Origin of the sequence: Pseudomonas sp. RIT-PI-q (assembly GCF_001297125.1) — a bacterium.
In the GTDB taxonomy this organism is placed as follows: domain Bacteria; phylum Pseudomonadota; class Gammaproteobacteria; order Pseudomonadales; family Pseudomonadaceae; genus Aquipseudomonas.
Map to the genome: position 1 here is coordinate 55,715 of NZ_LHPC01000044.1, position 55,509 is coordinate 111,223.

Sequence of the window (55,509 nt, forward strand, 5' to 3'; positions counted from 1 at the left end):
GCATCGAAATCAGCATCGCTGTCTGGTAATGAATCAGCTCAGTCCCGTCGCCGGCCTTGCCCATCGCCATGTTGGCGGCGATCGGTGCCATGGCCAGGCCGATGGAGATGATCACCGGACCGATCACCACCGGTGGCAGCAAACGATCGATGAAACCGGTGCCTTTGATCTTCACGGCCAGGCCGAGGAAGGTGTAGACGAAACCCGCCGCCATCACACCTCCCATGGTCGCCGCGAGGCCGAACTGACCCTTGGCGAGAATGATCGGGGTGATGAAGGCAAAGCTCGACGCCAGGAATACCGGCACCTGACGCCCGGTGACGATCTGGAACAGAATCGTCCCCAGGCCGGCAGTGAACAGCGCCACGTTCGGGTCGAGGCCGGTAATCAGCGGCATCAACACCAGGGCGCCGAAGGCCACGAACAGCATCTGTGCGCCGGACAGCACCGTGCGCCAGAGCGGATCGTTGAACTCTTGCTGCATGGTCACGCGTCCTTCTGCTTGGTGCCGAAGATCTTGTCACCGGCGTCGCCCAGGCCTGGGATGATGTAACCGTGTTCGTTGAGTCGTTCGTCGATGGACGCGGTGTAGATGGTCACGTCCGGGTGAGCCTTCTCCACGGCGGCGATGCCTTCGGGCGCGGCCACCAGCACCATCGCGCGGATGTCGCGGCAACCGGCTTTTTTCAGCAGGTCGATGGTCGCGACCATGGAACTGCCGGTGGCGAGCATCGGGTCGATGATCATCGCCAGGCGTTCGTTGATTTCCGGGACCAGTTTTTCCAGGTAGGTGTGGGCCTGCAGGGTTTGTTCGTTGCGGGCTACGCCCACGGCGCTGACTTTGGCGCCCGGGATCAGGCTGAGCACGCCTTCGAGCATGCCGATGCCGGCACGCAGGATCGGTACTACAGTAATTTTCTTGCCGGCGATTTTCTCGACCGACACAGTACCGGCCCAACCCTGGATATCGTAGGTTTCCAGCGGCAGGTCTTTGGTGGCTTCATAGGTCAGCAGGGCACCGACTTCCTGAGCAAGCTCACGGAAATTCTTCGTACTGATGTCGGCACGGCGCATTAGGCCAAGTTTATGACGGATCAGCGGATGGCGGATCTCGAGGATGGGCATGGGAAAGGCTCCGGCGGCGGGCAAAAAAACCGGCCTAGATTAATCTATCCGAGGGTGTTGTCCTATAGACATAGAGTACGTTAGTCCACAAACGCTTGATCTGGCCTCGCTTGATGCGTACCTTTGCCCGCTTTTCCGAACCCGTCCCTCCCCCTCAACCCCCCTGGAGAGCGCCATGTCCGCTGATCTCGAGCATATCCGTCAAATCATGCGAGAGGCTGACTGCCTGTACACCGAAGCTGAAGTCGAGGCGGCCATCGCCCGCGTCGGTGCACAGATCAACGACCAGTTGGCTGATAGCAATCCGGTGGTGTTCTGTGTGATGAACGGCGGGCTGATTTTTGCCGGCAAGTTGCTCACCCATTTGCAGTTCCCGCTGGAAGCGTCCTACTTGCACGCCACCCGCTATCGCAACGAAACCAGCGGCGGCGACCTGTTCTGGAAAGCCAAGCCGGAAGTCTCGTTCATCGACCGTGACGTGCTGATCATCGACGACATCCTCGACGAAGGTCACACCCTGGGCGCGATCATCGACTTCTGCAAACACGCCGGCGCGCGCAAAGTGCACACCGCCGTGCTGATCGACAAGGACCACGACCGCAAGGCTCGCCCGGACCTGAAAGCCGATTTCGTCGGCCTGCCGTGCATCGACCGTTACATCTTCGGTTACGGCATGGACTACAAAGGCTACTGGCGTAACGCCAACGGGATTTTTGCCGTTAAAGGAATGTAAGCACATGACCACGCCGAGCTTTCTTGATCAAACGCTGTTCGCTGAATTGGCCGAGAAAGCAGCGGCTAATCCGCGCGGGCGCCAGCATCACAACTTCCATCAGATGGAAGATGCCTGTCACCGAATGGCGGTGGGCTTGCAGCCGAATACCTACATCCCGCCGCATCGCCATTTGGGCGACAACAAAGCGGAAACCTTGCTGGTTTTGAAAGGGCGGCTGGGCCTGTTGATTTTCGATGAATCCGGTGTGGTAGTGAGCAAGCGCATCCTGCAGGCCGGTGGCGACAGTATCGGCGTGGATCTGCCCGGCGGAGTGTTCCATGGCCTGGTGGTACTGGAAGCCGATAGCCTGATGTTCGAATGCAAGGCCGGTCCGTACCGCCCGGTCGGTGAGGGTGAGCTTGCTCACTGGGCACCGCGCGAAGGCGAGCCGGGTGTTGCCGAGTATCAGGCGTGGATGCGTGCGCAGTTCGACTGATGCACGCCACCTGTAGGAGCGAGCTTGCTCGCGATGGATGTGAACGAAAACGCTTGTTGTCTGGAAACCAGCGTCGCCTTAGAGTTCATCGCGAGCAAGCTCGCTCCTACACCCGTCTCCGGAATCCTTCATGCGTCCTTTGATCCGCTGCTGCGCCGCCCTGTTGCTGACCTTCAGCCTGCCCCTGATGGCCGCGCCGGCGCCGATGCACGCGCAGTTCCTGCCACCGGATGACCTGACCCTGCGTGACGCCGAACCCGAGCAGCAACAGCTGTTGCAGGTCACCGAGTATTCGGTGGTGGTGGGTAGTCAACGCCAGTCCAATCAACAGCCGATTCCGGTCACCTCCCCGTTGCTGGTCCGCCTCAAGGGCAAATCCTTGAACAAAGGTGCGACCATCACTCAGGTGCTGGTCAACTTCGATGGCGAAAGCAAAAGCCTGAAAAAGCCTATCTACGACGAAAAGAGTAAAACCCTGACGCTGTTTTACCCGATGGCGCAGTACCGGGTAATCATCGATTTGCTGCGCAATGACACGGTGTATTGCCAGTTCCTCAGTTACGCCAACGGCCATATCTGGGCTGATTTGCACACCGGTGCCACTCGTCCGCGTTGAGCCCGGCGGCAAGGGAGGGGTAAACTGCCCGCCCCGTGAAATGTCTGCGAGCTGGAGTCGGCAATGCGTAAAGATAAGAAGCAAGTGATTGGTGACGAGATCGGCGATGCGCAGATCAAACTGTTCCTCGATTTCGAGCCGGTCGACGCCACTTCGCCGTCGCTGCACAAACTGATCAAGGCCTACCGCGGCCTGCGTATCGATGACTTCGAGCGTTTCCTGACGTTCTTCGTCGAAGCCGGTCTTGACCTGGACGGCAAGGATGAACACGGCAATGACTTCGTCGCCCTGATCAAGGATCAGCGCAATGCGGCCGAGTACATCGAGCTGATCGCCAAGGCGCGCGGCTAAGGTCAAAAGATCGCAGCCTCGTTTTACTCTACAGCTCCTACATTGGATCGCGTCCACCTGTAGGAGCTGTCGAGTGAAACGAGGCTGCGATCTTTTAAGCGGCACAAAAAAACGCCCCGTTCTTGTAGGAGCCGGCTTGCTGCGATGGCATCACCTCGGTCTGTCAGATCCACCGAGGTGATGCCATCGCCAGCAAGCCGGCTCCTACAGGAGCGGGGCGTTTTTTATGCGACCGAATCAAGCGTAGCTTTCGGTCTCATTGCTGGCTTCAACCAGTTCCAGCGCGACGTTGTTGTGCGCGTTGATCTTGCGATACAGCGCAGCGTCGGTTTCCAGGACTTTCTCCCGGGCCGGGAAGATTTCCGCCAGTTTGGCAGCCCATTCGCCTTTGGCTTTGTTCGGGAAGCATTTTTCGATCAGCTCCAGCATGATCGAAACAGTCACCGAAGCACCTGGCGAAGCACCGAGCAGGGCGGCAAGGGTGCCGTCCTTGGCCGCGACCAGTTCTGTACCGAACTGCAGGACGCCGCCCTTTTTCGGGTCTTTCTTGATGATCTGCACCCGTTGGCCGGCCACTTCCAGGCGCCAGTCTTCGGCTTTCGCTTCAGGGTAGAAACGACGCAGGGAATCCAGGCGCTGCTCCATTGATTGCATCACTTCGCTGACCAGGTATTTGGTCAGGTCCATGTTGTTTTTCGCCACGGCCAGCATCGGGCCGATGTTGCCGGCGCGAACCGACATCGGCAGGTCCATGAAGGAGCCGTGCTTGAGGAACTTGGTGGTGAAACCGGCATAAGGTCCGAACAGCAGGGACTTGTTGCCATCGACCACGCGGGTGTCCAGGTGCGGCACCGACATCGGTGGCGAACCCACGGCGGCCTGGCTGTAAACCTTGGCCTGGTGGTGCTTGACCACTTCCGGGTTGTCGCAACGCAGCCACTGCCCGCTGATCGGGAAGCCGCCGAAGCCTTTGCTTTCTTCGATGCCCGACGCCTGCAACAGCGGCAATGCCGCGCCGCCAGCGCCGAGGAAGACGAACTTGGCGTCGACTTCACGAGAGTTGCCGCTGTTGACGTCCTTGATGCTGACGGTCCAGCCGCTGCCGTTACGCTTCAGGCCGGTGACGCGCTTGCAGTATTTGACCTGGGCATCGGGTGCGCTGGTCAGGTGCTTGAGCAGTTGATTGGTCAGGGCGCCGAAGTTGACGTCGGTGCCGTTAATCACGCGGGTGGCGGCGACGACTTCGTCGGCCGGACGGCCCGGCATCATCAGCGGCATCCACTCGGCCATGGTGGCTTTGTCTTCGGTGTATTCCATGTCCGAGAAGGCGTGGTGCTTGCTCAGCACCTTGAAGCGTTCCTTGAGGAAGGAAACGCCACTGTCGCCCTGCACGAAGCTCAGGTGCGGCACCGGGCTGATGAACGTCTTGCACGAGCCGAAGGTGCCTTTCTTGGTCAGGTACGACCAGAACTGCTTCGACACCTCGAACTGGGTGTTGATGTGCACGGCTTTCTTGATGTCGACGGTGCCGTCGGCGGCCTGCGGCGTGTAGTTGAGCTCACACAGCCCGGCGTGACCGGTCCCGGCGTTGTTCCACGGGTTCGAACTCTCCGCGGCACCGGAATCCATCAACTCGACGACTTCCAGCTTGATCGCGGGGTCGAGCTCTTTGAGCAGTACAGCGAGGGTGGCACTCATGATGCCGGCCCCAACCAGTACTACGTCGACTGCTTCGTTATGCGCCATTTAACGCGTCTCCAAAATCTGCAGCACCAAATTGTCGGCATGGCTGCCAGGCGTTCCGGGGCGTGTCTGTGTGCCCCTGCTACCCATGGCAGGATCGCCATGTCCGAATCTTCGCAATTTTTCGCAACTTCGACGGACGCTACCGGCCTTGTCTAAAAGAGTTATATGAACTCACTTCAACGCGGGGCTGGCAATTCGACTTATGGTCGATACATCCGTTTGTGCAACCAAATCCGTAGTGGACAGGCTTCAGGAACCGGTGTTCGAGGCGTACTCGGTCCTGTGTCGTTGGGCTGTTTCAGACGCTAATGGTGCATATTCAGACGCAAAACTATTCATTTGCTCGCCACACTCTTGTGAAGTTGTGAATACCCGTTTTTTTCACGCTCTTTTGAAGACGTGAACCTCAAAAAGGGCTGTCCCAGCCTGGCACTGTGCCCGGATGAATTGCTGTCATGGAATACATGACAGGCAAAACGGGCAAACAGCTCAGTGACCGAGCGTAATGACAGCTCTGCAGATTCGCGAAAAGTGGAGGTTTTGCTTGAGGAACAGCAAGCGCGCCAGCTTCACTCGATCTGTGTGGGCGGCTCTCTGTGGGCGGTGCGGGGTGCCAATACCGAGGCATTGACGATGCTGCGAGGCCCGATCAGGAGACGTCCTTATAATCGGGGGGAGATTGTAGCGAAGAAACGCGGGGAAATGGTCGTGTTTAATGACTTTTATTAGGTGTTTGGTCAGGTGGTCAACAGTTGCTGAGCACGCGCGCGTGGCTGACGCTGGCTGACACGGGCGTTGGCGGGCAGCGGATGGTGCAACCAGTTGAGACGGATTTCTTCTATTTCGACCCAGCCATCGCCCATGGGCTGGAGGCTGCACTGCTTGAATGCCTGACAGTGACCATTGCGGTCGAGCAGGGCAAAGCAGCGATGCAGTGGGCGTGGCGCGAACAGCGAGATGAGATAGCGCATGGCAAAGTACCGTGTGGGGTGACTGCTGTGAAGATTGCCAGCAAGCCATGACGTGCAAGTGTAAGGGCGGTGACATATCTGTGACAGGAACCGGCTTCCCAAGGGTTTGTCAGACATTTCAGTAATCGTTGTATGACCCTAGTTCGCCACAGTGGCGCACCGCTATACTGCGGGCCTTAGTGCCTGATTCTGGAGAGAAGCGCATGTTGCAACGCCTGTTGTTCGGTTTGATCACTGTGACCAGTTTGACCCTGGTCGGCTGCGCCCACAGCCCGCAACAACTGAACCCGGAACCGAAGCTGACGACTCAGCTGGCCCCGGTCGGCCACGGCCAGCCGGTGGTGGTGCGCGTGGTGGACGGTCGTCCGTCGCCAACGTTGGGCACCCGTGGTGGCTTGTACCCTGAGACCAGCGCAATCACCGTGCAGGGCGCGCAGATTCTGCCGAAGTTGCAGGCGCAGGCCGAAGCGGCCGTGCGGCTGTTGGGCTTCACCCCGGCGTCCAATGCGCTGAATGCTCCACAACTGACCGTGACCCTGGCCGAGCTGAAGTATCAGTCGCCTAAAGAAGGCATGTATGTGACCGAGGCGACCATCGGCGCGACGTTCCGCTCTGATGTGCAGAATGCCAACCGTCGTTACAGCGGCCGTTATGGTGCCTCCCTGGACCAGCGCTTTGGTATGGCGCCGAATCAGGAAACCAACACCAAACTGGTCAGTGATGTGCTGAGCGATGCGTTGACGCGTCTGTTCAAGGACCCGACGATTGGTCAGATTCTCAGCGAATAAGCGTTCGCTGAAGCTAAAAAGCCCGGTGCCAGCAGTGGCCCCGGGCTTTTTAATGCCTGGGAATCACCCGGCCCTTGTAGGAGCGAGGCTTGCCCGCGAAGGCGTCGTGTCAGCCAACATTAATGCAGCTGATACACCGCCTTCGCGGGCAAGCCTCGCTCCTACAGGGGTATCGGGGTGGTGCAGTCAGGCCGCTTGCGAATAGAAATCCAGCACACTCACGCCCGTCAGCAAATCCATCTCCGGCAAATCCGCATGTTGATGGCCGCCCAACGCGCAATACACCAGCCAATGGCGATCCTGAACGTTGAAGGCGAGGCTGCCCACGAGGTTTTGTTGTTTGTCGCTTTGGGCGATGAGGTAGAGGCGATCCTGGATTTCGGCGTGCAGCATGACGGGCTCCCTGTCAGTTTTGAGGGGCGCCAGACTGGCGTATTCAGATGACGAGGCCATGACTCAGGTCAGGAATCTGCCAAATGGTTTGTTATTTGTCGTAAAGCTGCGGGCAGGGGAGGAGGCTTTCGGTAGAATCCGCGGCGCGGTCGTCGGTCCGGCGTCTGCCACCGCTTTTTTGCTTGAGGTCCGAGATGTCGTTGCATTTGATGACGCTGTTTACCACCCATCCCGCCAAACTGATCAATTTGCTGGCGCTGCTGTTTGCCTTTCCGGGTGGATGGTTGCTGCACGCTACGCGTCGTCGTGAGCAGCGTGCGTTGGCCAGTCTGGAAGCGCAAAGCCAGAGCCGTCGCATAGACGAGCCGACACTGATGCTGGACGGGGCGACCCTGCGCATGAACCGGTTTTTCTATCGGTTCGGCTTCGCTTGCCTGGGGTTGGCGCTGCTGGTGTCGTGGATCAGCACGCGGGTCTGAATCGCTAAACGGCAAAAAGATCGCAGCCTCGTTTCACTCGACAGCTCCTACAGGGTAAACACCATCCTCTGTAGGAGCTGTCGAGTGAAACGAGGCTGCGATCTTTTGTTAAAACCCTACAGCGGCAATCCCGCTTTCACACGGTACTGATTGCGCACCGGCGTCGCATATTGCAGCACCAGGAACGGACGATGCTCTTCAGGGCAAGCGTCCAGGCGTTGCTGCCATTGTTCCTGGGCCCTGGCCAATTCGGCTGCGTCAAACACCTCGGCAGCTTTCGGCACCTGCAATTGCGGGTCGGCATCCTTCCACTGCGCGTAAGCCAGGTAATGCACCGGGAACAGGCGATAGCCGCCGAGTATCTGCCGGTCCATCTCGATCGCCAATTGCTTGGTGTCGTCGAACAACTCGGTGATCGGCGCGGCAAAGTTCACGTGAACGCGCCCTTTATAGCCGGTGATGCCTTTGGCAATGCTCACATCGTCCTCGCCCGGCACTTTGGTGTAGCTGCCGGTGGTGGCGCGGATGAACAGTTCGCGGGCCTTGGCTTGATCGCACGGGTCGTATTCGTAGCTGATCGATACCGGGGTGACGTTCAGCGAGCGGATCACTTCGCCGAACGGCTCGTCCTTGCGGCTCATGTGGAACATCTTGAGGATCGCCGACTCGGTACGGTCGTCGCCATCCTTGGCCCGGCCTTCGGCCTGGGCGATCCAGATCGAGGCGCAATCGTTGCGGATCGAGTGGTTGATGTAGGCCGACAACAACTGATAAGCAGCCATCTTCTCGCGGCGACCGATGATCGAACGGTGCACGATGAAGCTCTTGTTCAGGCGCATCAAGTCGCTGACGAAGGGCTTTTGCAGCAGGTTGTCGCCGATCGCGATGCGCGGTGTCGGCAGGCCGGCGTGGTACACGGCATAGTTGACGAAGGCCGGGTCCATCACGATGTCGCGGTGGTTGGCGATGAACAGGTAGGCACTGCCTGACTTGAACTGCTCGACGCCGGTGTACGTCACCCCGTCCGTGGCGCGCTCGATGGTGTGGTCGACGTACATCTCGACTTTGTCCTGCAGCGTGGCCACTGAGGTGACGCCGGCGAACTCTCGGCGCAGCCGATGAGCTATAAGGGGTTTGAGCATCCAGCCGAAGGCACCGGCAAAACGCGGGAAGCGGAAGTGGATGAGGATATCTAGAAACGCCTTGTCGCCTAGCAGTCGGTCCAGCACCGCTGGGACTTCGCTGTCGTCGTAAGGTCGGATGGCATCGAATTCGCCCATCATGCTCTCTTGTTAGAAACGGCTAGGGTAAGTAAAGGTTTTGATCGAAAACCAACGGGGCACGGTCTGAAAAGGTAGCCAGACAAAAATAGCCCTGCAAATAGACCGGCGATTATACGCACAAGTCACCTGGGAGACCGCGATGCTGGAAACAGAGCGCTACGAATGTCCGTATTGTGGTGAAGAGGCTGAGGCCGTGCTTGATTTATCCGGCGGCGATCAGACCTATATCGAAGACTGTCCGGTATGTTGTCGCCCGATCACGTTTGTCCTGCAGACTGACGGTCAGGAATGGTTGCTCGAAGTTCATAGCGAAAACGAATGAAAGGGGCACCCCATGCAGCGAATCTACGAGCCGGAAAACCTCATGGAAGGCGAGTTGCTGCAAAGCATGTTGGCCAGCGAAGGCATCGAGGCGCACCTGGTGGGTCGGGATCTGCTCGGGGGCACTGGCGAATTGCCGATCTTCGGCCTTTTGGGATTGTCGGTGGATAACGACCAGGCGCAATACGCCCGGGAGTTGATCACCGCGTACAATGCCGCGCTGCCGCTGCCCGGCGATGAACCGGAGAGCTTTCCCGGCACGCTGGTCTGTTAGGCTGGCGTTCGTTTTTATCAAGAGTCTTGCTGCCCCATGTGTGGACGTTATGCCCTGTTTCGCTGGAACCCCGCCTTCGCGGCCCTGCCTGGCTTCCCCGCCGATCAGCAGGCTCAGTGGAATATTTCTCCGAATGATTCGGTGTTGATGCTGCGTGCCGGTGCGGACGGTCAGCGCGAGTTGGCCCGAGCCCGTTGGGGGCTGACGCCACCGTGGCTGACCGACCTGTCCCGCACTCCGGCCCATGCCCGCGCCGAAACCGTGGCTGAACAGCCGATGTTCCGCCAGGCCCTGCGCGAGCGCCGTTGCCTGTTGCCGGCCAATGGCTTCTACGAATGGCGCGGCACCACGCGCAAACGCCCGTATTGGCTGACGCCGGGGGAGGGCTCGGCGCTGTTTTTCGCGGCGATCTGGGAGGCGTATCCGGTGCAGGAACAGGTGTGGCTGAGTACGGCGGTGATCACCCAACCGGCGGCGAGTCAGCGTCGGCCGTTGATTCTTGATGCGGCGGGGCAGGAGGCGTGGCTCGATCCTGATACGCCATTGCATGCGTTGCAGGCATTGCTCGCCAGTGAACCCGCGGCGTTGCGCGAGCGGGTGTTGGCGAACATGGTCAATGATCCGAAGCTCAATGGGCCGGAATGTCTTACCCCAGGTTGATGTGGTGCCTATGCTGGCCCTTTCGCTGGCAAGCCAGCTCCTACGGGGATGGTGCAAACTTTGTGGGAGCGGGCTTGCCCGCGATGAGGCCCTCGGATCAAACCTTGAACTGATTGATCAACCGCCGCTGCTGTTCCGCCAACTTGGTCAGGTCCGCACTGGCCGCACTCGATTCATCCGCGCCGCCAGCCACTTCATTGGCCACTTGCCCGATGTTGATCACATTACGGTTGATGTCATCCGCCACCGCACTCTGTTCCTCGGCCGCGCTGGCGATCTGGGTGTTCATGTCGTTGATCACCGACACCGCTTGAGTAATGGTCTCCAGCGCCTCGGCCGCCTTGGCCGCATGCTGCACGCTTTCGTCGGTGCGGTTCTGGCTGTCCTCCATGACCCGCACCACATCGCGGGTGCCTTGTTGCAGTTGCTGGATCATGGTCTGGATTTCTTCAGTGGCCTTCTGGGTTTTCTGCGCGAGGTTGCGCACTTCATCGGCCACCACCGCAAAACCACGGCCCTGTTCACCGGCCCGTGCCGCTTCGATGGCCGCGTTCAAGGCCAGCAGGTTGGTCTGTTCGGCGATGCCGCGAATGGCCGTGAGGATCGCATTGATGTTCTCGCTGTCCTTGGCCAGGGTTTGCACAACGCTGACGGCCCTGCCGATTTCCACCGCCAGCACACCGATCGAGTTCGACGTCTCCCGTACGATTTGCATGCCCTGCGCCGCTGCCTGGTCTGCATGGCTGGCGGCTTGTGCAGCCTGGGTCGCGTTGCGCGCGACATCCTGGGCGGTAGCGGTCATTTCATGCACCGCCGTGGCGACCTGATCGATCTCGGCCATTTGCTTGTGCACGCCGATGTTGGTGCGAATGGCGATGTCGGCGGTGTGTTCCGACGAATCACTGACGCTCTGCACTGAGGTCACGACTTGGGTGATCATCACCTGCAACTTGGCCAGGAAGGTGTTGAAGCCTTTGGCGATCGAGCCCAGTTCGTCGGCGCGGTCGCTGGTCAGTCGCCGGGTCAAATCGCCTTCGCCCTGAGCGATGTCGTCAAGCATGGCGACCATCTGCTTCAGTGGACGGGCGATGCCGTGGCCCACCAGCCAGATCACCAGCAAGCCGATGCCGGCAATCAACAGGCCGACCATGGCCATGCCGAAGGCGTCGGATTTGCGCTGGGTGTCCAGGTCGCCCTGGAGTTTTTGCAGGTCGGCCATTACCGCGTTCAACGGCAGTTGCAGCATCAGGGTCCAGCGGGCGTCGGTCTGGCCGATGCCGAACGGCAGGTACAACTCGATCCGCCCCTCGGTTTTGTCGACGGTGTAGGTGACTTCGCCGCGCTTGAGATTGGCCATGTTGGCGATCTGCTGGCTGCCGAGGATGTCGCTGACCTTCTCGCCGAATTTGCTCGGGTCCTTGGTGTAGGCCACGATCCGGCCGTTACCGCCGATCAGGGCCATTTCACCGGCACCGCTGTAGAGTTTCTGATTGGCGCCGAGGAGCATTTCCTGGATGAAGTTCACCGACAGATCCGCGCCGACGATGCCCTGGAATGCGCCGTTGAGCATGATCGGTTCAATAAAGGAGGCGAGCATGACGATCTTGTCACCGACCTTGTAGGGCGCCGGATCGATCACGCAGGATTTTTTGGTTTCTTTCGAGCACAGGTAGTACTCGCTGGCGCGTACGCCGGTGGACAGAGTTTTCTGGTCATCAACGTCCACCAGTTTGTCCAGGCCCAGAGTGCCGTCCTCATTGCGAAACCACCACGGCAGGAAACGCCCGTTGCTGGCGTCGATGCCCACCACCTTGGTGTCGACGTAGGCGGCATCGTTGTGATCGAGGGCGTTTTTCTCCCAGCCGATGTAAGTGCCGAGGATTTTCGGGTTCTTGGCGACGTTTTCCTTGATCAGGCTGATCAACTGCTCACGGCTGAGGCTCAACTGAGGCTGGCCGTCGGCGCCTGGTGTGCCGATCAATGCATTAACGCGCACCAGCCCACCGGCAATCAGCAACGGTGCTTCGAGTTCGCGCTGGATCTGGCTGACCTGGGTTTGCGCCAATGAGGTCAGGCGCTGTTCGATGACTTGCTCGAATTGCGCCTGGGTCCGTTCCTGGACCATTTCCTGGGTCCGTGCGCCGGAAAACAGTGCGTACAGCACCAGCGCTGCCACCACACTTAGAACGATGGCGCCGGCAAGGGCCGCCACGGAAAACTGGATCGACTTGAATTTCATGGGTGCTCCGCACGCAAGAGGACGTCGGCGGAGGTGTATCGGCCGGGGTCTCGGTGGCCATGAGCGGGGCAGGGCGAATTGACTGTTTTAAGGTGCTTGATGTCGCAATTGAATCATTGCGGGCCGTTATCGGCGGTGGCGGGTGCCGTTATGTGAATTTTTTCCTGCGGCCATGAGAGCTTTGTCTGAAATGTGCGTCTACAGCTCTGTTGTATCTGGCGTCGATACAATTCCACGCCTAGGATACGCGGCATGTTTTCAGGGAGTTTTTTGATGAACAAGACATTGGTTTTGTGTGCTCTAAGCGCCGGTTTGCTGCTCGCCGGTTGCCAGTCGGTCAACACCACCAGCGGTGGCGCGGTCGGCGTTGAGCGCAAGCAGTACATGTTCAGCATGCTGTCGACCGATGAGGTCAACCAGATGTATGCCCAGTCTTATCAAAAGACCGTCGGCGAGGCGACCAGCAAAGGCGTGCTGGACAAGACCAGTAACGATGCCAAGCGCGTGCAGGCGATTGCCGACCGGCTGATTGCCCAGGCACCGGTTTTTCGTCCGGATTCGGCCCAGTGGAAGTGGGAAGTCAACCTGATCAAGAGTGACGAGCTCAACGCCAACTGCGGGCCTGGCGGCAAGATCATTTTCTACACCGGGTTGATCGACAGCCTGCAACTGACCGACGATGAAATCGCCGCGATCATGGGCCACGAAATCGCCCACGCCCTGCGCGAGCATGGCCGTGAAGCGATGTCCAAGGCTTACGGCATCGAAATGGCCAAGCAAGGTGCAGGTGCGTTGTTCGGTCTGGGTCAGGACAGCCTGGCGCTGGCGGATACCGTGGCCAACTACGGCATGACGTTGCCCAACAGCCGCGCCAATGAAAACGAGGCGGACCTGATCGGCCTGGAACTGGCCGCTCGCGCCGGCTACAACCCGAATGCCGCTATCACGCTGTGGAACAAGATGAGCAAGGCTTCGGAAGGTTCGCCACCGGAGTTCATGAGCACTCACCCGGCTTCGTCCAGTCGTATTGCCTCCTTGCAGGCGGCGATTCCGAAAGTCATGCCGCTGTACGAGAAAGCCAAGAAGTCATGATTATGTAGTGAGGCTGCTGACGCCTTCGCGGGCAAGCCTCGCTCCTACAGGACAGCGTGATCTGTAGGAGCGAGGCTTGCCCGCGAAGAACGATGACGCGGATTTACTGACTTAAACCCAGCCGCTGCTCTGCATCGCCTTGTACACCGCCACCACCGCCAGGATGAAGAACGCCGACGCCGCCAAGCGACGGATCAACGTCAACGGCAATTTATCCGCCGCAAAGTTACCCGCCAGTACCACCGGCACGTTGGCAATCAACATGCCCAGGGTGGTGCCGATAATCACCAGCCACAACTCCGGGTATTGCGCCGCGAGCATCACGGTTGCGATCTGCGTCTTGTCGCCGATTTCCGCGAGGAAGAAGGCAATCAGCGTGGTCAGGAATGGCCCGAACTTGCGGGCGGTGCTGGCTTCGTCGTCATCCATCTTGTCCGGCACCAGGGTCCACAACGCGGTCGCGGTGAAGCTCGCGGCGAGGATCCAGTGCAGCATCGCATCCGAGAAGAAACTGCCGACCCAGGCACCTACCGCACCGGCTGCCGCGTGGTTGGCCAGGGTGGCGGCGACGATACCGGCGATGATCGGCCAGGGTTTGCGAAAGCGGGCGGCGAGAATGAGCGCGAGCAGTTGCGTCTTGTCGCCGATTTCGGCCAAGGCAACGATTGCGGGGGGAACGAGCAAAGAATCCAGCATCAGGGTTTTCCTAAGGGGCGGGTCGACACGGCTATGACACGTACAGCCTTCCCGCCCCGGGTAAGGTGTTCGTGTCATAGGTCTTGTCAAACCCTGCGATCCGTCTGATGCGGACGCTTGGGTCGCATACGCCATGGTCTGTTGACCAAGTATGTTGACGTATGCCGGACGAGCATGGCGCTCGTGGGAGACTACTCCCCTAGGACGGAGCGGATTCTGCCTAGGCAAAACCGATTGAGCAAGAACAAATTTCTAGCCGCGTTTGGCCCGGTAGATTCTGAAACCCTGTCCTTCAGCCTTGATCGCGCACACCCCGAGGTGCTCTTCGATCAGCGGTTGATACTTCAGGAAGCTGTTCGCGACCAGGCGCAGTTCGCCACCGTTTTTCAGATGTTTGGCCGCTTTTCGCAGCAAGTTCTCGGTGGCGAAATAATCGGTGTGCACGCCGACATGGAACGGCGGGTTGCTCAGGATCGCGCTCAAACCCATGGGCGCCGCGTCGATTCCGTCACCGGTGATTACGTCCGCTTCCAGACCGTTGGCCGCCAATGTCAGGCGACTGCTGGCGGCAGCGAAGGCATCCACGTCGAGCAAAGTGACCTGGTTGTGCGGATAACGACGTTTGACTGCCGCGCCCAAAACCCCGGCGCCGCAACCGAAGTCCAACAAGTGACCGCTCGGCAGTTTGTCCAGATGCTCCAGCAGCAGCGCGCTGCCGCGATCCAGGCGGCCGTGGCTGAAAACACCCGGCAGGCTGATGACTTTCAATGGCCCTTCGGCCAAGGGCAGCTCATAGGTCTGGGCCAGGCTTTCCAGCGTTTTGGCTTCTGGCGCGTTGGCCACGGTGACCTGCCACAGCTGGCAATGCCGCGCACTGTCGAGCTTGCGCGGTTTGCCGAACGGGTTCAGTTGTTTGGCAGCGCCTTCGATGCCGCTGCGTTTTTCGCCCACCAGGTACAACTCTTTGCCAGCCAGTTTCGAAGCGAGGGCGTTGAGGATGTAGTCGGTCAGGTCCTTGGACTTGGGCAGGAACACCACGGCCGTGTCGAACTCGCGCTCCGGTATGTTCACGCCAAAATGGCTGCGTGCTTCGAAGCGCGCGTCCAGTGCGGCCTGATCACCGGCATGCCAGCACCAACCATGGGCGTCGGGTAGGCGCCCCAGCAGGTCGTCGGCGGGTAAACCGGCGAGCAACACCGAACCCTGGAATAACTCGGCCTGACGAAGCAGTACTTCACTGCGCGGATCCATAATCTGCTCCCTGAAAAAAAGTGCCGCAGTCTATCAACTGACGACACGCAGTGCTTTACCACTGAAGTATCCCTGCGCGTTTTCGGTCAACTGGCCGACGATGCGCTGCCGTGCTTCGCGGCTGCCCCAGGCGTTATGCGGGGTGACGATCAACCGTGGAATGTCAGCGGCCAGCAACGGATTGCCGGCGGTCGGTGGCTCGACGCTCAGTACGTCGGTGGCCGCACCGCCGAGGTGACCGTTGCGTAAGGCATCGGCCAGGGCCTGTTCGTCGATCAAGCCACCGCGTGCGGTGTTGACCACGAATGCGCCGGGTTTCATCGACGCCAGCTCACGGGCACCAATGAAGTGGCGAGTGTGTTCATTGAGCGGGCAGTGTAGGGTCAGTGCGTCGATTTGCGGCAGCAGTTCATCCAGCGGCAAACGGTCCGGGCGGGCAGGGCGCCCCGGAATCTGCCCGAGCAGTACGCGCATGCCGAAGGCTTCGGCCAGCCGTGCAACCGCACCACCCAGTTCGCCGTGACCGAGCAGGCCGAGGGTTTTGCCTTCCAGCTCGACGATCGGGTAATCCAACAGGCAGAACTGTTTGGCTTGTTGCCAACGGCCTTCGCCGACGGCTTTCTGGTAATCGGCCAGGCGCGTCGCCAGATTGAGCAGCAGCATGATCGTGTGCTGCGCCACTGACGGTGTGCCGTAACCCTGGCAGTTGCAGACGGTAATCCCGTGAGCGCGGGCGGCGGCGAGATCGACGTTATTGGTGCCGGTGGCGGTGATCAGAATCAGCTTCAGCTCGGGGCTGGCAGCGATGGCGGCGGCGTCGATCAGGATTTTGTTGCTGATGGCGACTGTGGCGCCCTTGAGGCGTTCGATCACCTGATCCGGCATGGTCTGCGCGAACAGCTGCAAATCGTCAAAGCATTCACGCAACGGGCTGAGGTCAAGGTCGCCCAGGTCCAGGGACGGGTGGTCGAGGAAAACGGCGCGGCGAGTGTTCGTCATCAACTGTACCTTTTGTGCAATGAACTGAAGGCGTAATCTGCCGAGCCTACCAGATGAAACAAATCGTTACGCACGACCGCAAAATCGCGACGTCGATGTTCGTCGCGAACGACGCACTTGTAGCAGCTGGCGAAGCCTGCGTTCGGCTGCGAAGCAGTCGTAAACCTGAGTACGCGGTTTTTCTGTAGGACCGCATTGCCTGATTTAGCGACTGCTTCGCAGTCGAACGCAGGCTTCGCCAGCTGCTACAAGTGGGTGGAGTGTGCCCTGGCTATTTTATTGATCGGCTTGCCCAAAAGGACCCCCATGTACTGGACAGAATTCTTGACCGTTGCCCTGATTCACCTGCTAGCCGTGGCCAGCCCCGGTCCGGACTTTGCCGTGGTGGTGCGTGAGAGCGTGACCCACGGTCGTCGCGCAGGCACCTGGACTGCGTTGGGCGTCGGCACGGCGATTTTCCTGCACGTCGGCTATTCGCTGCTGGGTATCGGCCTGATCGTGTCCCAGTCGATCGTGCTGTTCAACGCCTTGAAATGGGCCGCCGCCGCGTATCTGCTGTACATCGGCTACAAGGCCCTGCGTGCACAACCGGCCAAACCGGTGGCGGACGATCTGCACAAGGAAGCGGGCGAGCGCACGGCGCGTGGCGCCTTCATGTCAGGGTTTGTGACCAACGGTCTGAACCCGAAAGCCACGCTGTTTTTCCTGTCGTTGTTCACCGTGGTGATCAACCCGCACACGCCGCTGGCGGTGCAGGCGGGCTACGGCATCTACCTCGCGGCGGCGACGGCGGTCTGGTTCTGCCTGGTGGCAAGGCTGTTCAGTCAGGCGCGCGTGCGCGCCGGTTTCGCTCGCATGGGCCACTGGTTCGACCGAACCATGGGCGTGGTGCTGATCGCCATCGGTGTAAAACTCGCGTTTACCGAGATGCACTGATCCCGTGTAGGAGCTGCCAAAGGCTGCGATCTTTTGATCTTCAGCGGTATCGAAGTCGCCAAAGATCAAAAGATCGCAGACTGCGCCAGCTCCTATATTGACCGAGGCGCAGGGATGGAATTCCCTTTAATGCTGGCGCAACGCTAGCATTTGCACGGCTCTGCAAATCATTCCTTCGGCTGATTTGGTTGTCATGGAAGCGCACTAAAGTGCTTACTTTCAGCCACGACCGTGCAGTCAGAAAAGGGATTCTTATGTTGCAGACTCGCGTTATTCCCCCAGCCGAAGGCGCTTACCAGTATCCGCTGCTGATTAAACGGCTTCTGATGTCCGGTGCTCGTTACGAGAAAACCCGCGAGATCGTTTACCGCGATCAGTTGCGCTACAGCTATCCAACCCTGATCGAGCGGGTCGCACGGCTGGCGAACGTGCTGACGGCGGCCGGGGTCAAACCCGGGGATACCGTGGCGGTGATGGATTGGGACAGCCATCGTTACCTGGAATGCATGTTTGCCATTCCGATGATCGGTGCGGTGATCCACACCATCAACGTGCGCTTGTCCCCGGAGCAGATCCTCTACACCATGAACCACGCCGAGGACCGCTTCGTGCTGGTCAACAGCGAATTCGTGGGGCTTTACAGCGCCATTGCCGGGCACCTGACCACCGTCGAGAAAACCCTGCTGCTGACCGACCTGCCGGAAAAAACCGCCGACCTGCCGAACCTCATCGGCGAGTACGAGCAATTGCTGGCGGCCGCGAGCACCCAGTACGACTTCCAGGATTTCGACGAAAACTCGGTCGCGACCACCTTCTACACCACCGGCACCACCGGTAATCCCAAAGGCGTGTACTTCACCCATCGGCAACTGGTGCTGCACACCATGGGCGTGTCGACCATCATGGGCGCCATCGACAGCGTGCGGCTGCTGGGCACCAACGACGTGTACATGCCCATCACGCCAATGTTCCATGTGCATGCCTGGGGCTTGCCGTACGTGGCGACCATGCTCGGGCTCAAGCAGGTGTATCCCGGTCGCTACGACCCGGAGTATCTGGTGGAGTTGTGGCGCAAGGAGAAGGTCACCTTTTCCCACTGCGTGCCGACCATCCTGCAAATGGTCCTCAACGCCAAGGCTGCGCAAGGCACGGATTTCGGCGGCTGGAAAATCGTTATCGGCGGCAGTGCACTGAACCGCGCGCTGTACGAAGCCGCCAAGGCCAAGGGCATTCAGTTGACCGCCGCGTATGGCATGTCGGAAACCGGGCCGCTGGTGTCATGCGCGCACCTCAACGATGAGTTGATGGCCGGCACCGAAGACGAACGCACCACCTACCGGATCAAGGCCGGTGTGCCGGGGCCATTGGTCGAGGCGGCGATCGTCGACACCGACGGCAACTTCCTGCCCGCCGACGGCGAGACCCAGGGTGAACTGGTGCTGCGTGCGCCGTGGCTCACCGAGGGCTATTTCAATGAACCGCAGAAGGGCGCAGAGCTCTGGTCCGGTGGCTGGCTGCACACCGGCGACGTGGCGACCCTGGACAGCATGGGCGTGATCGACATTCGCGACCGGATCAAGGACGTGATCAAGACCGGCGGCGAATGGATCTCCTCCCTTGACCTGGAAGACCTGATCAGTCGCCACGCAGCGGTACGCGAAGTAGCAGTGGTGGGGATTGCCGATCCACAGTGGGGGGAGCGGCCGTTTGCCTTGCTGGTGATCCGCGAGGGCCATGTGATCGGGGCCAAGGAACTCAAGGAGCACCTCAAGCCCTTTGTCGAATTGGGGCACCTGAGCAAGTGGGCCATCCCGAGCCAGATCGCCCTTGTTACTGAAATTCCCAAGACCAGCGTCGGCAAACTCGACAAGAAGCGAATTCGCGTCGACATCACCGAATGGCAAGCCAACAACAGCACCTTCCTCTCGACGCTTTAAGCGTCATCTGGCGTGCCCGAAAAGGCACGCCAGCCCCACCAAGCAAGCGCTTGGCTTGTTAAATTCGAAAATTGAGCCATCCTTGCCGTGCCGACAGGTGTCGGACTGGCGAAAGGACTGTTCCAGAGTGGCTGGCAGCTGCAAATCACACTTTAGAGGGATCAAGCGGTACTACCTGCTGGCTATAGTCCGCTCAAGGATTTTTAAGAACGGAGCAAACGCACAAACCGGGGCGATGCAACTTTGGCATGACTTTGGGACACCTTGGTTCCCTGTCATCCACAGCGTTTTTAGAAGTGCTCACTGCCATAACAATAATGCACATGGAGAAGCGTCGATGACATCAGTAAACCAGTTCTGGCGCCGGGCGAAGTTGCCCCTGGCTGTCAGTCTTGCCTCTACGCTCGCCGGGCCAGCATTCGGCGTCAGTTTCAACGTTGGTGAAATCGAAGGTCAGTTCGACTCATCCCTGTCGATCGGTGCCAGTTGGTCGACCGAGAGCGCCAACAAGAACCTCATCGGCGTCAACAACGGTGGTCACGGCCTGTCCCAGACATCCGACGATGGCCACCTGAACTTCAAGAGCGGCGAAACCTTCTCGAAGATCTTCAAGGGCATCCATGACCTTGAATTGAAATATGGCGACACCGGCGTCTTCGTCCGTGGCAAATACTGGTACGACTTCGAACTCAAGGACGAAAGCCGTCCGTTCAAGGACATCAGCGACGAGAACCGCAAGGAAGGCGCCAAGTCCGCTGGCGGGCAGATTCTCGATGCCTTCGTCTACCACAACTACGCCATTGCCGATCAGCCGGGTTCCGTGCGTCTGGGCAAGCAGGTCGTGAGCTGGGGTGAAAGTACATTCATCGGCAACGGCATCAACTCGATCAACCCGATCGATGTTTCCGCGTTCCGTCGTCCAGGTGCCGAGGTCAAGGAAGGCCTGATCCCGGTCAACATGTTCTACGTCTCGCAGAGCCTCACCGATACGCTCTCGGCTGAAGCCTTCTACCAGCTGGAATGGGACCAGACCGTCGTCGATAACTGCGGCACCTTCTTCTCCCAGCCCGACATCATTGCCGACGGGTGCGACAACAACCTGCGTGTGTTGAACAAGCGATCGACCCTCCCGCCGGCAGCCTTGGGCCCATTGGCCGCGCTTGGCGTCGACGTCGACCAGGAAGGTGTGCTGGTGCGTCGCGGCCCGGATCGCGATGCGCGGGACAGCGGCCAGTGGGGCGCGTCCCTCAAATACATGTTCGAACCGCTGGACACCGAATTCGGTGCCTACTTCATGAACTATCACAGCCGTGCGCCGATCTTCAGCGCCACCGGTGCTTCAGCAGCGACCTACGCCAGGGTCGCGGCTTTGCCAGCGTCGCTTCGGGCTCTGGCGCCACTGGTGATCGCGGGTAACTCGAACTACTTCGTCGAGTACCCGGAAGACATCCGCCTCTACGGCTTGAGCTTCTCCACCACCCTGCCTACCGGTACGGCGTGGAGCGGTGAAGTCAGCTACCGTCCGAACGCTCCGGTGCAGCTCAACTCCACCGACATTCTGTTTGCCGGTGTACGTCCTTTGGGCGGCGCCCTGGCCAACGCTTCGCTGCTCAACGGCGTACCGGGCCAGGACCTGCACGGCTATCGCCGCAAGGAAGTCACCCAGTTCCAGACCACCCTGACGCACTTCTTCGATCAAGTCATGGGCGCGAGCCGTCTGACCCTGGTGGGTGAAGTGGGCGTGACCCATGTCGGCGGCCTGGAAAGCACTTCCGACGTCCGTTATGGCCGCGATCCGGTCTACGGTCCCGGTGAACTGCCTCCCACCGGCGGTGCCGACACCTGCTCGGCGATCCTCAACACCAGCACCATCAATGGTGCGGGTCCGGGCGCTGCCACCAACAACCGCAGCCGTAACTGCACCAATGAAGGTTTCACCACAGCCACTTCGTGGGGCTACCGCGGTCGTGCCATCTGGGACTACAACGACGTATTTGCCGGTGTGAACCTCAAGCCGAACGTGGCCTGGTCCCACGACGTGAGCGGCTACTCGCCTGGCCCTGGCGGCAACTTCGAGGAAGGTCGCAAAGCGGTGAGCCTGGGCGTCGATGCCGAGTACCAGAACACCTACACCGCGAGCCTGGCTTACACCAACTTCTTCGACGGCAAGTACACCACCGTGGATGACCGCGACTTTGTTGCGCTCAGCTTCGGCGTGAACTTCTAAGCACTGTATTTTCAGGACGAACGCACATATGAAAATAACAAAGAGTCTGTTCCACGTCGGTGTTCTGGGGCTTTCGCTGCTGGCGACCGGTGTAATGGCGGCGGTCCCTGCGGCTGAAGCGGACAAACTGGGCAAGAGCCTGACCCCGATGGGCGCCGAAATGGCGGGCAATGCCGACGGTTCGATCCCGGCCTGGAAACCAATGGCGAAAAACGCCGGTAGCGTCGACAGCAAAGGCTTCTTGTCCGACCCTTACGCCAGTGAAAAACCACTGTTCACCATCACGGCGCAGAACGTCGATCAGTACAAGGACAAGCTCGCGCCGGGCCAGTACGCGATGTTCAAGCGCTACCCGGAAACCTTCAAAATGCCGGTCTACCCGTCCCATCGCGGCGCGACCGTGCCGGATGACGTGTTCGCCGCCATCAAGAAAAACGCCACCGCCACTAACCTGGTGTCCGGCGGTAACGGCCTGGAAAACTTTGAGACCGCTGTTCCGTTCCCGATTCCGAAAACCGGCGTCGAAGTCATCTGGAACCACATCACCCGCTATCGCGGTGGCAGCGTGACCCGTCTGGTCACGCAGGCCACGCCGCAGCCAAACGGCTCGTTCAGCCTGGTTTACTTCCAGGATCAGTTCGTGTTCCGCGACAAGATGAAGGATTACGATCCGGCGAACCCGGGCAACATCCTGTTCTACTTCAAGCAGAAAGTGACCGCGCCGGCACGTCTGGCCGGTGGTGTGCTGCTGGTGCACGAAACCCTCGATCAGGTCAAAGAGCCGCGTTCGGCGTGGGTCTACAACGCCGGTCAGCGTCGTGTACGTCGTGCGCCACAAGTGTCCTATGACGGGCCGGGGACCGCTGCCGATGGCCTGCGTACCTCCGACAACCTGGACATGTACAACGGTGCACCGGATCGCTACGACTGGAAGCTCGAAGGCAAGAAAGAGATGTACATCGCCTCCGACAGCTACAAACTCGACTCACCGCAGTTGAAGTACGCCGACATCATCAAGGCCGGTCACATCAACCAGGACCTGGCGCGTTACGAGCTGCGTCGGGTCTGGCATGTGGTAGCTACCTTGAAAGAAGGTCAGCGTCACATCTATGCCAAGCGTGACTTCTACATCGACGAAGACACCTGGCAAGCAGCGGTGATCGACCACTACGACGGTCGTAACCAACTCTGGCGTGTGGCGGAAGCTCACTCCCAGAACTACTACAACGTGCAAGTGCCTTGGTACACCCTGGAAACCTTGTATGACCTGCAATCGGGTCGTTACCTGGCGCTGGGTATGAAGAACGAAGAGAAATCGGCGTATGACTTCGGCTTCACCGCCACCACCAGCGACTTCACACCGGCTGCGTTGCGTCAGGATGGCGTTCGCTAACCTGCACTGAACCGAGGCCGCATCCTCGAAAAACGCCCCGACTGGTTCGGGGCTTTTTTTTGCCAAAAACAACCCGAAGTAGCAGCTGTCTAGCCTGCGAGGCTGCGCTGGCCTGTAGCAGCTGTCGAGCTTGCGAGGCTGCGTTCGGCCTGTAGCAGCTGTCGAGCCTGCGAGGCTGCGTTGGCCTGTAGCAGCTGTCGAGCTTGCGAGGCTGCGTTCGGCTGCGAAGCAGTCGTAAAACCATGCACCTCGGTGTGTCAGACAAACTGCGTGTTTCGGGTTTGCGAGGACTTCGTCCTCGAACGCAGCCTCGCAGGCTCGACAGCTGCTACAGGCCAGTGCAGCTTTATTCAATTCTGCTGAAGTTTTGCTTCGTAGACTTTTTGTAGCCATTTGTAGCAATAACCTTCATTCCCTCTTCGTTTACCGCTAGTCTGCGGACATCTGCAACGCCGCCAACAGCAATTCAAACAAGAGCCGGCCATGACTGATCTGTCTCCACTCCCAGGCCCTGCAAGCGTTGCCGTCGCCGCACTGGACGGGCGCTTTTTTCGGCCTCCGTTGCCCGACGGCCATGTGCTGCGGCCACGTCTGTGCGAGCGCCTGAGTGCGGGGCTCGGTGGCAGGCTGTTGCTGGTCAGTGCGCCCGCCGGGTTCGGCAAGAGTTCGTTGGCGGTGGAGTTCTGTCAGGGCCTGCCGGCGCACTGGCAAAGCCTTTGGCTGGGGTTGAGTCCACGAGACAGCGACCCAGGTCGTTTTCTCGAGCGCTTGCTTGAAGGCCTTCAGGATTATTTTCCGCAAATCGGCAGCCAGGCGTTGGGTCTGCTGAAAATGCGTCAGCGCCACCAGCCGTTTGCCTTTGAAGAATGGCTCGACGGCTTGCTCGACGAGTTGGCCGTGCACCTGTCGACGAGTACGCCATTGCTGTTGGTGCTTGATGACTACCATCTGGCCCAGGGCCCGGTGCTTGATCGTTGCCTGCAATTTTTCCTCAATCATCTGCCTGACGGCTTGCTGGTGATGGTCACCAGTCGGCAGCGGCCGGACTGGCATCTGGCGCGTCTGCGCCTGTCGCGGCAATTGCTCGAGTTGCACGAGCAGGACTTGCGCCTGACCCATGATGAGGCCTTGTCCTTGCTTGATCGACACAGCAGCTCCTTGCGCGGTGAAGCGCTGGAGAGTCTGATCCAGCGTAGCGAAGGCTGGGTGGCTGGCCTGCGTTTCTGGCTGTTGGCGGCCTCTGAAGCGGGCACCGATGGCGCGTTACCCCAGTCCTTGCATGGCGGCGAAGGGTTGATCCGCGATTACCTGCTTGAAGAAGTCATCGATTGCCTGCCCGCCGAGGTGCAGGCATTCCTGTATGACACGGCGCCCCAGGAGCGCTTTTGCAGCGAGCTGTGCGACGCCGTCCGCGACGCCCATGACAGTGCCGAAATCCTGCGGTTTCTGCTGGCCCATCAGGTGTTCCTGGTGCCGCTGGATGAAAACGGCCACTGGTATCGCTATCACCATTTGTTTTCCGACTTGCTGCGCACCCGGCCGACCACGCCGGCAATGGTGCCGGCGGCGAGCCTGCACTTGCGCGCCTGTCGCTGGTTCAATGCCCAGGGCTTGCTCGATGAGGCGGTGGAGCAGGCGTTGCGTGCCGGGCACCTGGATGTCGCGGCAAACCTGGTGCAGAACCTCTCCGAAGAACAGCTGCTGGCCGAACAAAACGTCGGCATGTTGCTGCGCTGGAAAATGGACTTGCCCGACAGCCTGCTGATCAGCACGCCACGGCTGATCGTGCTCTACAGCTGGGCGTTGGGCCTGGCCTGTCAGCTGGACGCCGCCGAAGAGCTGGCCAGTCACTTAAGCCGCTTTCTGCCGGCGCCGTCGGCCACCGCGCAGAAATCCATGTTGGCGCAATGGCTGGCCTTGAGCGGAATCATCGCTCGCGGGCGCGGCAATCGGGAGTTGACGCTGCTCTATTGCAGCGAAGCGCTGGAGAGCCTTCCGTGCAAGCGTTATGGCCAGCGCCTGATGTGCCTTTCGACCTTGTCCAACCTGGCCATTGCCGACGGCGACTTGTGGCGTGCACGCGGCTTGAACCGTGAATCCCTGGAGTTGGCGCAACGGGTCGGCAACCCGTTGTTCGAAGCGCTGGCCCATTACGACCGCGCTCGTGTATTGCAGGCGCGCGGGGAAATTCTTCGTTCACTGGATGAAGTCCGTCAGGGGCTTCAGCGCCTGCACGGGTTATCCCCGCAACGGCTGTATGCCGTGCGCGCCCGATTGACTTTGTACGAGGGCTTTTTGCTCGCTCTGCGTCTGCAACCACACGCCGCACGGGTGCGTTTGCAAGCAGGTTTGAGCGAGGCGCGAGCCTGTCGCGATATCAGCGTTTTGATCGGCCATTGCGTGATCGCCAGGCTTGAAGGCAGCAGCGGTGAGTTTGCCAAAGCCTTTGCCGAACTCGCCGAAGCCGAACGGCTGATGCACATCTGGGACGTGCCACCGATCTACTACCTGGCGATGATCACCCTGGTCAAATGCGAACTCTGGCTGGCCCAAGGCCGCACCGACCTGGCCGAAGCCTGGCTGGCTCGATTGGGCCAGACCTACAACGGCGAACACGCGGCAGCGCCTCCGGAGTTTCATCCGCAACTGCCGCTGCACATCGAATTGCAACAGGCCTTGCTGGAAGTCATCCAGGGGCAGCCGATGCTGGCCGAAGGACGTTTGAACGCGTTGCTGGAGAACGGACAGCAAACCGGCAGGCAGCTGCTCAGCGTGATGGCGCTGACGCAGAAAGTGACGTTGTTGCTGGCTGGCGGACGCGAAGCCGAGGCACGCAAGGCGCTGGCTCAGGCACTGGAAGCGGCGGCTGGAGGAGTATTGCAGCCATTTGACGGCTTGCTGACTGAGCATCCGGACTGGCTGCGTGGGCAACTTCAACTCGCTGCGTCGACGCCCGTTTCCCAGAGCCTTGCCGAAAAGCTTCCGGCATTGGTTGCTCGTCCAGCACTGGAATCAAGCTCTGCGGCGGAACAACTCAGTACACGGGAATTGGCTGTCCTGCGCCTGATCGCACAGGGCTGCTCAAATCAGGAAATCAGCGATCAGCTATTTATCTCCCTGCACACGGTTAAAACCCATGCCAGCCATATCAACAGCAAACTAGGCGTAGAGCGGCGTACGCAGGCGGTGGCTCGGGCCAAGGAGCTGGGGGTGTTGGGTTAGCGAATTGTTCAGATGCACTTGGCCGAGAATGGCGTACTGCTTTTTTGTGCCAAAATTGCCCATCCCAGTTTTTCCGAGCGAGCCCCGATGTCTCAGCAACCCACCCTCATCCGTGAAACCTTCCCCGTCGGCCCGTTGCAGTGCAACTGCACGATCATCGGCGATCCGATCACCAAAAAGGCGATTGTGGTCGATCCGGGTGGCAATCATGAATTGATCCTGGCGCGGCTCGACGCCCTGGGCCTGAAGGTGGTCAGCATCATTCACACCCATGCGCACCTTGATCACTTCCTGGCCTCCGGTCAGTTGAAGGAGAAAACCGGCGCGACCCTGCATTTGCATAAGGAAGATCAATTCCTCTGGGACAATCTGGAGATGCAGTGCCAGATGTTCGGCGTGCCCTACACGCCCGTGCCGTCGCCGGATCGCTGGTTGGCCGATGATGAAGAACTGGCCTGTGGCTGTGGCGTGGCGTTGCACACGCCGGGTCATACGCCGGGGTCCATGAGCTTTTGGTTTTCAGAGGCTAAGCTGCTGATTGCTGGTGACACGTTGTTCCGGCGCGGGGTAGGGCGCACGGATTTGTGGGGTGGCGATCAGGCGACTATCGTGCGGTCGATCAAGCAGCGGCTGTATACCCTCGATGAAGAGGCGACAGTGGTGACCGGGCATGGTCCGGACACGCGGCTGGGCGATGAAATGCGCGAGAATCCTTTTGTACGCGCCTGATTTGTAACATAAGGAATTTTTGTCCGCCAAAGCGATCCAACGCCCGCAAAGGCTGATGCCTTGGTCCGTTGCACCACAGAATGCAAAAAAGTAGGAGCTCTACATGTTCACCAAGCGTCGTTTGATTATTGTCGCTACTGCTGTGGCCTTGCTGTCTGGCTGCGCTTCGCCTAACCCTTACGACAACCAGGGTCAGGCTGATAGCGGCTCCACGGGCATGAGCAAAACCGCCAAGTACGGTGGCCTCGGCGCTCTCGCCGGTGCACTGGCTGGCGCCGCCATCGACCACAACAACCGTGGCAAGGGCGCGCTGATCGGAGCCGCAGTGGTCGGTGCCTCCGCCGCCGGTTACGGCTACTACGCCGACCAGCAAGAGAAGAAGCTGCGTGCCAGCATGGCCAACACCGGCGTTGAAGTGCAGCGCCAGGGCGATCAGATCAAGCTGATCATGCCAGGCAATATCACGTTCGCTACCGATTCGGCGAACATCGCCTCGAGTTTCTATCAGCCGCTGAACAGCCTGGCAGGTTCTCTCAAGGAGTTCAGCCAGAACCAGATCGAAATTGTCGGCTACACCGACAGCACCGGCAGCCGCCAGCACAACATGGACCTGTCCCAGCGTCGGGCCCAGAGCGTGGCGACTTACCTGACGTCCCAGGGTGTCAGCGGTGCCAACCTGTCGGCTCGCGGTGCCGGTCCGGATAATCCGATTGCCAGCAACGGCGACGTCAATGGCCGGGCACAGAACCGTCGGGTTGAGGTCAACCTGAAGGCGATTCCGGGTCAGCAATATGGCGGCACCCAGCAACCAGGCACCGTTCAGCAGTATCCATAATCGTCTGACTGAACCCCAGGCGTAAAAAAGCCGCTCGATCTATTGAGGATCGAGCGGTTTTTTTTGTATTGCCTGTTCGGGCCCCTTCGCGGGCAAGCCCGCTCCCACAGGGTTCCTCTTCGATCACAGAGGTTGTATACACCGGCGATTATTGTGGGAGCGGGCTTGCCCGCGATGGGGCCGCATCAGGAAAAGACAATTTCAGAAATGGAAAAGCCCCCGGACAATCGCTTGTCCGGGGGCTTTTTCATATTGCGCTACACCTGATTACTTCTTCAGGCCGTAGTGCTCATCGAGCATGCCCGGCGCGTTAGGGGCTTTGGGGGCGTAGTCGCGAGGCGGCTCCTGATTGCGCGGTGGCGTCAGGCGTTCCCGTGGAGCCTGCGCCGCATCGGCGTGCAGGGAGGCCAGCAAGCGTTGACGGGTCTGCTCGTCCAGGGCCAGGCGGTTGGCACCCTCGGCGAGATGATCCTGCACTTCCTGATAGCTCTGAGTCAGTTTCTTGACCAGGTTTGCAGTGCTGTTGAAGTGGGTGACCACCTCGTTCTGATAACTGTCAAAACGTTCCTGAACGTCATCCAGCTGACGTTGCGTGCTGCTCGGCGCAGCATTCGGCACCAGGCGAGCGATCAGGAAACCAATGGCGACACCCACAACCAGGGCAAGAGTCGGCAACAACCAAACTAAGAGCGAGTGTTCCACGAGTCCTTCCTCTATAAACGGCTTTGCTTTACGTTAACGGCTCGAACCTGCGCTGTATACCGCGATTCACTCGCAATAGATTGGCACAGACAATTTGCTAGACGAGTCGACCCGATTCGAGGTCACGGAGTTCCTTCCTTGCTTATGCGCGAAACCCCTGTAGTGATTGATGGCCCGGTCGGCCAACTGGAAGCCCTTTACCTGGATAACGAGGAACCGCGCGGCATTGCGCTGATCTGCCATCCGAACCCGGTGCAGGGCGGCACCATGCTCAATAAAGTGGTCTCGACCCTGCAGCGCACCGCGCGCGACGCCGGTTTGATTACGTTGCGTTTCAATTACCGTGGCGTCGGTGCCAGCGAAGGCAGCCACGACATGGGCACTGGCGAAGTCGACGATGCGCAGGCCGCCGCTGAATGGCTGCGGGCCAAACATCCAGGCTTGCCGCTAACGCTGTTCGGTTTCTCCTTCGGCGGTTTTGTTGCAGCAAGTCTCGGTGGACGCCTCGAAGCGCAGGGTGAGCAGCTCAAGCACCTGTTCATGGTCGCGCCAGCCGTCATGCGTCTGGGCGATCAGGATCAACTGCCGCAACACGGCGAGTTGACCCTGATCCAGCCGGAAACCGACGAAGTCATCGATCCGCAACTTGTCTACGACTGGTCCGAAAAACTCCAGCGTCCCCATGAGCTGCTGAAAGTGGCAGAATGCGGACACTTTTTTCATGGCAAGCTGACCGATCTCAAAGATCTTATCCTGCCGCGTCTTTCGAATTGATTGCAGTCTGACAAGCGATTACCCATGACGACTCGTACCCGTATCCTCACCGGCATCACCACCACCGGCACGCCGCACCTGGGCAACTACGCCGGCGCTATCCGCCCGGCGATCCTGGCCAGCCGTGACAGCAATGCCGATTCGTTCTACTTCCTGGCCGACTACCACGCCCTGATCAAATGCGATGACCCGCTGCGTATCCAGCGCTCGCGTCTGGAAATCGCCGCGACCTGGCTGGCCGGTGGCCTGGATGTCGACCGCGTGACTTTTTATCGCCAGTCCGACATTCCGGAAATCCCCGAGCTGACCTGGCTGCTGACCTGCGTCGCCGCCAAGGGCCTGCTCAACCGCGCCCATGCTTACAAGGCCTCGGTGGACAAGAACGTCGAGACCGGCGAAGACCCGGATGCCGGCATCACCATGGGCTTGTACAGCTACCCGGTGCTGATGGCCGCGGACATCCTGATGTTCAACGCGCACAAGGTGCCGGTCGGTCGTGACCAGATCCAGCACGTGGAAATGGCCCGCGACATCGGCCAGCGTTTCAACCACCTGTTCGGCCAGGGCAAAGAATTCTTCACCATGCCCGAGGCGCTGATCGAAGAAAGCGTCGCCACGCTGCCAGGCCTCGACGGTCGCAAGATGTCGAAGAGCTACGACAACACCATCCCGTTGTTCAGCAGCGCCAAAGAGATGAAGGACGCGATTTCGCGAATCGTCACCGACTCCCGCGCACCGGGCGAAGCGAAAGATCCGGACAATTCGCACCTGTTCACCCTGTTCCAGGCCTTCGCCACGCCGGCGCAGTCCGACGAGTTCCGCAGCGAACTGTTGCAGGGCCTGGGTTGGGGCGAGGCGAAAAATCGTCTGTTCCAGCTGCTCGACAACGAATTGGGCGAGTCCCGCGAGCGTTATCACCAGCTGATTGAGCGTCCGGCAGACCTGGAAGATATCCTGCAGACCGGCGCCAAAAAGGCTCGCTCGGTGGCCACGCCGTTCCTCCACGAACTGCGTGAAGCGGTCGGCCTGCGTTCTTTCGTCGCCCAGGCGCAAGTCGCTACGACGACCAAGAAGAAAGCCGCGAAAGCCGCGCGTTTTGTCAGCTTCCGTGAAGACGACGGCAGTTTCCGCTTCCGTCTGCTGGCCGCCGATGGCGAGCAATTGCTGCTGTCGCGCCACTTCGCCGACGGCAAAACTGCCGGTCAGGTGACCAAGCAGCTACAAGCGGGCCAACCATTGGACGTGCGCAGCGAAGACCTGAGCTTCAGCGTCTGGCTGGAGGGCGAATGTGTCGCTGATAGTCCGGCTTTCGCTGACAGTGCGGCTCGCGACGGCGCCATCGACGCCCTGCGGATCGCCCTGACCCCCGTCCAGGAATAAATCAACGGCTCGGTCCGACCAAGGGCTGATTGCCATTCCCACGGGCCGTCGCTACAGTGACGGCCCGTTTTTGTTGCCTTGCTAACGAATTATGACGCCCCTAGAACGATATCAAGCTGATCTGAAACGCCCGGAATTCTTCCATGACGCCGCGCAGGAAACTGCGGTGCGCCATTTGCAGCGCCTGTACGACGATCTGGTCGCGGCCTCGCAGAGCAAGCCGGGCCTGTTCGGCAAACTGTTTGGCAAGAAAGACGCGGCACCGGTCAAGGGCCTGTACTTCTGGGGCGGCGTTGGCCGTGGCAAGACCTACCTGGTCGACACCTTCTTCGAAGCGCTGCCGTTCAAGGAAAAGGTCCGGACGCACTTCCACCGCTTCATGAAGCGTGTGCACGAAGAGATGAGGACCCTTGGCGGCGAGAAAAACCCGCTGACCATCATTGCCAAGCGCTTCTCCGACGAAGCCCGGGTGATCTGTTTCGATGAATTCTTCGTGTCCGACATCACCGACGCGATGATCCTCGGCACGCTGATGGAAGAGCTGTTCAAGAACGGCGTGACCCTGGTCGCGACCTCGAACATCGTGCCGGACGGTTTGTACAAGGACGGCCTGCAGCGTGCGCGCTTCCTGCCGGCCATTGCGCTGATCAAGCAGAACACCGAGATCGTCAACGTCGACAGCGGCGTCGATTATCGTCTGCGTCACCTCGAACAAGCGGAGCTGTTCCACTTCCCGCTCGACGAGGCGTCCCACGAAAGCCTGCGCAAGAGCTTCCGCGCCCTGACGCCAGAGTGCACGGCAGCCATCGAAAACGATGTGCTGATGATCGAAAACCGCGAAATCCGCGCCTTGCGCACTTGCGATGACGTGGCCTGGTTCGACTTTCGCGAACTCTGCGACGGCCCGCGCAGCCAGAACGATTACATCGAACTGGGCAAGATCTTCCATGCCGTATTGCTCAGCGGTGTCGAGCAGATGAGCGTCACCACCGACGACATCGCCCGACGCTTTATCAACATGGTCGACGAGTTCTACGACCGTAACGTGAAGCTGATCATTTCTGCCGAGGTCGAGCTCAAAGACCTCTACACGGGTGGTCGCTTGAACTTCGAGTTCCAGCGCACCCTTAGTCGCCTGCTGGAAATGCAGTCCCACGAATTCCTGTCCCGGGCACATAAGCCGTAGGGGTTCGGAAAATGAAAAAGGCCTGCATTAGCAGGCCTTTTTTGTGCGCTGAAGGTTATGTGCGGCTCGCCGCAGATGTCTGGCCCACCAAAAACCTGTGGGAGCGGGCTTGCCCGCGATAGCGATGTGTCAGGCGCATAAATGTTGACTGACACGCCCTCATCGCGGGCAAGCCCGCTCCCACAGGGTGGTGCGTCAGTTGGCGATCAGGAGTCCGATAATCGGAATGATCAGCAAGGTGCTGATGGCCATGGACAGCACATTACCGATGTAGGCATGCATGTAGGCCGGCACCCGCTGGGCAATGGCGCAGGCCAGGGGTGGCGCAATCAGTGCGCCCAGTAATGCGCTTGCGGTGATCACCTGCCAACTGCCGCCATACGTCAGAACGGCCGCCGGGACCACGGACACCAATGGAACGTAGGTGGGATACCAGCCGCGCAACATCCATTGCCGACGCCAGATCACCACCCCCAGCGCTGAGGTCAACGCCTGGGCGCCGATCAGTTGGGGCAACAGGCCCGAGCCGTAAGCCGGGCTCATCGGGTTCCAGGTGTAAGCCAGCAACGCACCGAGCAACAGGCCGAGGCTGGCCAGCTCATTGCCGAAGAACGGCGCTTCGGAAAAGTCGGCCAGCACCCGGCGCAAGCTCCAGACGACGCCATAGTCGGGTGTCTTGGTGATGACGGCGGCGGGCGGAGCGTCGGATGGCTTCTCGCAGGGCTCGGAGCTCACCAGGCTCGGCAGGTAACGGCAAAGCACGAAGGCGAAGACGCTGGCGACCGCCATGCCCGAGACATTGCCGATCACCACGGGCAAACCCAGTGGATTGCACACGTAATTGACGAGCAACAGGCACATCGGCGTGACGAACACGGCGCCCATGATTGCGCCGTTGATCGTGACCTTCCAGCCTCTGCCGAACATCAGCACCATCGCCGCCGGCAGCGAAACAAACGCCGCAAACGTCGGTTGCCAGCTAGTGGCGGTCACCGTCCAGCCCCACAGCAGGTTACTCAGCAACAGCCCAAGCAACGAACTGGTCACCAGCCATGGCCATAATCCGGTCCCATAGGAAATGGCAAAACCTTGCCAGATCTTGCCCGTTCGATTCGCCCAATAAGCCAGGTAGGCTCCGGCCAACAGCCCGATAGAGGCGAACTCGTGTTTGTAGAACGCCACCTCGCTGATGTCGCCCAGTACCCAGCGCAACCAGGCATTCGGGTCGGGAAGGCTCGAGACCATGTCACTGTAGCTAGGCCAATGCGCTTCCCAGGCGGAACGGTAGGTGAATGAAAGCCAGACAATCAGCAGTGTCGTGACGAGCATCAGCAGGATGATCACACGATCCATCGGCGATCTGCCGGCTAGGCGGTTTCTTTCGGTTAGGGTTTCCATCAGTCATGCCCCCTTATCAGCGCGGCAGACAAGGGTGCTGGGTGTAACCGAGCATTTGATCGTAGAGATCGGAGCGACGATCGCGATGCAGATCGTTCAGGTTGTTCCAGATCGGCGCGCTGCGGGAGCTGGTCAGGTCGATATCGGCAAACAGGATTTCTTCCTTGTCCGCTGACGCCACTGCGCCAATCGGCCAGCCATTGGTGCCGGCAATCAGTGAGCAACCCAGGTAACGAGCCCCTCGCTCTTCACCAATCCGGCTGGCGGCGGCGATAAACACGTTGTTAACGTGCGCGGCCGTCATGGTCAGGTACGACGCCATGCATTTGCCGGCGTCATCGAACAGCGGCGCAGGCGTCCACACCCAGTTGTTCAGGCTGCAAATGATGTCTGCGCCTTGCTGACTGAGGATGCGCGGCACTTCCGGGAACCAGATATCCCAGCAGATCAACAACCCGATGCGGCCAATCGGCGTATCGAACACCGGAAAACCCAGATCGCCCGGCGTGAACCACAACTTCTCCAGGTTCCACAAATGGGCTTTGCGATACTTGCCGATAAAGCCGTCAGGCCCGACCAGAACGCCGGTGTTGAACAGCCGCATGCCGTCGCGCTCAGTCAGGCCGGCCACCAGGTAAACCTTGTGCTTGCGGGCAAAGTCCACCCAGATTTGCACACTCGGCCCGTCGGGAATGACCTCCGAATGGTCAAACGCATCTTGCCGATTGCTGAAGAAATAACCGGTGCTGCAAAGCTCGGGCAGCACGATGAGATTGGCACCGCCGTTAACCGCCTCCAGGGCCAACTCCAGACCATGACGCAGATTACCGGCACGTTTCTCTTTGCCGACTTGTGGGTCGAATTGCACGACGGCTACACGCACAGGACTTGTTGGCTCGCTCATTCTCGATGACCTCTTTTTATTGTTATTCACGCTGTTTAGTTGCGTGTTTATAAGAGGTGAAATGGCGTTTTTACGTAAGTCAGCGGCTTCCGTGTGAGCTGTAGTCCATGTCCGAAGATCGCGCAGGGCAGAGCGCCCGGAGTCATCAGTCGGGGCGCAAGATGGCGTAATAGAGCGGTTGCGCAAAAAACAGAACCAGCGCGCAGGGCGCATTGGTTCTGGCGATGGAGCAGCGTGTCAGTTGCGAATGCGGTAGTGCGGGTAGTCGCTCATGCAGAATCCGCCGTTGAATACCGCTGCGGTTTTATTGCAGATATGAATCACCGCATCCACGGCGCCGCGAAAGCAGGGCTCTGTCCAGCCGGCATCGACTGAAAACGATTCGCCGGAAAAATACAGGCCGGACAGATGCGAGAAATCCCGGTTGTACTTCATCAGGCTTACCGCATCGTAATAAGTACCGGGTCTGTACAACTTTGCGCAGCCCAAGGCGTTTCTGTCCGTCATCCAGCGTTGGACCAAGGCCTGTTCAGTTTGAATGTAAGGCGAAATCCTCTCCTGGATATTGGCGGAGTTCATCAGTATCCGGTCGAGTTCCTCTACGCACTTCGCCACCAGTTCCTGGTCGTTAAACAGCGCCAGTTTGGTGGCGTCATCCTCCCATGTGTAACTTAATAAGATGCAGTCGTAGGGATAACGCTCGTTGTAGCGATAGCTATAAACGTCATGAATGAAACTGTCGGTGACAATGGCTTGCGGGATTCGGGTGTTACTTGAAAGGAAGGATTTGCTTAAGGGCGCGTAGACTTTGCAACTGGTTTCCCAGTGCGCCGTTTTGTAAGCGTTGATCATTGCGAACGGCAGCATCTGCTGATTGAAGTTTTCGAGGCGGATACCTGTTTCGATCAGCCATGAAGGCAGGGTCATGATGACAGCATCAAAGTCGTCGAACAGTTCCTGCGATTGACAGGGCTGGCTGAATTTCCAAGTGTAGTAGACACGTATTTTTTGATCGTCGAGCTTCTTTAGTTTGCTGACGGATGAGTCGGTGTAAAAACCGTCGCCTCTTTCAAGGCAATGTTCGTAGAACGATGCGCGCGCGCTGTCGCTGTTCATGAACAGCAGGCATTCGTCCAGCGCCGCGAGGCCGATGTAGCGCGGGCTGTCGAAAGGCAGGCCCTTCGCGTCGAGAACAGCGTCGCTGTGCAAGTAAGGCGCGGGAAGCGGTTCGCCGCACACACCGACCCGACCGTGAATTAGTTGCAGGCGGCTGCTGAAGCCGAAAATGGCGGTGCGCAACGGGTAGAGCGAGCACACGTCATAAAAAGCGCCCCAGCTACCGTCGCCGATGCCGATCGAATAGAACAGCGTTGATTCGTGCGAGGTCATTCCGACTCCACCGAAATCCCCAGGTGTCTCTTTGTTCCAGGTTTGCAGCACCGGCATGCAGACCAGGTCGCGAAACGAAACACGCTCGTACCGTTCGACGATGGCCGCCCAGACAGTCTCCCACTCCTGCGTGGCGTATATCGGCGCAATCTGGCGAGTCATCCTCGCGGCAAAGGCTTTCCACTTGGCGTAAACCGTTTGCAGCGCCTCGTCGGGTGGAGGTGTCGAGCCGTCTTCATTCGTCCAGATCAACATGTGCGGATCCGCGCGACCGCCGAGGCTGCCTTCCTGAAGATAAATGCCTGTCGAACTCACCCACTGGCTCCCCGGATTGGGGAAGTCCGATAGCGCCAGGTCGAATGCCTTGGCGTAGTAAGCCATCAGTGATCGACCCTCTTTGGGTGGCTCGTTTTCTCTATTGAAGAATGGCAGGCGCATGGCGCCCATCTCGAAAGGTGTATGACTTTCTTTTATCGGATGGCTGCCATGGACGGTCAGGTGTCTGCCGCCAATACGTGTCGATTGTTCTATCAGTGTCACGTTGGTAAAGCCGCAGCGATACAGTTCTCGGGCGGCAGTGAGTCCGGTAACGCCTGCGCCAATGATGCATATCTTATGCGTTGGATTAGTTGCCTTTGCTATGCCGTGTTCTTGCTCAATCAGTGCCCGGTAGTCAAAGCATAAGTCCGGCGGATTGGGGAATCGGCCTGCCCATTTATTTTTAGCCTGGAGCTTTTCGGTCTTATCGTTAAATGAGAGAGGCGAGGAATCTGTTGTCATCATTGATCTTCCCTGAAGTGCAGTTCAGCTGGCGGGAAGAATAGAGTGGGGTTTTCTGCAAGTGGCTCACAAGAGTCCAAAGGACTTATTGGGTGCACTGCATTCCGTTTTTCATGTAAGGGAATTAATCACTCTATCGTTAACTTTAAACACTATTTGTATGTGCAGTTTAATTCTGAAACAGCGCCGCCTGGCAATTGCGTGGCGGCGCCTGTATCAACCGTTATGCGGCTTGTTGAAACTGTTGCCGATACTGGTTCGGCGACAACTCCGTGTGCTGGCGGAACAGGCGCGCAAAGAAGCTCGCATCGTCGTAACCGACCTCATAGCTGATGGTCTTGATGCTCTTGCGGCTGCCGGACAGCAAACCCTTGGCGGTTTCGATGCGCAGTCGTTGCAGGTAATGCAGCGGCTTGTCGCCGGTGGCGGTCTGGAAGCGGCGCATGAAGTTGCGGATGCTCATGCCGTGTTCGCGGGCCACGTCTTCGAAGCGGAATTTGTCGGCGAAGTGTTCTTCGAGCCAGTGCTGGATCTGCAGGATGATCACGTCCTGGTGCAGTTTCTGCCCACCGAAACCGATTCGGCCCGGCGAATAGCTGCGCTGCACTTCATAGAGAATGTCGCGGGCCACGGCCTGGGACACGTTGGCGCCACAGAAGCGTTCGATCAGGTAGATATAAAGGTCGCAGGCCGACGTGGTGCCGCCCGCGCAATACAGGTTGTCGGCATCGGTCAGGTGCTTGTCCTGATTGAGCTGAACCTTCGGGAAGCGCTCGGCAAACGCGTTGAAGAAGCGCCAGTAAGTGGTCGCCTCCTTGCCATCGAGCAAGCCTGCCTCGGCGAGCCAGAACACCCCCGTGGCCTCGCCGCAGAGCACCGCGCCGCGCGCATGTTGCTGACGCAACCACGGCAGGACTTGTGGATAACGTTGGCACAGGGTTTCGAAATCGTCCCAGAAAGCCGGGAGGATGATGATGTCGGCGTTTTCCAGGCCGCCGTCCACCGGCATGATCACATCGCTGAAGCTGTTCACCGGTTTGCCGTCGGGGCTGACCAGCCGGGTTTCGAACGCCGGAGTCAGGCCGTGGCCCAGCTGTTTGCCGTAGCGCAGGCTGGCCAGATGGAAAAAATCCTTGGCTTGCATGAGGGTGGAAGCGAAAACCCGGTCGATAGCCAGGATGCTGACGCGCCGCAGGGGCGTGGAGACTTGCTTAGACATAATTCAACTTTATTTTTATAAGGGATAGTGGTCACCAGACGGCTGGATCGTCTTATTTTTTGTCTGATGTGTCCAGTGTCCTGTATCAGATACGAGGCTTAGTCTCTGAAGGTCAATCCTTCTAACAATAACGACAGGTGCCGCATGATCCCCAGAACCTTGTTCAGTTCCGAGCACGAACTTTTTCGCGACAGCGTGCGAACGTTCCTCGAAAAAGAGGCGGTGCCGTTTCATGGGCAATGGGAAAAACAGGGCTACATCGACCGTAAACTCTGGAACAAAGCGGGGGAGGCGGGGATGTTGTGCTCGCACCTGCCAGAAGAATACGGTGGGCTGGGGGCGGACTTTCTTTACAGCGCGGTGGTGATCGAAGAGGTGGGGCGTCTTGGCCTGACCGGGATCGGTTTTTCCCTGCATTCGGACATTGTTGCGCCTTACATCCTGCATTACGGCAGTGAAGCGCTGAAACACAAATACCTGCCAAAACTGGTCTCTGGCGAAATGGTCACCGCGATTGCCATGACCGAGCCGGGCGCCGGGTCCGACCTGCAAGGAGTGAAAACCACCGCGGTGCTGGATGGCGACGAATATGTGATCAACGGTTCGAAGACCTTCATCACCAACGGCTTTCTGGCTGACCTGGTGATCGTCGTGGCCAAGACCGACCCGAAGGCGGGCGCCAAGGGCACCAGTCTGTTCCTGGTGGAAGCCGACACCCCGGGCTTCGCCAAGGGCAAGCGCCTGGAAAAAGTCGGCATGAAGGCCCAGGACACCTCGGAGCTGTTCTTCCAGGACGTGCGGGTGCCCAAGGAAAACTTGCTGGGCCAGGCCGGGATGGGTTTCGCTTATCTGATGCAGGAGTTGCCGCAAGAGCGCCTCACCGTGGCCATCGGCGGGCTGGCGTCAGCTGAAGCGGCGCTGCAATGGACGCTCGAATACACCCGTGAGCGCAAGGCATTCGGCCAGGCCATCGCGGACTTCCAGAACACGCGCTTCAAACTGGCGGAGATGGCGACCGAGATTCAGATTGGCCGGGTTTTCGTTGATAAATGCCTGGAGTTGCACCTGGAAGGCAAGCTCGACGTGCCAACGGCGGCGATGGCCAAGTATTGGGGCACGGACCTGCAATGCAAGGTGCTCGACGAATGCGTGCAGTTGCATGGCGGCTACGGGTTCATGTGGGAATACCCGGTGGCCCGGGCGTGGGCGGATGCGCGAGTGCAGCGGATCTATGCCGGCACCAATGAAATCATGAAGGAGATTATTGCGCGGTCGCTTTGACGCTGGTGAGTTCAGTATTGCCATCGCGGGCAAGCCCGCTCCCACAAGGATTGCAATGCACCTGTGGGAGCGGGCTTGCCCGCGATTGGATCTAAAGATCAATCAAGGCGCAGGGTTCGGATGATCCTTGTGGATCGCCTCAATCCCTTCCAGCACTTCATCCGACAGCTTCAAATCGAAGCTGGCAATGTTGCTCTCCAGTTGCTCCAGGGTGGTCGCACCGATGATGTTGCTGGTTACGAACGGCTGCTGTGTGACGAACGCCAATGCCATCTGCGCCGGATCCAGGCCGTGTTCGCGAGCCAATGCCACATAACGGCTGCACGCGGCTTCCGACTGCGGGTTGAAATAGCGACTGAAGCGGCTGTAGAGGCTCAGGCGACCTTTGGGCGGACGCGCGCCACCTTCGTACTTGCCCGACAGGAAACCGAACGCCAGCGGCGAATAGGCGAGCAGGCCGCACTGTTCGCGGATGGCGATTTCCGCCAGGCCGACTTCGAAGCTGCGGTTGAGCAGGTTGTAAGGGTTCTGGATCGACACCGCGCGCGGCCAGCCACGGGCTTCGGCCAGCGCCAGGAAGCGCATGGTGCCCCACGGCGTTTCGTTGGACAGGCCGATGTGGCGGATCTTGCCGGCCTTGACCTGTTCGTCTAATGCTTCGAGGGTGTCCTCCAGCGGGGTCAGGTTGGCTTCGGTCTTGTGCTTGTAGCCCAGCTGACCAAAGAAATTGGTGCTGCGCTCAGGCCAGTGCAATTGGTACAGGTCGATGTAGTCGGTCTGCAGGCGCTTGAGGCTCGCATCCACGGCTTCGGTGATGTGCTGGCGGTTATGCCGCAGGTTTTTGTCGCGGATGTAATCGATGGTGTTGCCGGGGCCGGCGATCTTGCTGGCGAGGATCCAGTCGGCACGATCGCCGCGACTTTTGAAGTAATTGCCGATGTAGCGTTCGGTGGTGGCGTAGGTGTCGGCCTTTGGCGGCACCGGGTACATTTCCGCTGTATCGATGAAATTGATCCCGGCGCTTTTGGCCCGTTCAATCTGGGCGAAGGCTTCAGCCTCGCTGTTTTGCTCGCCCCAGGTCATGGTTCCGAGGCAGATTGCACTCACGTTCAGATTGGTTCGGCCTAGCTGGCGATAGTCCATCGGGTGCTCCTTTGGCAAAACAATCATAAAAGCAGGTTGAATTATTTTTCGCAATCTGCATAATTGCGCACCTCTTTCTGCAGTGGAAGTGATGCGCCGCCGCCGAAGAATCTTGCCGTTGAACGGACGCGCCGACCCGAGCCCCCGAAAGCGTCTGTATCCGGCTGCCTTTGACTTGTCAAAGTACGCACTATTCAGTAAGATCCGCCGTCTAATTTACAGGGCGGCCCCTGAGGCTATAAAGAATGAAAACTTTTACTGCTAAACCGGAAACAGTACAGCGCGACTGGTTTGTCGTCGACGCTGCAGGTCAGACCCTGGGTCGTCTGGCCACCGAAATCGCGAGCCGTCTGCGTGGCAAGCATAAAGCTGAGTACACTCCTCACGTTGACACCGGCGATTACATCGTCGTTATCAATGCCGAGCAGATTCGTGTAACCGGTGCTAAAACCACCGACAAAATCTACTACTCCCACTCCGGTTTCCCGGGCGGCATCAAGTCGATCAACTTCGAAAAGCTGATCGCTAAAGCCCCTGAGCGCGTGATCGAGACCGCGGTCAAAGGCATGCTGCCTAAGAACCCGCTGGGTCGCGACATGTATCGTAAGCTGAAAGTCTATGCGGGCGCTGTACACCCTCATACTGCTCAGCAGCCCCAAGAACTGAAGTTTTAACGGAATAGTTCATTATGTCGGCGACTCAAAATTACGGCACTGGCCGTCGCAAGACCGCAACCGCACGCGTTTTCCTGCGTCCGGGTACTGGTAACATCTCCATCAACAACCGTTCGCTGGATAATTTCTTCGGCCGCGAAACTGCCCGCATGGTAGTTCGTCAGCCGCTGGAATTGACTGAGACTGTCGAGAAATTCGACATCTACGTCACCGTGATCGGCGGTGGTGTAAGTGGTCAAGCTGGCGCAATCCGCCACGGTATCACTCGCGCACTGATGCAGTACGACGAAACCCTGCGTGGCGCTCTGCGCAAAGCTGGCTTCGTTACTCGCGATGCTCGTGAAGTTGAACGTAAGAAAGTGGGTCTGCGTAAAGCGCGTAAGCGTCCGCAGTACTCGAAGCGTTAATTCGCTTTCGCGTTCAAAAAGAACGCCCAGTTTCCTCGCGAAGCTGGGCGTTTTTTTATGGGCGCGATTTATCAAAGAATTGCTCTGTGACAACTTGCCACATCCGTAGAGGCCCTATACTGCAAGGCTTGGCAGTGGAGCCCTTCGGTAATTACCTTGTCAGAATTGGGGCTTTTCATTACCATTCGGCAAAATTTTTATAAGTGCATAGATTTACTTAGTAGATGCCTGATTTAACAGGCCACAAAGCTGATGGGAGAGGACTGAATGAGCAATGACGGCGTGAATGCAGGCCGGCGTCGCTTCTTGGTAGCAGCCACATCCGTGGTGGGTGCTGCAGGAGCGGTGGGGGCTGCGGTCCCGTTCGTGGGGTCATGGTTTCCCAGTGCCAAGGCGAAAGCCGCAGGTGCACCGGTGAAAGTGAATGTCAGCAAAATCGAGCCAGGCCAGCAGATGATTGCTGAGTGGCGAGGCCAGCCGGTATTTATCGTCCGCCGTACTGCGGAAATCCTGGGGAATCTGAAAAAGATCGAGGGCCAGCTATCTGACCCAACCTCCAAGAACTCGACACAACCGACCTATGTCGACCCGGAAACGCGTTCGATCAAGCCAGAGGTCCTGCTGCTGATCGGTATCTGTACGCACCTGGGTTGCTCGCCGACCTTCCGTCCAGAAGTGGCACCTGCGGATCTGGGCAAGGACTGGGTAGGTGGGTATTTCTGCCCTTGCCACGGTTCCCACTACGATCTGGCTGGCCGCGTCTACAAGTCGCAACCTGCGCCTTTGAACCTGCCAGTTCCCCCGCATTCCTATGAGACCGATGACATCATTGTCATTGGCGTCGATACGGAGAAAGCGTGATGAGCAAGTTCATGGATTGGGTCGATGCGCGCTTTCCCGCGACCAAAATGTGGGAAGACCATCTCAGCAAGTACTACGCCCCGAAGAACTTCAACTTCTTCTATTTCTTTGGCTCCCTGGCGCTGCTCGTTCTGGTCAACCAGATCGTTACCGGTGTCTGGCTGACCATGAGCTACACCCCGTCGGCGGAAGAAGCGTTTGCTTCCGTCGAATACATCATGCGCGACGTCGAGTACGGCTCGATCCTGCGTCTGCTGCACTCCACCGGCGCCTCGGCGTTCTTCATCGTGGTCTATCTGCACATGTTCCGTGGCTTGCTCTACGGTTCGTACCAGAAGCCGCGTGAGCTGGTGTGGGTGTTCGGCATGCTGATCTACCTGGCGCTGATGGCTGAAGCCTTCATGGGTTACCTGCTGCCGTGGGGCCAGATGTCCTACTGGGGGGCCCAGGTGATCATCTCGCTGTTCGGTGCGATCCCGGTCATCGGCAACGACCTGACCCAGTGGATCCGTGGTGACTACCTGATTTCCGGTATTACCCTGAACCGCTTCTTCGCCCTGCACGTCGTGGCCTTGCCGATCGTGATTCTCGGTCTGGTGGTGCTGCACGTACTGGCGCTGCACGAAGTCGGTTCGAACAACCCGGACGGCGTCGACATCAAGAAATTCAAAGACGAAAACGGCGTACCGCTGGACGGCATTGCCTTCCATCCGTACTACACCGTGAAAGATATCGTCGGCGTAGTGGTGTTCCTGTTCATCTTCTGCTCGATCGTGTTCTTCTTCCCGGAAATGGGCGGTTACTTCCTCGAGAAGCCGAACTTTGAAGTGGCGAACGCCTTCAAGACCCCAGAGCACATCGCTCCGGTCTGGTACTTCACACCGTTCTACGCGATTCTGCGGGCGATTCCGGACAAGCTCCTGGGCGTTATCGCCATGGGCGCGGCCATCGCTGTGCTGTTCGTCCTGCCATGGCTCGACCGGAGCCCGGTCAAGTCGATGCGCTACAAAGGCTGGTTGAGCAAGATCTGGCTTTGGGTGTTCTGCATTTCGTTCGTGATCCTGGGCATTCTGGGCGTGTTGGCCCCGACGCCTGAGCGCACGCTGCTGTCGCAGGTATGTACCTTCCTGTACTTCGCCTACTTCATTCTGATGCCGTTCTACACCAGGCTCGAGAAGACCAAACCGGTTCCGGAAAGGGTGACTGGCTGATGAAAAAGCTATTTGCTGTACTGATTCTTGCTGCCATGCCTGTACTGTCCTTCGCGGCTGAACACGGTGGTCCTGAGCTGGAAAAGGTCGACATCGACGTTTCCGACAAGGCTGCCATGCAAGATGGCGCGCGTACGTTCGCCAACTATTGCATGGGCTGCCACAGCGCCAAGTTCCAGCGTTACGAGCGTGTTGCCGATGACCTGGGCATTCCACACGATCTGATGCTCTCGAAGCTGGTGTTCACTGGCGCCAAGATCGGCGACCACATGAGCATTGGCATGCAACCGGCTGACGCCAAGACCTGGTTCGGTGCGGCGCCGCCCGACCTGACCCTGGTCGCCCGTGTTCGTGGTACTGACTGGCTCTACGGCTACCTGAAGTCTTTCTACGAAGACCCGGCGCGTCCTTGGGGTGTGAACAACAAGGTGTTCCCGAACGTGGGTATGCCTAACGTGCTGGTTGGCCTGCAAGGTCGTCAGGTCGTTGGTTGCAAACAGGTTCAGATCGTCGAAGACGGCAAGAAGCAATATGACCCGCTGACCGGTACTGCGCTGACTCATGAAGCGTGCGATCAGCTGACCATTGTGCCGAAGAGTGGTGCCCTGACCGAAGAGCAGTTCGATGAGAAGGTCAAGAATCTGGTAACCTTCCTCGCTTACTCGGCTAACCCGGTTAAGCTGCAACATCAGCGCATCGGTACTTATGTATTGCTGTACCTGGCGTTCTTCTTCGTATTCGCCTATTTGCTCAAGCGCGAATACTGGAAAGATGTGCACTGATAGAGCTTCAAGCAATTGCTGTTAATCGCGCGCGCCCAAGGGCGTCTCTGAAGGTGTAACGAGCCTGGTCATCCAGGCGTTACGGGAGGCGCCCTCTGGGCGCGTGCGTTTTTCCGCTTCCGATAATTTCAACAAGCGAGGAGGACCGCCATGGGCGTGACCAATCGGTTGGCCTGTTACTCCGACCCCGCCGACCACTATTCCCACCGAGTGCGCATCGTACTTGCAGAGAAGGGTGTCAGCGCCGAGATCATTTACGTGGAAGCTGGTCGCCAGCCGCCTAAACTGATTGAAGTGAACCCTTACGGCAGCTTGCCCACCCTGGTCGATCGTGACCTGGCGTTGTGGGAGTCGACCGTGGTGATGGAATATCTGGATGAGCGTTACCCGCACCCGCCGTTACTGCCGGTTTATCCAGTGGCGCGTGCCAACAGCCGTCTACTGATTCATCGTATTCAGCGTGACTGGTGTGGCCTGGTGGATCTGATCCTGGATTCCCGGTCCAAGGAAGCAGCCCGTGTCGTGGCTCGTAAAGAGCTGCGCGAAAGCCTGACTGGCGTGTCGCCGTTGTTTGCCGACAAGCCGTTTTTCCTCAGTGAGGAACAAAGTCTGGTGGATTGCTGCCTATTGCCAATACTCTGGCGATTGCCGATTCTGGGTATAGAACTGCCGCGGCCTGCCAAGCCGCTGCTTGATTATATGGAGCGCTCGTTTGCGCGTGAGGCTTTCCAGGCGAGTCTGTCTGGTGTCGAACGCGATATGCGCTAAGGCTTAAGGAGCCGCTATGAACTCCAGTCGACCTTATCTGGTCCGCGCGCTCTACGAGTGGATTGTGGACAACGATTGCACCCCGCACATGCTGGTCAATTCCGAGTATCCGTCGGTGCAGGTGCCTCAGGGTTTCGCCAGTGACGGACAGATTGTCCTGAACGTATCGCCGGCCGCCGTGCGCCATATGCACATGGACAACGAAGCGGTCAGCTTCGAAGGGCGCTTCGGTGGCGTGCCGCACACGCTGTACGTGCCTATCGCATCGATCCTGGGCATTTACGCCCGGGAGAACGGTCAGGGCATGGTGTTTGATCTGGAATCGCCTATGGAAGACGAGGAAGAGATCGAGCCGGATGACGATATCCCGCCACCCGACAGCGAGCCGCCGCGGCCAAGCGGTCGACCGAGTTTGAAGGTGGTGAAGTAATAAAAAAGGCGATCCGAATGGATCGCCTTTTTTATTACTTCACCACCTTCAAACCGTGTAGGAGCTGTCGAGAGAAACGAGGCTGCGATCTTTTGATTTTGATTTTGATTTTTAAGATCAAAAGATCGCAGCCTCGTTTCTCTCGACAGCTCCTACACAGCTCCTACAGATCGGTATCAGTCGATGTATTCGAACAGCTTCACGATCTTCTGCACGCCAGAAACGCCTTGCACCAGATTGGTCGCCTGGGCAGCTTCCTGCTTGGTCAGCAGACCCAGCAAATAGACGATGCCGTTCTCGGTCACCACCTTGATGCGCGAACCCGGGATGTTCGGGTCGGTGAGCATCTGCGTCTTGATCTTGGAGGTCAGCCAGGTGTCGTTCTGGCGGGCAAGGAAGCCGGAAGGTGGCAGCACTTGCAGTTCGTTGTGCACCGTCTTCACCCGCTGAACCGCAGCAGCGGCCTGTTCGGCCTTGGCCTTGAGGTCGGCGCGCGGGGTTTGCCCGGCGAGCAGCACGACGCCGTTGAAGCTGGTAACGACGATGTGCGAGTCGTTGTCCAGGGCCGGATCGGCCTTGGCGATGTTCACACCAACCTTGGTGTCGATCAGGGAGTCGTCGATCTTGCTGCCGAAGGTGCGGGTGCCGCGGTCATCTTCAATCGGCGCTTCACGGCTGGCGTTCACCACCGAGGTGCAGCCGCTGATGCCGACGAGGCACAGGGTCAAGGCCAGTAGGCCTAGGCGATTAGGGGTCATTCTTCACTCCCGAACAGTTGGCTGTCGATCAAGTCGCAAAGGCAATGGATCGCCAGCAGGTGGACTTCCTGAATACGTGCAGTGACGTTGGCCGGTACGCGAATCTCAACGTCCTCGGGCAAAAGCAGTGACGCCATGCCGCCGCCGTCACGACCCGTCAATGCTACGACAATCATTTCGCGATCATGTGCGGCCTGGATCGCTTGAATTATGTTTGCCGAGTTGCCGCTGGTGGAAATGGCCAGCAATACGTCACCCGGCTGGCCAAGGGCGCGGATCTGTTTGGAGAAGATTTCGTTGTAGCTGTAGTCGTTGGCGATCGAGGTGATCGTCGAGCTGTCGGTGGTCAGCGCGATGGCTGGCAGGCTCGGGCGTTCGCGTTCGAAGCGGTTAAGCAGCTCGGACGAGAAGTGCTGGGCATCGCCGGCAGAGCCGCCGTTGCCGCAGGAGAGCATTTTGCCTTCGTTGAGCAAGGCGTTGACCATGACCTGGCTGGCTTGCTCGATGTGCGGTGCAAGTACTTCCATCGCCTGTTGCTTGGTGTCGATACTGGCCTGAAAAAGCTGGCGAATTCGGGATTGCATGTCCATCTGTGTGACCTTAATTAGCGCGGCTACTCGGCACATGAATGTGCAGCCCGCAAAGCAAAGAGCAAAAGTGTTGGGTGAAAGTGTCCGGTTCGGGACGTGCGCGATCAGCTGTCGAAGGCATTCTGCAACCAGTTCAACTGATCGAGGTTGCTGTCGATGGCAACCACGTCGAAACGGCAAGGGGAATTGGCCCAACGCGACTCGCGCTGAAGAAAATACTGCGCGGCAAAAATCAGTTTCTGCCGTTTGCGCTCATCGATGCTATCGAGCGCGCCACCCCATTGAGTGTTTTTTCTGTAGCGAACTTCAACGAATACTACTGTATCGCCATCAAGCATGACCAGATCAAGCTCGCCGCGTTTACACAACCAGTTCTGCGCCAGTAGGCGCAGACCTCGTTGTTGAAGATGCTCGAGCGCATGCCGCTCGGCATCTTTACCGCTTTGCTGGCGTGACCTGTCGGGCATCAGCGCGGGGTGTCCGGCAGGCGTTGAACCTGGCCGTTGACGAACTGCGCCCATGGCAACTGGCGCACGACTCGTTGGTTTTGAGTCATGCCCAGGCTGCCCGATTGACCCTCGATGCGGCTGTCCGGCAAGGCCTTGAGCTGGCCCAGGCGCGGCGCCAGGCGATAGGCATCAACACCCATCGCGTAGAGGCGGCCGAGGCTGCCACCGGCCTGTGGCCATTGTGCAGTGACCTGTTTACGCAGTGGATCATTGGCATCCAGCAACCATGGGGTTTCGCAGAAGCGAATGCCGTTCATGTCGTTGTACTGGTTGACGTCGCCGCTGGCGCTGAACACGTGGGACGTGGCGTAAACCGGCACGTCACCCGCGTATTGGAAGTTCAGGGTCGGCTTGATCTGCTGGGCCTGCTGAGGCGTGGCGGCCAGGAAGATGAACTCGATGTCCTGGCGACGCGAAGGCTGGGCCGCTACCTGCCCACCCACGGTGCTTTGCAGGCTCTTGGCGCGGCCTTCGCTCTGACGCAGCTGGAACATGTCGGCAATCTGCTGCGCCAGTTGCACTGGCTGGTCGACGCGTTCGGTAGCGACAATGCTGCCACCGTTGGCCTGCCAGTCCTGGCTGAACGCCTTGAGAACGCGATCGCCCCATTCGCCTTTCGGCACCATGATCGCGGCGCGATGCAGGCCGTCGGCGCGAGCACGGCGGGACACTTCGCGGGCTTCGTCTTCAGCGGCAAGGCCGAACTGGAACAGCTGGGCCGGACCTTGTTCGCCTTCGCTGTAGTTCAGCGCCAGGGTAGTGATCGGCAGTTGCGGGCGAGTGCTGAGCTGTTTGACCAGCGGCTTCTCCAGCGGGCCGACCACTAATTGCACGCCGTCGGCCTGCGCCTTGCGATAGAACTCGTCCATCGACGTCAGCTTGGAGCTGTCATAAAACTCGATGGCTGGCGGCTTCTGCCCGGCTTGTTGGGCCTGGTAATGAGCGGCCATGAAGCCTTCACGCAGTGCTTTACCGACCGAGGCCAGCGGACCGTCTTGCGGCAGCAGCAGGGCGATTTTCCCCAGCGGCTGGCTGGCCAGTTCCTTGAGCTTGGTCAGTGGCAGCGGCAATTGAATGGCGGCCGGGTGCTTCGGATTCTGTGCGCGCCAGTTGTCGATTGCGGCTTGTTGCTGTTCCAGGGTGCCGGCAGATTTCACGGCCAGCGCCAGGCCCATCCAGCCGCCGAGGTCATCGGTGGTGGTCGGTTGCAATTGATCGGTCGGCAGCGAAGCGATCAGGGTCCAGATCGCTTCGTGGTTTTTGCTCGCCGCTTCACCTTCCAGCATCGGCGCAATAAAGATGCGCTCGCGTGCGGCAGCCAGGGTCTGGCCATCGGCTTCAAGGGCGCGGGCGTGAACGGTGCCGGTGCGAACCTGTTGCTCGACGGGCAGTTCGCTCAGGCGTTGCAGGCTCGGATGACTCAAGGCCGTCAGCGCCGCTTTGGGCTGATTGCGGACCATTGCCAGCTCAGCCGCCAGGGTGCTGGCGAAGACCTGCGGGCCAGGCTTGAGTGTTTCGACCGGCACTTGTTGCAGGATTTGCGCGGACTGGCCGGCATTACCCTGACGATAGGCCAGGTCTGCCGCGCTCAGGCGCAATAGAGCCGCTTCTTCCGGCGTTTTGCTTTTGGCGGCCTGGTCGAGCAGCTGCTCGATACTGGCATCCGGGGTGCGTGGAAGTTCGCCAAGGCTGGAAGAGGGCGAGCTGGCGCAAGCCGCCAGCAAGGCAGCGAGGCAGAGGGCAGTGAACAGCCGCAGGCAAGCGATCATGTAGTGTTCCTGATACTCGATCAAATTAGCGTGGAATTGTACCCAAGCACTGGCCGGGGCGCGATGTTACTGGCGTGAATCGATCAATTTAGCTCATGCAAATGTTGCAGCGCTGCAAGAAACGCTGTGAAACCAAGGGTTGCTTGCGCGTATCGCGAACGTCGCTACGCGCTACAATGGCGACTTTTACCGATCATGAGGTGTGCGCTTTGACTGCTCCAGGTGCTTTGAATTCCGCTGCTGGCTCGCTTTATGTGGTGGCGACGCCCATTGGCAACCTGGACGACATCAGTGCGCGTGCCCTGAAAATCCTGCGTGACGTTGCGTTGATCGCCGCCGAAGACACCCGCCACTCCCAGCGGCTGATGCAGCATTTCGGCATTCCCACGCCGCTGGCGGCCTGCCATGAACACAACGAGCGGGATGAAGGTAGCCGCTTTATCACCCGTTTGCTGGCGGGCGACGATGTGGCGCTGATCTCCGATGCCGGGACGCCGCTGATTTCCGATCCGGGTTATCACCTGGTGCGACAGGCACGTGCTGCGGGAATTAACGTGGTGCCGGTTCCGGGAGCCTGCGCATTGATCGCGGCGTTGTCGGCAGCGGGTCTGCCGTCGGACCGTTTCATCTTCGAAGGTTTCCTGCCGGCCAAGGCGGTGGGGCGGCGCGCACGTCTTGAATTGGTCAAGGAAGAGCAGCGCACGCTGATTTTCTATGAGGCGCCGCACCGCATCCTTGAATGCCTGCAAGACATGGAGCTGGTCTTCGGTGGCGAACGTCCGGCGTTGCTTGCGCGTGAAATCACTAAAACCTTCGAAACCCTCAAGGGATTGCCGTTGGCCGAGCTGCGCGAATTTGTCGAGTCGGACAGCAATCAGCAGCGCGGTGAATGCGTGGTGTTGGTCGCGGGCTGGTCTGCACCCGAGACCGAGGACGCAGTCAGTAGCGAAGCAATGCGCATTTTGAACCTGTTGCTTGAAGAGATGCCCCTTAAGCGCGCAGCCGCGTTGGCGGCGCAAATTACCGGGGAGCGTAAGAATGTGCTCTATCAGGTCGCGCTGGATCGACAGAAAGGCGAGTAAAACCCGACGCGCAGGCATGGCTGAAGGCGTTTAGCGCTTGTTCTTCGGCCGCTCTGCCGTTAACCTTCGCGGCGGAGAGTCGATCGGACAGTCGCTGCCCTCTATGAAAATTAGGGGGGGGAGGAAAGTCCGGGCTCCATAGGGCGAAGTGCCAGGTAATGCCTGGGAGGCGTGAGCCTACGGAAAGTGCCACAGAAAATAACCGCCTAAGCGCTTCGGCGCCGGTAAGGGTGAAAAGGTGCGGTAAGAGCGCACCGCACGTCTGGCAACAGTTCGTGGCTAGGTAAACCCCACTTGGAGCAAGACCAAATAGGGTCCCAAGGCGTGGCCCGCGCTGGGACCGGGTAGGTTGCTAAAGATGTCCAGTGATGGCCATCGTAGACGAATGACTGTTCAAGACAGAACCCGGCTTACAGATCGACTCTCCACCTTTTTCTTTCCCTCTGCTTTAATCATGAGCAGGGCGTTGGCAGTAACAAATTCTCTCCTAGTACAATGATTGGCAGAAGGGTTGTGTGATATCGATTGGCCTGCTCTGGGAGCAATAAAACAACGGTCCCGCGGCATCGATTTCCGTCCTTGCACAATCCATCGCAGAACCCCATTTGTAATACCAAAAAAATCTTACTCTTAACAAACTACTTTAACTTCTGAACGCAGCCTTCTGTGCTGGTTCAAGTTATTGGGCAGATTCATACGCCGAATTCTCGTTACCCCTCCTTTTACGCTCCTAAATCTCAGTTCTGTAAGGGTTTTCCTTGAATCCGCGCCTTGACGGTGCGGTGGCCGCATTCCTATAGTGTGCGCAAGTGGCGGAAAGTGGCATGAAGTGGGTTTTTTGAGCTCAAAACGCTAAAATTTGGAGAAACGCTGACGTGTTTCGCGGAGCCAACGCTATCAGTCTCGACGCAAAGGGCCGTCTCGCCATGCCGAGCCGGTATCGTGACGAGCTTGTTTCGCGTAGTTCCGGTCAGTTAATCGTCACAATCGATGCCGTTGATCCGTGTTTGTGTGTTTACCCCCTCGATGAGTGGGAAATTATTGAAACCAAACTGCGCGCACTGCCTTCGCTTCGCGAAGAGAACCGCCGCCTGCAACGTTTACTGATTGGTAATGCCGTCGACCTCGAGCTCGATGGCAGTGGTCGTTTTCTGGTTCCGCCACGTCTGCGTGAATATGCCAAGTTGGATAAGCGCGCGATGTTGGTAGGCCAACTGAACAAGTTCCAATTGTGGGACGAGGATGCCTGGGATGCGGTTTCTGCCGCTGACCTGGCTGCTATTCAACAACCGGGCGCTATGCCTGATGAACTGCGTGATTTGATCCTGTGACTATTGATAGCGGCTTTAACCACATCACCGTACTGCTCGACGAAGCCGTAGAGGCTCTCGCCGTACGTCCTGATGGCTGCTATCTGGACGGTACGTTCGGGCGCGGCGGACACAGCCGGTTGATCCTCAGTCAGCTCGGTCCCGATGGTCGGGTGCTCGGATTTGACAAAGATCCTCAAGCGATTGCCACCGGGCAAACGCTAGCGGCCGAAGACGGCCGCTTTGTCGTTGTGCAGCGCAGCTTTGCCGAGCTTGGTTCGGAAGTCGCCGAGCGCGGTCTGGACGGCAAGGTCAGCGGCGTTTTGCTCGACCTGGGCGTGTCCTCGCCACAGCTCGACGACCCTGAACGCGGTTTCAGTTTTCTCAATGATGGCCCGTTGGACATGCGCATGGACCCGTCCCGCGGGATCAGTGCTGCCGAATTCGTCAACACCGCTCCGGTAGAAGAAATCGCCCGGGTGTTCAAGGAATATGGCGAAGAGCGTTTCTCCGGGCGCATGGCGCGTGCCGTGGCCGAGCGTCGCGACATCAAGCCGTTCGAACGCACTGGCGACCTGGCTGAAGTCCTGAAAGTCGCCAACCCGGCGTGGGAGAAGGGCAAGAACCCGGCGACCCGCGCGTTCCAGGGCCTGCGTATTCACGTCAACAACGAACTGGGCGATCTGGAAGCCGGCCTTGAAGCCGCGCTGGCCTGCCTGGAAATCGGTGGCCGTCTGGTGGTCATCAGCTTCCATTCGCTGGAAGACCGCATCGTCAAACTGTTCATGCGCAAACTGGTGAAGGGTGAAGCCGACAACCTGCCGCGCAACCTGCCGGTACGTCACGTCGCCTTCGAACCAATAATCAAAATCCATGGCAAAGCGCAGTCCGCCTCCGAGGCCGAACTCAAAGCCAACCCACGTTCCCGTAGCGCCGTCATGCGCGTGGCGGAGAAGCTAAGGTGAGCAAGCTTTTCGCCAAGCCACTTCCCGGCGGAAGCTTTTTCATGCTGCTGCTGTTTGTCGGCGTGCTCGTGTCGGCCATCGGCGTGTCGTACAGCGCTCACTGGAACCGTCAACTGTTGAACTCGCTGTACAACGAGTTGAGCGTGCGCGACAAGGCGCAGGCGGAATGGGGTCGGTTGATTCTCGAACAGAGCACCTGGACCGCCCACAGCCGTATCGAAGTCCTGGCAACCGAGCAACTGAAGATGCGCATCCCCGGCGCCGCTGAAGTGCAGATGGTGGCGCCATGATGAAACTCGAAGGCGCACTCTTTCCATGGCGCTTCCGCCTGGTGCTGGGTTTGCTCGGCGTCATGGTGGCGGCGATTACCTGGCGCATCATTGACCTGCAAGTCATCGACCGTGCCTTCCTCAAGGGGCAGGGCGATGCGCGCAGCGTTCGTCATATCCCGATTCCGGCTCACCGTGGTCTGATTACTGACCGTAACGGCGAGCCGTTGGCTGTGAGTACCCCGGTGACCACCCTGTGGGCCAACGCCAAGGAAATGCAGCTGGCCAAAGAGAAGTGGCCGGCACTGGCGGCGGCTCTCGGCCAAGACCCTAAAGCCCTGTCCGAGCGTCTCGAAGCCCAGGCCAACAAAGAATTCATTTACCTGGTGCGCGGCCTCACCCCCGAGCAAGGCCAGTCTGTGCTCGACCTGAAAGTACCGGGCGTCTACGGCATCGAGGAATTCCGGCGTTTCTACCCGGCCGGTGAAGTCACTGCCCACATGGTCGGATTTACCGACATCGATGACCACGGTCGTGAAGGGGTCGAACTGGCCTATGACGAATGGCTCGCCGGCGTCCCCGGCAAGCGACAGGTCATCAAGGATCGGCGCGGCCGACTTATCAAGGATGTCCAGGTCACCAAAAACGCCAAGGCCGGCAAGCCCTTGGCGCTGTCCATTGACCTGCGCCTGCAATACCTGGCCAACCGCGAATTGCGTAACGCAATCATCGAGAACGGCGCCAAGGCCGGCAGCCTGGTGATCATGGACGTCAAGACCGGCGAAATCCTCGCCATGGTCAACCAGCCGACCTACAACCCGAACAACCGTCGCAACCTGCAACCGGCGATGATGCGTAACCGCGCGATGATCGCCGTGTTCGAGCCGGGTTCGACCATGAAAGCGATTTCCATGAGCGCCGCGATTGAAACCGGACGCTGGAAACCGAGCGATACCGTCGAGGTGTACCCGGGCACCTTGCAGATTGGTAAATACACCATCAAGGACGTTTCCAAGTCTGAAGGCCCGGTGCTCGACCTGACCGGCATCCTGATCAACTCCAGTAACGTCGGCATGAGTAAGGTCGCGTTCGATATCGGCGGCGAAACGATTTTCCGCCTGGCGCAGAAAGTCGGCCTCGGCCAGGACACCGGCCTCGGCTTCCCGGGCGAGCGCGTTGGCAACCTGCCCAACTACCGCGAATGGCGCAAGGCTGAAACCGCCACGCTGTCCTACGGCTACGGTATTTCCGTGACGGCGATCCAGTTGGTCCACGCTTTCTCGGCCCTGGCCAACAACGGTCGCCTCGCGCCGTTGACGCTGATCAAAACCGACAAGCCGGCGCAAACCACCCAGGTATTGCCGGAAGCTGTCGCGAAAACCATGCAAGGCATGTTGACCCAAGTGATCGAGGCCCCACGCGGAGTATTCCGTGCGCAGGTGCCGGCGTATCACGTGGCTGGCAAGTCGGGTACGGCGCGTAAGACGTCGGTGGGCACCAAAGGCTACGCCGAGAATTCCTACCGCTCTCTGTTCGCCGGTTTCGGTCCGATGAGCGATCCGCGCTACGCGATCGTGGTGGTGATCGACGAACCAACTAAAGCCGGCTATTTCGGTGGTCTGGTCTCGGCGCCGGTGTTCAGCAAAGTGATGTCCGGGACGTTGCGCCTGATGAACATCACCCCGGACAACCTGCCGCCGACCCAACAAGCCAATGCAACACCGGTCGTTCCGCTGAAAGCCAATGGAGGGCGCGGCTGATGTCTCTGAGTCTGAACAAGATTTTCGCCCACGCCGGTCGCGATCTGTTGATCCGCGAGCTGGCGCTGGACAGCCGCAACGTGCGGGCTGGCGATCTGTTTCTCGCCGTCCCCGGCGGCAAGTTCGACGGCCGTGCGCACATCGCCGACGCCTTGCAGCGCGGCGCTGCTGCCGTGGCTTATGAAGTCGAAGGCGCCACCGTGCTGCCGATCACCGATGTGCCGTTGATACCGGTCAAAGGCCTGGCTGCGCAGCTGTCGGACATCGCCGGGCGTTTTTACGGTGACCCTAGCCGCCAACTGAACCTGGTCGGCGTGACCGGCACCAACGGTAAAACCAGCGTGACCCAGTTGGTCGCGCAAGCCCTCGACTTGCTCGGCCAGCATTGCGGCATCGTCGGCACCCTGGGCACCGGTTTCTACGGCTCGCTGGAAAGCGGCCTGCACACCACGCCGAACCCGATCGCCGTGCAAGCGACCCTCGCCGACCTGAAAAAGGCCGGCGCCAAAGTCGTGGCCATGGAAGTCTCTTCCCATGGCCTGGATCAGGGGCGCGTCACGGCGCTGGCGTTCAAAGTGGCGGTGATGACCAACCTGTCCCGCGATCACCTGGATTACCACGGCACCATGCAGGCCTACGGCGAAGCCAAGGCCAAGCTGTTTGCCTGGAACGATTTGAAATGCCGGGTGGTGAACCTCGACGACGATTTCGGCCGGCAACTGGCCGCCGAAAAACGCGAATCGCGGTTGATCACCTACAGCCTCGAAGATTCGAGCGCCTACCTGTATTGCCGGGAAGCGCAGTTCGACGACGAAGGCGTGCGCGCCACGTTGGTCACGCCGCAGGGTCAGCACCACTTGCGCAGCACCTTGCTCGGTCGCTTCAACCTGAGCAACGTCCTGGCCGCGGTCGGCGCCTTGCTCGGTCTCGACTACGCGCTGGACGAAATCCTCAAGGTGCTGCCGAAGCTCGAAGGCCCAGCCGGTCGCATGCAGCGTCTTGGCGGCGGCACTCAGCCGTTGGTGGTGGTCGATTACGCCCACACCCCGGATGCGCTGGAAAAGGTCTTGATGGCCCTGCGTCCACACGCCAAAGGTCGCTTGCTGTGCCTGTTCGGTTGCGGCGGCGATCGCGATCGCGGCAAGCGTCCGCTGATGGCAGAAGTGGTCGAGCGTCTGGCCGATGGCGTGTTGGTCACCGACGACAATCCGCGCACTGAAGACCCTGCGGTGATTTTCGATGACATCCGTGCCGGTTTCACCTCTGTGGATAACGTCACTTTCGTCGCGGGTCGTGGCCAGGCAATTGCCCAGTTGATCGCCAGCGCTTCGGCGGATGACGTGATCGTCCTGGCCGGTAAAGGTCACGAGGACTACCAGGAAATCAATGGCCAGCGTCACCCGTTCTCTGATCTGGTCGAGGCCGATCACGCCT

General features: G+C 59.1%; 54 protein-coding genes, 1 other RNA gene, 1 pseudogene and 1 riboswitch (2 of these 57 only partly in view). Of the genes and pseudogenes, 35 read left to right on the forward strand and 21 right to left on the reverse strand.

Annotation, left to right across the window (positions count from 1 at the left end; translation table 11 throughout):
- Together AEQ67_RS23290 and upp are read right to left on the reverse strand one after the other, a co-directional pair.
- Positions 1-484, reverse strand: partial view of a uracil-xanthine permease family protein gene (locus tag AEQ67_RS23290; protein ID WP_059406164.1) — the 5' end (the start) only. Its footprint begins 791 nt before the window's first position; 484 of the gene's 1,275 nt are visible here — the first part of the coding sequence; the start codon lies at positions 482-484; the stop codon falls past the left edge of the window.
- 2 nt (positions 485-486) lie between these two features.
- Positions 487-1,125, reverse strand: coding sequence for a uracil phosphoribosyltransferase (upp, locus tag AEQ67_RS23295; protein WP_059406165.1), 639 nt, complete (start codon positions 1,123-1,125; stop codon positions 487-489).
- Positions 1,126-1,300: 175 nt separating this feature from the next.
- Between upp and AEQ67_RS23300 the strand changes: the two genes are divergently transcribed.
- The 4 genes from AEQ67_RS23300 (at position 1,301) to AEQ67_RS23315 (ending at position 3,303) form a co-directional block, all read left to right on the forward strand.
- Positions 1,301-1,858, forward strand: coding sequence for a hypoxanthine-guanine phosphoribosyltransferase (locus AEQ67_RS23300; protein WP_059406166.1), 558 nt, complete (start codon positions 1,301-1,303; stop codon positions 1,856-1,858).
- A 4-nt stretch (positions 1,859-1,862) separates the two neighbouring features.
- On the forward strand, positions 1,863-2,336 hold the full coding sequence (locus AEQ67_RS23305) for a WbuC family cupin fold metalloprotein (RefSeq protein WP_059406167.1): 474 nt from the start codon (positions 1,863-1,865) through the stop codon (positions 2,334-2,336).
- 130 nt (positions 2,337-2,466) lie between these two features.
- The gene (locus AEQ67_RS23310; RefSeq protein ID WP_059406168.1) at positions 2,467-2,952 is read left to right on the forward strand and encodes a hypothetical protein; all 486 of its coding nucleotides are present in this window, start codon (positions 2,467-2,469) and stop codon (positions 2,950-2,952) included.
- Between the two features lie 63 nt (positions 2,953-3,015).
- Entirely contained in the window at positions 3,016-3,303 is a 288-nt protein-coding gene (locus AEQ67_RS23315) for a PA4642 family protein (protein ID WP_059406169.1), read from the forward strand.
- Between the two features lie 237 nt (positions 3,304-3,540).
- Here AEQ67_RS23315 and mqo read toward each other — a convergent pair whose 3' ends face one another.
- Positions 3,541-5,049: a malate dehydrogenase (quinone) gene (gene mqo / locus AEQ67_RS23320; protein ID WP_059406170.1), complete on the reverse strand. Its 1,509-nt coding sequence runs from the start codon at positions 5,047-5,049 to the stop codon at positions 3,541-3,543.
- Positions 5,050-5,786: 737 nt separating this feature from the next.
- The gene (locus tag AEQ67_RS23325; protein WP_059406171.1) at positions 5,787-6,020 is read right to left on the reverse strand and encodes a hypothetical protein; all 234 of its coding nucleotides are present in this window, start codon (positions 6,018-6,020) and stop codon (positions 5,787-5,789) included.
- 203 nt (positions 6,021-6,223) lie between these two features.
- Between AEQ67_RS23325 and AEQ67_RS23330 the strand changes: the two genes are divergently transcribed.
- Positions 6,224-6,808: a YajG family lipoprotein gene (locus AEQ67_RS23330; protein WP_059406172.1), complete on the forward strand. Its 585-nt coding sequence runs from the start codon at positions 6,224-6,226 to the stop codon at positions 6,806-6,808.
- A gap of 186 nt (positions 6,809-6,994) precedes the next feature.
- On the opposite strand, the gene AEQ67_RS23335 is transcribed toward AEQ67_RS23330, so the two are convergent.
- A complete protein-coding gene (locus AEQ67_RS23335; protein ID WP_059406173.1) occupies positions 6,995-7,201 on the reverse strand; it encodes a hypothetical protein in 207 nt (68 codons plus the stop codon).
- Between the two features lie 194 nt (positions 7,202-7,395).
- On the opposite strand from AEQ67_RS23335, the gene AEQ67_RS23340 reads away from it, so the two are divergent.
- Entirely contained in the window at positions 7,396-7,680 is a 285-nt protein-coding gene (locus tag AEQ67_RS23340) for a hypothetical protein (RefSeq protein ID WP_059406174.1), read from the forward strand.
- Between the two features lie 116 nt (positions 7,681-7,796).
- On the opposite strand, the gene AEQ67_RS23345 is transcribed toward AEQ67_RS23340, so the two are convergent.
- A complete protein-coding gene (locus AEQ67_RS23345) occupies positions 7,797-8,960 on the reverse strand; it encodes a 1-acyl-sn-glycerol-3-phosphate acyltransferase (RefSeq protein WP_177333674.1) in 1,164 nt (387 codons plus the stop codon).
- 142 nt (positions 8,961-9,102) lie between these two features.
- On the opposite strand from AEQ67_RS23345, the gene AEQ67_RS23350 reads away from it, so the two are divergent.
- The 3 genes from AEQ67_RS23350 to AEQ67_RS23360 are packed head-to-tail and all read left to right on the forward strand — an operon-like array spanning position 9,103 to position 10,218.
- Positions 9,103-9,285 (forward strand): CPXCG motif-containing cysteine-rich protein, encoded by a 183-nt coding sequence (locus tag AEQ67_RS23350; RefSeq protein WP_008153387.1) that lies wholly within the window; start codon positions 9,103-9,105, stop codon positions 9,283-9,285.
- A gap of 12 nt (positions 9,286-9,297) precedes the next feature.
- Positions 9,298-9,558, forward strand: a complete 261-nt coding sequence (locus tag AEQ67_RS23355) for a putative signal transducing protein (protein WP_059406176.1) — start codon at positions 9,298-9,300, stop codon at positions 9,556-9,558.
- Positions 9,559-9,594: 36 nt separating this feature from the next.
- On the forward strand, positions 9,595-10,218 hold the full coding sequence (locus tag AEQ67_RS23360; protein ID WP_059406177.1) for an SOS response-associated peptidase: 624 nt from the start codon (positions 9,595-9,597) through the stop codon (positions 10,216-10,218).
- Positions 10,219-10,315: 97 nt separating this feature from the next.
- On the opposite strand, the gene AEQ67_RS36865 is transcribed toward AEQ67_RS23360, so the two are convergent.
- Together AEQ67_RS36865 and AEQ67_RS36870 are read right to left on the reverse strand one after the other, a co-directional pair.
- A complete protein-coding gene (locus AEQ67_RS36865; RefSeq protein ID WP_442965672.1) occupies positions 10,316-11,158 on the reverse strand; it encodes a methyl-accepting chemotaxis protein in 843 nt (280 codons plus the stop codon).
- A 15-nt stretch (positions 11,159-11,173) separates the two neighbouring features.
- A pseudogene (locus AEQ67_RS36870) lies at positions 11,174-12,457 on the reverse strand (HAMP domain-containing protein); the annotation flags it as partial.
- A 273-nt stretch (positions 12,458-12,730) separates the two neighbouring features.
- On the opposite strand from AEQ67_RS36870, the gene AEQ67_RS23370 reads away from it, so the two are divergent.
- On the forward strand, positions 12,731-13,549 hold the full coding sequence (locus tag AEQ67_RS23370) for a M48 family metallopeptidase (RefSeq protein WP_059406179.1): 819 nt from the start codon (positions 12,731-12,733) through the stop codon (positions 13,547-13,549).
- A gap of 111 nt (positions 13,550-13,660) precedes the next feature.
- Here the strand turns inward: AEQ67_RS23370 and AEQ67_RS23375 are convergent, their stop codons facing one another.
- The 3 genes from AEQ67_RS23375 to AEQ67_RS23385 all read right to left on the reverse strand — a co-directional run bounded on the left by AEQ67_RS23375 (position 13,661) and on the right by AEQ67_RS23385 (position 16,495).
- A complete protein-coding gene (locus AEQ67_RS23375; protein ID WP_059406180.1) occupies positions 13,661-14,245 on the reverse strand; it encodes a TMEM165/GDT1 family protein in 585 nt (194 codons plus the stop codon).
- Between the two features lie 88 nt (positions 14,246-14,333).
- Positions 14,334-14,458: riboswitch (yybP-ykoY riboswitch) on the reverse strand.
- Between the two features lie 39 nt (positions 14,459-14,497).
- Positions 14,498-15,496 carry a class I SAM-dependent methyltransferase gene (locus AEQ67_RS23380; RefSeq protein WP_059406181.1) on the reverse strand — a complete coding sequence of 333 codons (999 nt, stop codon included), beginning with the start codon at positions 15,494-15,496 and terminating at the stop codon, positions 14,498-14,500.
- A 33-nt stretch (positions 15,497-15,529) separates the two neighbouring features.
- Positions 15,530-16,495 (reverse strand): 2-hydroxyacid dehydrogenase, encoded by a 966-nt coding sequence (locus AEQ67_RS23385; protein WP_059406182.1) that lies wholly within the window; start codon positions 16,493-16,495, stop codon positions 15,530-15,532.
- A 306-nt stretch (positions 16,496-16,801) separates the two neighbouring features.
- On the opposite strand from AEQ67_RS23385, the gene AEQ67_RS23390 reads away from it, so the two are divergent.
- From AEQ67_RS23390 to AEQ67_RS23420, 7 genes are all read left to right on the forward strand, one after another.
- Positions 16,802-17,431 (forward strand): LysE family translocator, encoded by a 630-nt coding sequence (locus AEQ67_RS23390; protein ID WP_059406183.1) that lies wholly within the window; start codon positions 16,802-16,804, stop codon positions 17,429-17,431.
- 254 nt (positions 17,432-17,685) lie between these two features.
- Complete coding sequence (locus AEQ67_RS23395) at positions 17,686-19,368, forward strand: fatty acid--CoA ligase (RefSeq protein WP_059406184.1); 1,683 nt, start codon at positions 17,686-17,688, stop codon at positions 19,366-19,368.
- Positions 19,369-19,705: 337 nt separating this feature from the next.
- Positions 19,706-21,595, forward strand: a complete 1,890-nt coding sequence (locus AEQ67_RS23400) for a DUF1302 domain-containing protein (RefSeq protein ID WP_059406185.1) — start codon at positions 19,706-19,708, stop codon at positions 21,593-21,595.
- 28 nt (positions 21,596-21,623) lie between these two features.
- Positions 21,624-22,988, forward strand: a complete 1,365-nt coding sequence (locus AEQ67_RS23405; RefSeq protein ID WP_059406186.1) for a DUF1329 domain-containing protein — start codon at positions 21,624-21,626, stop codon at positions 22,986-22,988.
- 483 nt (positions 22,989-23,471) lie between these two features.
- Entirely contained in the window at positions 23,472-26,210 is a 2,739-nt protein-coding gene (locus tag AEQ67_RS23410; protein WP_059406187.1) for a LuxR C-terminal-related transcriptional regulator, read from the forward strand.
- 87 nt (positions 26,211-26,297) lie between these two features.
- Entirely contained in the window at positions 26,298-26,939 is a 642-nt protein-coding gene (locus AEQ67_RS23415) for an MBL fold metallo-hydrolase (RefSeq protein ID WP_010458191.1), read from the forward strand.
- A gap of 103 nt (positions 26,940-27,042) precedes the next feature.
- On the forward strand, positions 27,043-27,774 hold the full coding sequence (locus tag AEQ67_RS23420) for an OmpA family protein (RefSeq protein WP_059406188.1): 732 nt from the start codon (positions 27,043-27,045) through the stop codon (positions 27,772-27,774).
- 267 nt (positions 27,775-28,041) lie between these two features.
- Here the strand turns inward: AEQ67_RS23420 and AEQ67_RS23425 are convergent, their stop codons facing one another.
- Entirely contained in the window at positions 28,042-28,476 is a 435-nt protein-coding gene (locus AEQ67_RS23425; protein WP_059406189.1) for a YhcB family protein, read from the reverse strand.
- A 144-nt stretch (positions 28,477-28,620) separates the two neighbouring features.
- Between AEQ67_RS23425 and AEQ67_RS23430 the strand changes: the two genes are divergently transcribed.
- From AEQ67_RS23430 to zapE, 3 genes are all read left to right on the forward strand, one after another.
- A complete protein-coding gene (locus AEQ67_RS23430; RefSeq protein WP_059406190.1) occupies positions 28,621-29,250 on the forward strand; it encodes an alpha/beta hydrolase in 630 nt (209 codons plus the stop codon).
- Between the two features lie 24 nt (positions 29,251-29,274).
- Positions 29,275-30,630 carry a tryptophan--tRNA ligase gene (locus AEQ67_RS23435; RefSeq protein WP_059406191.1) on the forward strand — a complete coding sequence of 452 codons (1,356 nt, stop codon included), beginning with the start codon at positions 29,275-29,277 and terminating at the stop codon, positions 30,628-30,630.
- A gap of 91 nt (positions 30,631-30,721) precedes the next feature.
- Positions 30,722-31,816, forward strand: a complete 1,095-nt coding sequence (zapE, locus tag AEQ67_RS23440) for a cell division protein ZapE (protein ID WP_059406192.1) — start codon at positions 30,722-30,724, stop codon at positions 31,814-31,816.
- A 195-nt stretch (positions 31,817-32,011) separates the two neighbouring features.
- On the opposite strand, the gene AEQ67_RS23445 is transcribed toward zapE, so the two are convergent.
- The 4 genes from AEQ67_RS23445 to AEQ67_RS23460 form a co-directional block, all read right to left on the reverse strand.
- Positions 32,012-33,214 (reverse strand): hypothetical protein, encoded by a 1,203-nt coding sequence (locus AEQ67_RS23445; RefSeq protein ID WP_059406193.1) that lies wholly within the window; start codon positions 33,212-33,214, stop codon positions 32,012-32,014.
- 16 nt (positions 33,215-33,230) lie between these two features.
- Positions 33,231-34,118, reverse strand: coding sequence for a nitrilase family protein (locus AEQ67_RS23450; RefSeq protein ID WP_059406194.1), 888 nt, complete (start codon positions 34,116-34,118; stop codon positions 33,231-33,233).
- Between the two features lie 237 nt (positions 34,119-34,355).
- A complete protein-coding gene (locus AEQ67_RS23455; RefSeq protein WP_152974899.1) occupies positions 34,356-36,290 on the reverse strand; it encodes a flavin monoamine oxidase family protein in 1,935 nt (644 codons plus the stop codon).
- A gap of 220 nt (positions 36,291-36,510) precedes the next feature.
- Positions 36,511-37,407 (reverse strand): GlxA family transcriptional regulator, encoded by an 897-nt coding sequence (locus tag AEQ67_RS23460; RefSeq protein ID WP_177333677.1) that lies wholly within the window; start codon positions 37,405-37,407, stop codon positions 36,511-36,513.
- A gap of 243 nt (positions 37,408-37,650) precedes the next feature.
- Here AEQ67_RS23460 and AEQ67_RS23465 point away from each other — a divergent pair, with 243 nt between their 5' ends.
- Complete coding sequence (locus tag AEQ67_RS23465; RefSeq protein ID WP_059406196.1) at positions 37,651-38,787, forward strand: acyl-CoA dehydrogenase family protein; 1,137 nt, start codon at positions 37,651-37,653, stop codon at positions 38,785-38,787.
- Between the two features lie 102 nt (positions 38,788-38,889).
- Here the strand turns inward: AEQ67_RS23465 and AEQ67_RS23470 are convergent, their stop codons facing one another.
- On the reverse strand, positions 38,890-39,930 hold the full coding sequence (locus AEQ67_RS23470; protein WP_059406197.1) for an NADP(H)-dependent aldo-keto reductase: 1,041 nt from the start codon (positions 39,928-39,930) through the stop codon (positions 38,890-38,892).
- Between the two features lie 245 nt (positions 39,931-40,175).
- Here AEQ67_RS23470 and rplM point away from each other — a divergent pair, with 245 nt between their 5' ends.
- From rplM to AEQ67_RS23505, 7 genes are all read left to right on the forward strand, one after another.
- Complete coding sequence (gene rplM / locus AEQ67_RS23475; RefSeq protein WP_007905295.1) at positions 40,176-40,604, forward strand: 50S ribosomal protein L13; 429 nt, start codon at positions 40,176-40,178, stop codon at positions 40,602-40,604.
- Between the two features lie 14 nt (positions 40,605-40,618).
- On the forward strand, positions 40,619-41,011 hold the full coding sequence (gene rpsI, locus AEQ67_RS23480; protein WP_002555064.1) for a 30S ribosomal protein S9: 393 nt from the start codon (positions 40,619-40,621) through the stop codon (positions 41,009-41,011).
- 267 nt (positions 41,012-41,278) lie between these two features.
- Positions 41,279-41,872: a ubiquinol-cytochrome c reductase iron-sulfur subunit gene (gene petA / locus AEQ67_RS23485; RefSeq protein WP_033061319.1), complete on the forward strand. Its 594-nt coding sequence runs from the start codon at positions 41,279-41,281 to the stop codon at positions 41,870-41,872.
- Entirely contained in the window at positions 41,872-43,083 is a 1,212-nt protein-coding gene (locus tag AEQ67_RS23490) for a cytochrome b (RefSeq protein ID WP_059406198.1), read from the forward strand. The genes petA and AEQ67_RS23490 overlap by 1 nt, the downstream gene beginning before the upstream one ends.
- Positions 43,083-43,865 (forward strand): cytochrome c1, encoded by a 783-nt coding sequence (locus AEQ67_RS23495; protein WP_059406199.1) that lies wholly within the window; start codon positions 43,083-43,085, stop codon positions 43,863-43,865. Before AEQ67_RS23490 ends, AEQ67_RS23495 begins: the two co-directional genes overlap by 1 nt.
- A gap of 150 nt (positions 43,866-44,015) precedes the next feature.
- The gene (locus AEQ67_RS23500; protein ID WP_008155978.1) at positions 44,016-44,633 is read left to right on the forward strand and encodes a glutathione S-transferase N-terminal domain-containing protein; all 618 of its coding nucleotides are present in this window, start codon (positions 44,016-44,018) and stop codon (positions 44,631-44,633) included.
- A 16-nt stretch (positions 44,634-44,649) separates the two neighbouring features.
- Entirely contained in the window at positions 44,650-45,063 is a 414-nt protein-coding gene (locus AEQ67_RS23505) for a ClpXP protease specificity-enhancing factor (protein WP_059406200.1), read from the forward strand.
- Between the two features lie 176 nt (positions 45,064-45,239).
- Here the strand turns inward: AEQ67_RS23505 and AEQ67_RS23510 are convergent, their stop codons facing one another.
- From AEQ67_RS23510 to AEQ67_RS23525, 4 genes are all read right to left on the reverse strand, one after another.
- A complete protein-coding gene (locus AEQ67_RS23510) occupies positions 45,240-45,821 on the reverse strand; it encodes a BON domain-containing protein (RefSeq protein WP_059406201.1) in 582 nt (193 codons plus the stop codon).
- Entirely contained in the window at positions 45,818-46,411 is a 594-nt protein-coding gene (locus AEQ67_RS23515; RefSeq protein WP_007972584.1) for a phosphoheptose isomerase, read from the reverse strand. The genes AEQ67_RS23510 and AEQ67_RS23515 overlap by 4 nt, the downstream gene beginning before the upstream one ends.
- A 104-nt stretch (positions 46,412-46,515) precedes the next feature.
- Entirely contained in the window at positions 46,516-46,878 is a 363-nt protein-coding gene (locus tag AEQ67_RS23520) for a YraN family protein (RefSeq protein WP_059406202.1), read from the reverse strand.
- On the reverse strand, positions 46,878-48,689 hold the full coding sequence (locus AEQ67_RS23525; RefSeq protein ID WP_059406203.1) for a penicillin-binding protein activator: 1,812 nt from the start codon (positions 48,687-48,689) through the stop codon (positions 46,878-46,880). The genes AEQ67_RS23520 and AEQ67_RS23525 overlap by 1 nt, the downstream gene beginning before the upstream one ends.
- Before the next feature lie 176 nt (positions 48,690-48,865).
- On the opposite strand from AEQ67_RS23525, the gene rsmI reads away from it, so the two are divergent.
- From rsmI to AEQ67_RS23560, 7 genes are all read left to right on the forward strand, one after another.
- Positions 48,866-49,771, forward strand: a complete 906-nt coding sequence (rsmI, locus tag AEQ67_RS23530; protein WP_161807483.1) for a 16S rRNA (cytidine(1402)-2'-O)-methyltransferase — start codon at positions 48,866-48,868, stop codon at positions 49,769-49,771.
- Positions 49,772-49,846: 75 nt separating this feature from the next.
- An RNA gene (rnpB, locus tag AEQ67_RS23535) (RNase P RNA component class A) lies at positions 49,847-50,200 on the forward strand.
- 446 nt (positions 50,201-50,646) lie between these two features.
- Positions 50,647-51,102 (forward strand): division/cell wall cluster transcriptional repressor MraZ, encoded by a 456-nt coding sequence (gene mraZ, locus AEQ67_RS23540; RefSeq protein ID WP_008147486.1) that lies wholly within the window; start codon positions 50,647-50,649, stop codon positions 51,100-51,102.
- On the forward strand, positions 51,099-52,046 hold the full coding sequence (gene rsmH, locus AEQ67_RS23545; protein WP_059406204.1) for a 16S rRNA (cytosine(1402)-N(4))-methyltransferase RsmH: 948 nt from the start codon (positions 51,099-51,101) through the stop codon (positions 52,044-52,046). Before mraZ ends, rsmH begins: the two co-directional genes overlap by 4 nt.
- A complete protein-coding gene (ftsL, locus tag AEQ67_RS23550) occupies positions 52,043-52,336 on the forward strand; it encodes a cell division protein FtsL (protein ID WP_030129814.1) in 294 nt (97 codons plus the stop codon). The genes rsmH and ftsL overlap by 4 nt, the downstream gene beginning before the upstream one ends.
- Positions 52,336-54,075, forward strand: coding sequence for a peptidoglycan D,D-transpeptidase FtsI family protein (locus tag AEQ67_RS23555; protein ID WP_177333678.1), 1,740 nt, complete (start codon positions 52,336-52,338; stop codon positions 54,073-54,075). Before ftsL ends, AEQ67_RS23555 begins: the two co-directional genes overlap by 1 nt.
- Positions 54,075-55,509, forward strand: the 5' portion of a protein-coding gene (locus AEQ67_RS23560; protein WP_059406206.1) for a UDP-N-acetylmuramoyl-L-alanyl-D-glutamate--2,6-diaminopimelate ligase. 29 nt of this gene lie beyond the right edge of the window; only the first 1,435 of its 1,464 coding nucleotides appear in the window; the start codon lies at positions 54,075-54,077; its stop codon lies off the right edge, out of view. Before AEQ67_RS23555 ends, AEQ67_RS23560 begins: the two co-directional genes overlap by 1 nt.

Bases quoted from the DNA above. Each gene is read 5' to 3' on its own strand.
- upp (WP_059406165.1), bottom strand. From the start codon at position 1,125: ATGCCCATCCTCGAGATCCGCCATCCGCTGATCCGTCATAAACTTGGC.
- AEQ67_RS23300 (WP_059406166.1), top strand. From the start codon at position 1,301: ATGTCCGCTGATCTCGAGCATATCCGTCAAATCATGCGAGAGGCTGAC.
- AEQ67_RS23305 (WP_059406167.1), top strand. From the start codon at position 1,863: ATGACCACGCCGAGCTTTCTTGATCAAACGCTGTTCGCTGAATTGGCC.
- AEQ67_RS23310 (WP_059406168.1), top strand. From the start codon at position 2,467: ATGCGTCCTTTGATCCGCTGCTGCGCCGCCCTGTTGCTGACCTTCAGC.
- AEQ67_RS23315 (WP_059406169.1), top strand. From the start codon at position 3,016: ATGCGTAAAGATAAGAAGCAAGTGATTGGTGACGAGATCGGCGATGCG.
- mqo (WP_059406170.1), bottom strand. From the start codon at position 5,049: ATGGCGCATAACGAAGCAGTCGACGTAGTACTGGTTGGGGCCGGCATC.
- AEQ67_RS23325 (WP_059406171.1), bottom strand. From the start codon at position 6,020: ATGCGCTATCTCATCTCGCTGTTCGCGCCACGCCCACTGCATCGCTGC.
- AEQ67_RS23330 (WP_059406172.1), top strand. From the start codon at position 6,224: ATGTTGCAACGCCTGTTGTTCGGTTTGATCACTGTGACCAGTTTGACC.
- AEQ67_RS23335 (WP_059406173.1), bottom strand. From the start codon at position 7,201: ATGCTGCACGCCGAAATCCAGGATCGCCTCTACCTCATCGCCCAAAGC.
- AEQ67_RS23340 (WP_059406174.1), top strand. From the start codon at position 7,396: ATGTCGTTGCATTTGATGACGCTGTTTACCACCCATCCCGCCAAACTG.
- AEQ67_RS23345 (WP_177333674.1), bottom strand. From the start codon at position 8,960: ATGGGCGAATTCGATGCCATCCGACCTTACGACGACAGCGAAGTCCCA.
- AEQ67_RS23350 (WP_008153387.1), top strand. From the start codon at position 9,103: ATGCTGGAAACAGAGCGCTACGAATGTCCGTATTGTGGTGAAGAGGCT.
- AEQ67_RS23355 (WP_059406176.1), top strand. From the start codon at position 9,298: ATGCAGCGAATCTACGAGCCGGAAAACCTCATGGAAGGCGAGTTGCTG.
- AEQ67_RS23360 (WP_059406177.1), top strand. From the start codon at position 9,595: ATGTGTGGACGTTATGCCCTGTTTCGCTGGAACCCCGCCTTCGCGGCC.
- AEQ67_RS36865 (WP_442965672.1), bottom strand. From the start codon at position 11,158: ATGATCACCCAAGTCGTGACCTCAGTGCAGAGCGTCAGTGATTCGTCG.
- AEQ67_RS23370 (WP_059406179.1), top strand. From the start codon at position 12,731: ATGAACAAGACATTGGTTTTGTGTGCTCTAAGCGCCGGTTTGCTGCTC.
- AEQ67_RS23375 (WP_059406180.1), bottom strand. From the start codon at position 14,245: ATGCTGGATTCTTTGCTCGTTCCCCCCGCAATCGTTGCCTTGGCCGAA.
- AEQ67_RS23380 (WP_059406181.1), bottom strand. From the start codon at position 15,496: ATGGATCCGCGCAGTGAAGTACTGCTTCGTCAGGCCGAGTTATTCCAG.
- AEQ67_RS23385 (WP_059406182.1), bottom strand. From the start codon at position 16,495: ATGACGAACACTCGCCGCGCCGTTTTCCTCGACCACCCGTCCCTGGAC.
- AEQ67_RS23390 (WP_059406183.1), top strand. From the start codon at position 16,802: ATGTACTGGACAGAATTCTTGACCGTTGCCCTGATTCACCTGCTAGCC.
- AEQ67_RS23395 (WP_059406184.1), top strand. From the start codon at position 17,686: ATGTTGCAGACTCGCGTTATTCCCCCAGCCGAAGGCGCTTACCAGTAT.
- AEQ67_RS23400 (WP_059406185.1), top strand. From the start codon at position 19,706: ATGACATCAGTAAACCAGTTCTGGCGCCGGGCGAAGTTGCCCCTGGCT.
- AEQ67_RS23405 (WP_059406186.1), top strand. From the start codon at position 21,624: ATGAAAATAACAAAGAGTCTGTTCCACGTCGGTGTTCTGGGGCTTTCG.
- AEQ67_RS23410 (WP_059406187.1), top strand. From the start codon at position 23,472: ATGACTGATCTGTCTCCACTCCCAGGCCCTGCAAGCGTTGCCGTCGCC.
- AEQ67_RS23415 (WP_010458191.1), top strand. From the start codon at position 26,298: ATGTCTCAGCAACCCACCCTCATCCGTGAAACCTTCCCCGTCGGCCCG.
- AEQ67_RS23420 (WP_059406188.1), top strand. From the start codon at position 27,043: ATGTTCACCAAGCGTCGTTTGATTATTGTCGCTACTGCTGTGGCCTTG.
- AEQ67_RS23430 (WP_059406190.1), top strand. From the start codon at position 28,621: ATGCGCGAAACCCCTGTAGTGATTGATGGCCCGGTCGGCCAACTGGAA.
- AEQ67_RS23435 (WP_059406191.1), top strand. From the start codon at position 29,275: ATGACGACTCGTACCCGTATCCTCACCGGCATCACCACCACCGGCACG.
- zapE (WP_059406192.1), top strand. From the start codon at position 30,722: ATGACGCCCCTAGAACGATATCAAGCTGATCTGAAACGCCCGGAATTC.
- AEQ67_RS23445 (WP_059406193.1), bottom strand. From the start codon at position 33,214: ATGGAAACCCTAACCGAAAGAAACCGCCTAGCCGGCAGATCGCCGATG.
- AEQ67_RS23450 (WP_059406194.1), bottom strand. From the start codon at position 34,118: ATGAGCGAGCCAACAAGTCCTGTGCGTGTAGCCGTCGTGCAATTCGAC.
- AEQ67_RS23455 (WP_152974899.1), bottom strand. From the start codon at position 36,290: ATGATGACAACAGATTCCTCGCCTCTCTCATTTAACGATAAGACCGAA.
- AEQ67_RS23465 (WP_059406196.1), top strand. From the start codon at position 37,651: ATGATCCCCAGAACCTTGTTCAGTTCCGAGCACGAACTTTTTCGCGAC.
- AEQ67_RS23470 (WP_059406197.1), bottom strand. From the start codon at position 39,930: ATGGACTATCGCCAGCTAGGCCGAACCAATCTGAACGTGAGTGCAATC.
- rplM (WP_007905295.1), top strand. From the start codon at position 40,176: ATGAAAACTTTTACTGCTAAACCGGAAACAGTACAGCGCGACTGGTTT.
- rpsI (WP_002555064.1), top strand. From the start codon at position 40,619: ATGTCGGCGACTCAAAATTACGGCACTGGCCGTCGCAAGACCGCAACC.
- petA (WP_033061319.1), top strand. From the start codon at position 41,279: ATGAGCAATGACGGCGTGAATGCAGGCCGGCGTCGCTTCTTGGTAGCA.
- AEQ67_RS23490 (WP_059406198.1), top strand. From the start codon at position 41,872: ATGAGCAAGTTCATGGATTGGGTCGATGCGCGCTTTCCCGCGACCAAA.
- AEQ67_RS23495 (WP_059406199.1), top strand. From the start codon at position 43,083: ATGAAAAAGCTATTTGCTGTACTGATTCTTGCTGCCATGCCTGTACTG.
- AEQ67_RS23500 (WP_008155978.1), top strand. From the start codon at position 44,016: ATGGGCGTGACCAATCGGTTGGCCTGTTACTCCGACCCCGCCGACCAC.
- AEQ67_RS23505 (WP_059406200.1), top strand. From the start codon at position 44,650: ATGAACTCCAGTCGACCTTATCTGGTCCGCGCGCTCTACGAGTGGATT.
- AEQ67_RS23510 (WP_059406201.1), bottom strand. From the start codon at position 45,821: ATGACCCCTAATCGCCTAGGCCTACTGGCCTTGACCCTGTGCCTCGTC.
- AEQ67_RS23515 (WP_007972584.1), bottom strand. From the start codon at position 46,411: ATGGACATGCAATCCCGAATTCGCCAGCTTTTTCAGGCCAGTATCGAC.
- AEQ67_RS23520 (WP_059406202.1), bottom strand. From the start codon at position 46,878: ATGCCCGACAGGTCACGCCAGCAAAGCGGTAAAGATGCCGAGCGGCAT.
- AEQ67_RS23525 (WP_059406203.1), bottom strand. From the start codon at position 48,689: ATGATCGCTTGCCTGCGGCTGTTCACTGCCCTCTGCCTCGCTGCCTTG.
- rsmI (WP_161807483.1), top strand. From the start codon at position 48,866: ATGGCGACTTTTACCGATCATGAGGTGTGCGCTTTGACTGCTCCAGGT.
- AEQ67_RS23555 (WP_177333678.1), top strand. From the start codon at position 52,336: ATGAAACTCGAAGGCGCACTCTTTCCATGGCGCTTCCGCCTGGTGCTG.